This is a genomic window from Trichocoleus sp. FACHB-90 (assembly GCF_014695505.1).
GTDB classification, from domain to species: domain Bacteria; phylum Cyanobacteriota; class Cyanobacteriia; order Cyanobacteriales; family FACHB-T130; genus Funiculus; species Funiculus sociatus.
Map to the genome: position 1 here is coordinate 57,672 of NZ_JACJOK010000052.1, position 57,671 is coordinate 115,342.

Consider the following 57,671-nt stretch of genomic DNA (forward strand, 5'->3'; position numbering starts at 1 on the left):
CCGACCACTTTCTCTATAGAAGGTACTACGAAAGATTATCTAGGAAACTTCTTCTCAGATTCCAATTACCTGACCTTTGGCGGCTATACTGAAGGAGCCGAAGCCAGCTTTGGACGATTTGGTTCAACTCGGATTACTACTGGCAAAGTAGAATCATCTGCAAGTCTAGATATCTTCAGTCAGTTATTTTCTCCTTCTAACAACCTTCTGACTCTAGAGGCGTTCTTAGATGGAAACCTGGTACAAAGTAACTCCGTAGCACTAGCTGATTTTGGGGTTATTGAAACTAGCTCCCTACTGTATTCTACGCTTTCAATTTCGGGTGTGAAGTTTGATGAACTCCGTCTGGTTGCGTCTGGAAGCGATGATGATGGTGCCGCCTTTATCGGCATTGATAATGTCAGCGTTGGGGTTCCTGAACCTACATCTGCTTTAAGTGTTTTAGCTTTTGGTATTTTAGGCGTTGGTTCAGTGTTGAAGCGCAAATCCAAATTGGCTAAGTAGCTTTCGCGCCTTGATAATCCGCACCCTTGCATCTTGGGTGCGTGATTGTCATTGGTTGCTCAGTATTTACTCAAATACTACTGTTTTATTGCCGTAGACTAATACGCGGTTTTGTAAATGCGATCGCACTGCTCTTGCTAACACGACTCGCTCTAAATCTTTGCCTTTGCGAATTAAATCGTCTACCTCATCTCGGTGACTGACTCGCACCACATCTTGCTCAATAATTGGCCCCGCATCTAAGTCGGCGGTGACATAATGTGCTGTAGCACCGATAATTTTTACGCCGCGTTCGTAAGCTTTGTGGTAGGGGTTTGCACCGACGAAAGCAGGTAAAAATGAGTGATGAATGTTGATGATTTGCGGAAATTTGGCGATAAATTCCGGGCTGACAATTTGCATATATTTTGCCAGTAAAACCAAATTAATGTTATACTGTTTTAATAAGTTTAATTGTTTAGCTTCTTGCTCGGATTTGGTTTCTTTGGTAATCGGAATGTGATGATAGTCGATGCCAAATTGAGCGGCTACATCTTTTAAATCGGGATGGTTGCTGATAATTAGCGGAATTTCGGCGGAGAATTCTTTGGCGCGATGTCGCCAAATTAGGTCAAATAGACAATGATCTTGACGGCTTACCCAGATGGCAATGCGGGGTACAGTATCAGAAAAGTGCAGCTGCCATTTAGCTTGTAGAGGTTGCGCGATCGCATTGAATGCTGGAGCAATATACTCTCGCGGCAGATTAAAATCTTCTAATTGCCATTCAATGCGGGTGAGAAATAAACCAGCAGCAAAATCAGTGTGTTGATCGGCATGAATAATATTACCGCCGTTAGCGTAGATGAAATTGGCTATTTTTGCCACCAGTCCCCTTTGATCGGGACAGGAAACTAGCAGCGTTGCGGTGGGATTGTTCATCGTGAAGGCGAAGGAGAGGGGCTGGGCTTATTTGGATTTGATGGTGATGGCGCTGCTTTTTTAGAAGTATCGGGTTTCTGATTTACTGGCGAAGGTGATGGACTAGCTTTTTCTGAAGTAGATGGCGCTGCTTTTTTAGAAGTATCAGTTTTCTTACTTTCTGGTGAAGGAGAGGGGCTGGGCTTAATTGAATTTGATGGCGCTACCTTTTTAGAAGTATCAGTTTTCTGATTTACTGGTGAAGGAGAGGGACTGGCTTTTTCTGAAGTGGATGGCGATGCTTTTGGTGAAGGGGAAGGACTGGGTGACGGTGTTTTGTCAGAAGTATTGTTTTTCGGATTTTCTGGGGAAGCCGAGGGACTGGGTGACGGTGCTTCTTTTTTCGTCTCGTCCTTTGCTGTCCATTCTGACAAAGGACGATTTACACCATACTGAAATTCTAGCGGCACTAAAAGCACATTTAGCTGACCAGAAGGCGATTTAAGGGGGTCAACTTGAGCATACAAGAAACTATTGTTAAAGTCAGGTTTCCCCAGAATCAGCTGATGAGTTTGCTGATTGTTCAGTTTTACTTCTACGGTTGCTAAAGGCTTGTCTAATCCATATTCCGGAAGCTGGGTAGCGGGGACGCTGAGGATGCGATCGCTTTTACTATCCACTAGCAAATTTAGCAAATACGACACATACGGATCGCTGGCTGGGTTGTCATTGGGCGCTTTCATCTGCCACTCAGAAAGACTTGACTTTTTGCCAGCAGTCTGGATCATTCGCTCAAATTGTAAAGTCTGTTCCTGAGTTTTAATTGTTAAAGCTTGAACTTGCTCTTTAGTAAAAGAAAAGATTGGCTTTTGTTTCACCAGTGCTGCTTGTCGTTGCGGTTCGCCTTTAATTTCATAAAAATAAACGAAACCGCCTAAACCAAGCGCTAATACCATCAAAATTAGTGTTGTTCGTTGTAACTTCATAATCGATTTATTAGTTGACTTTAGATTTCAGATTATTACCTCACCCCAACCCCCCTCGTAAATAAAATTTCTTCCTTTGCTACCCCTTACTGGCGGGAGGTAGAAAAGAGGAGAGCAATAATTTTTTTTCTTTTTGAAGGTAACTTGGGCATCAATCCAAAATCCAAAATTTCTAGCGTCTTAACCACCAAACAAATCCCGCTGTAGCAAACCCAATTAAAGGCATAATCAACACAGCCATCCAACCTACTAAATTTGCTTTTTGCTGTGACAAGTTGAGGCGGCGGTCTTTTATTTCTTTGGGACGAATAGATAGGGTTTGTTCATCCTGTTTACTTAACCAACTGATAGAGTTGAGAAAGACATCTCCATTGAGTTGTTGTTCAAACAAACCATCGGTAGCAAAGTCAGAGTTTCCTACTACAACGAGGCGAGATTCAACTGGCTTTTGGGCAGTATTTTCTGGGTTTGTTGGTGAAGCCGTGGGTGAAGCTGTTGGGCTTGGTGAAGCCGTGGGTGAAGCTGTTGGACTTGGGGAAGGAGATGGTGAACCTGTCGGGCTTGGGGAAGCTGTTGGGCTTGGGGAAGCTGTTGGACTTGGTGATGCTGTGGGTGAAGCTGTCGGACTTGGGGAAGTCGTGGGCGAAGCTGTCGGGCTTGGGGAACCTGTAGGGCTTGGAGATGGTACAGAAGCGCTTTGGGGGGCATATCCGCGACTCAGGGCGACACCGAGAGTTAAAGGCCCTTGGCGATCGCTTTGAGGATTAAACTCTAGCTGGTCGTTTTCGGGATCGCTTTCCGCCCAACTTTCATTATTAGTAATCAGCAAAGGTGTTTCCTGAATACCCATAATTGATGTAGTTTGAACTGGTCGCGCCAAGGGGTAAAAAGAACGACCTTCGCCGAAATCTTTAGTGATGGGATGCTGACCGTAGCGTGTCACCATAATAATCGCAGGCCCTAGTCCAAGTTGCCGTCCAGAAAGGTCAACAGCAAGGCGATTATCTAGTTTCACCCCCCACTCTTTTAGCAGACTGTCCAAACCAGGATCAACATTGGGGTCTACCATTACTAACAAGCTACCGCCGCGTTTCAGGTAATCGTTTAACGCTTTGACTTCCCCCGCAAACAGTGCCTTTTTCGGGCCTGCGATCGCAACTACAGTAGCATCTTCAGGAATTGTCGGCGTTTTAGCTAAATTAAGTGGTTCGGCGGTGTAATTTTTCTCCCCCAAATTGCTTATTGCTTGTGAAAGTCCGCCTTGCACCGCAGCTAGGGGTCTTTCACCGTGACCTTGGAGGAAGTATACTTTACCAGCGCGATCGCCTGTAATTTGCGCGATCGCATTCGTTACCTGCGTTTCTGAAAGGTTCTCTCTCTGTTCTTGGTTCAGCGTCTGAATTAACTTTCGCCGCGTCCCAGATTCTATATAAACTTCTCCTGGTAATTGGACATTAAACTTTTGGGCTAAGTTCGGTCGCAGTTGCGGGTCAACAAACTCAAAATTAAATTGCGAACCATACTGTCGATAATTTTCTAGTAATTGTCGGGCTTCAGGATTTGGGTTGCTTTCAAAAACCCAAATCTTGACTGGTTGCTGCAAATTTGCCACCACTCGCTGCGATTGGGGGGCGAGAGTAAATAGCTGATTTTCTGTTAAATCTACGCGCAACGCACGGCGAACGCCCAAGAAATTAATCAGCCCCAAAATCACCAGCATAGACAGTGTTGCTGCTAAAGCATTCGTCCCAGCTTGAGTCGATCGTTTTCCCCAAAAACTGTCTGGCGCAGTGCTTACAAATAGCAACCACAACCCCAGTATTATTATTCCAGCAATAATCAATCCTACTGGTACCGCCCCCCAGCTGTTGGAGACAAACCCAGCGACTAGACCCGCCATTGTCAAAAAGGGGCCAAGCAAAAAGAGATATTTTATATATTTCCAATTGATGTTCTTCATTTTTGCTAATTGCTAATTGCTAATTGCTAATTGCTAATTGCCAAGTGATTTTAGATAAGCGTTTAGCTTGGGTAACAGTTCATCAATGATTGGCTTAAGCGTGTTTATTTGTTCATCTGTCAACAGATTGCGCTTGTATGCTCGCCTGAGCCAATGGATTGTTTCATCCAAAGACCCTCTGGCAATCTTGACAAAGGGCCGATTGTCTTGGTAATTATACCGTCCTTCTCCCTCAGCAATATTGGCACCAATGCTATCTGCGGAGCGAACAATTTGCTTGCCAATCGTATCTTTAGCAAATGAGTTCCATTTACCAATAATCTGCCAAATTTCATCTGCTAGTTTTTCAGACAATTGATAAACTTGCAGGTTCTCGAAATTCGGTCTACCCATAAAAACGACCTCCATTAACAATTAGCAATTAGCAATTAGCCATTTCCCAAATTAAGAACGCTGGAATCGTAAAGCATCGATGGATTGGGCAGTCAGAAACAACCCTAAAATAATGTAACTGGCAAACAAGATTAGACTGCTGGTATCTACTACGCCTTGGACTAAATTGTTGTAGTGTCTCAGCAAAGATAAATGTCCCAAAGCGTCTCCGAATGAACCGCCGATCCATTTGGCGGCAAGATCCATTAGCCAGAGAGCTAAAATTAATCCAAAGGTGAGAAATGCTGCCACAATTGAACTTTCAGTAAGAGAGGAAATAAACATTCCCAAACTCAGAACCGCTGCTGCAAGTAATATTAATCCAGCATGACCGAGTAATGGTACTGCTAGGGGAACGGTGGAACTGGCTGCACTAAATGCGATCGCTTCATACAAAAGCAACGGCAGCACCATCACTGTAAAGAACGTCAGCACTCCTAAAAGTTTACCCACCGCCACAGCCCAATTCGTCAGCGGTGACGTTGCCAATAGTTCTAAAGTCCCGCGCTTGCGTTCCTCAGAATAAAGTCCCATCGAAAGAATTGGCAATACAAACAACACCAACCAACCCATTACATATAAAAAACTTCGCAAAAACTCGTAAGGAACATCTACAGGCGGAACAGGTACGCCAATTTGCTGTCCTTGCAAGTCAGCCAAAGCTACTTGTTGAATGATTTCTACTAAAATCCAGACAAAAAAGAAGCCTGATAAAAGCCAGAAAACACCCGCTACTAAATAAGCTAGTGGCGAAGCAAAATATCCTTGCAACTCCTTGCGGTAAATTGCCACAATGTTACTAAGTACCACGCCCATTAAGTTGTTGTCTCCTCTGCTTCGGTAGCTGACTCTGACGAAGATTCAGACGCATCCGAATCTACAATCGGCAGGATTTTCTCTGCCGTCGTCAGTTCTAAAAATACATCTTCAAGATTAGCCCTAGTGCGGCGCATTTCATACAAAGCCACACCAGCACCAATTAAAACCGCTGCAATATCTCGTCCCGGTTCTGCACCCGGTTCTGATACTACACGGATCTGGCTGCGATTGAGCGGTAAATCTTTATTGGCGATTGATTCTACAAACCGAATTCCCGGCAAAACTTGAATCATTTGTTGTGCAGCTTCCTCATCGCCATCGATTTCCAGTTCGTAGCCAGAACCTCCAGCTAGTTGCGCGACCAAGTTTTCTGGAGTGTTGGTAGCAACGATTTTACCGCGATTGATAATTGCCACCCGGCTACAAGTCATGCTGACTTCTGGCAAGATGTGTGTTGAGAGGATGATGGTGTGGCTACCAGCAAGGCTTTTAATTAAATTGCGGACATCGATAATTTGCCGGGGGTCGAGTCCGACAGTGGGTTCATCTAGAATAATGGCAGGTGGATCGTGGACAATGGCTTGGGCAATGCCTACTCGCTGTCTGTAGCCTTTGGAAAGCTTGCGGATTAGGACTTTGCGCTTTTCGGTGAGGTTGCAGCGTTCCATTGCTGAGTTTACGCGATCGCGTCTTACTTTCCTAGCCACGCCCTTGATCCGCGCCACAAAATGCAAAAATCCCTCCACTGTCATGTCAGGATACAAAGGCGGCGTTTCTGGTAAATAGCCAATTCGTCGCCGCACTGCCATAGAATCTTCATGCACGTCGTACTGGGCAATTTTGGCACTGCCGCTGCTAGCTGGTAGATATCCAGCTAAAATCCTCATGGTTGTGGTTTTTCCTGCGCCATTCGGCCCCAAAAACCCCAAAATTTCTCCAGGTTCCACTTTAAAGGTGACATCCTGAATCGCTGGGGTAGAACCATAGATTTTGCTTAAATGTTCAACTTCAATCATTTTTGTTGGGGATTGGGGATTGGGGATTGGGGATTGGGGATTGGGGGAGAATAGTTGTTTATTCCCTATTCCCCTTTGTTTGGGATTGGGGATTGGGGACTGGGGGAGAATAGTTGTTTATTCCCTATTCCCCTTTGTGTGGGATTGGGGAGAATAGTTGCCAATTCCCAATTCCTCATTCCCAATTCCCCATTCCCAATTCCCCATTCCCAATCACTAAACTCTCTACTATATGGTTCAACTAATGCTTTATGTCAACCCAGTTACTGGAAAAGATACTAACGCCGGAAACTCATCTACACCACACAAAACCCTCACCCGTGCCATAAGACAAGCTGAAGCCGGAAGCACAATTCAACTGGCTGCTGGAACTTACAACGCTGCTAGTGGCGAAATTTTTCCCCTAGTTATCCCCTCTGGGGTGACGGTGGTGGGAAATGAATCAACCAAAGGCAAGGGCGTTCAAATTGATGGTAGCGGGGAATTTATCAGTCCTAGCTTTGGTTCCCAAAATATCGCCCTGCGTCTGGAAACAAATGCCCAATTGCGGGGGGTAACGGTGACAAATCGCGCCGCTAAGGGAGTCGGGGTTTGGATAGAATCAACATCGCCAACGCTGGCTAATAATACTTTCACTCTTTGCAGTCGCGATGGCGTGTTTGTGACTGGCACAGCTAAACCGCTAATTTTGGATAATGTTTTTAGTCAAAATTCTGCCAGTGGTGTTTCTGTGTTACGCAATGCTAAGGGGGAAGTGCGGCGAAATGTGGCTCAAAATACTGGTTACGGTATTGTAATTGCAGATAAGGCGGCTCCTCTGCTTACAGATAACAAAGTTTCTGCGAATAGGGTGGGGATTTCTCTGTCTGGTAACGCTAAACCTGTGTTGCGTAATAATTTGATTGAGAAGAATACGCAAGCAGGGTTAATTGCTGCTGAGGAAGCTAAACCACAGTTAGGCAGTCGTCAAGACCCTGCTGGCAATATTATCCGGGATAACGGGGAAGCAGATTTGCAAAATAATACCCGTTTTACCATCGTTTCTGCGGGAAATCTCCTGAATCCGGCGCGGGTACGGGGAGGAATCGATTTTGTGACGACTCAGGCGACTGGTTCTAGTTTTATACTTGGCCCTGCCCAGTTTAGGGATGTTTCTGGTCATTGGGCGGAAGCTTTTATCAAGGCTTTGGTTGCGAAAAATTTGATTAGTGGTTTTCCGGATGGTACGTTCAAGCCGGAAGCGCCAATTACTCGCGCCCAATATGCGGCGATAATTGCCAAGACTTTTAATTTACCGCCACGTCCGGGATCTGGAATATTTACCGATGTTCCTGATAATTTTTGGGCAAAAGATGCTATTCGCAAAGCAGCAGGAATGGGCTTTATTTCGGGCTTCCCTGATGGTACATTTCGACCGGGACAAAATTTAACACGAGTGCAAGCGATCGCATCTCTAGTTTCTGGCTTGTCACTTACTGGCGGCAATCCTAGCGTATTGGGAGTATATAGCGATCGCGCTCAAATTCCTAGCTATGCCACAGACGCAGTAGCAACTGCCACCACGCGGCGCATAATTGTGAATTATCCCCAAACCAGTCTACTGCAACCGATGCGGGATATAACTAGAGCTGAAGTCGCAGCTTTAATATATCAGGCATTAGTGGCAACCGGGGAAGTTCAGGCAATCTCAAGTCCCTACATCGTCAACCCCGACGCTACCCTCCCCACCTTCAGCGACATTCAAGGACACTGGGGAGAAACTTACATTCGCCCATTAGCTACTCAAAACTTAATCAGTGGCTTTACTAATGGCACCTTCAAACCAGACGACAAACTCAATCGCGCTGGATTTGCTGCTTTACTAATTAAAGCCTTTAACCCCACTCCCAAACGTCCACCTATACAATTCAAAGATATCCCCGTTGATTTCTGGGCGCAGGGTGCAATTCAACAAGCCTACAGCAGCGGTTTCATTACTGGATTTCCTGATCAAACTTTTCGTCCCCAGCAGCAAGTTTTACGAATTGGGGTAATTGTCTCCTTAGTAAGTGGCTTAGGTTTCCCATCGGGGGATGAAAAACTCTTAGAAAGGTACGAAGATCGAAATGAGATACCAGCATACGCCCGTCCCGCTGTTGCTGCTGCTACGCAAAGAGGCATAATTGTCAATTATCCTTCACCAGCACAACTTAACCCAAACCGCGAAGCCACACGGGCCGAAGCAGCTGCTATGGTTTATCAAGCATTGGTCGCCACTGGACGACTGTCTGTTTAGTCAGTTGTTTGTTGTTTGTTAAGGTTTAAAGGTGGGAAAGTTGTTAGAACCTGACAACGTTTCAACTTTCCTTCCTTGATAACTCTTCCCTAGCACATAACCAATGACCGCTAACATTGTTTCTGGTCTGCTATTTTAACTTCTGATGACATCTACCCAAGACTCAGCTGCGGTCTACGTCGTAGCTTTGCTTGTTCACTATTGTTTTGAACTGGGGGGTTACAAGCCAGAGGAATTAGTTACCCGGTGGCTGCAAAACTATGCCGCCAGTTGGGTGCGTTTTGCTGTAATTGAGGCACTTTATCAGGGACGTTACAAAGCGGTTTCTGTGGAACAAATTTTAAGTGCTTGGACTAGGCGTGGGCGGGCATTATATCACTTTAATCATGATTTTGAGCGACTAATTTCGCGCAATTTTCCTCACAATTTGCTGGAACCAGTCGATGCTGTATCGTCAATAGCCTCTGATAATGCGGCGATAGAAGAAGCGATTTATAGCGATTCTACCCCGCCACAGGATGCGATCGCGTTAACCGCATCTGGCGAGGTAAAAATTCCGGTAGGTGTCACCGAAATGCCGCCAGCAGAAACACCCAACCTCGCTGAGGCTGCAACTGAAGGTATCACGGCGGGTCTTGCTCGTCGTCCGGACACCCGTATTGTCCGCCAAGCCGATTGGACGCGCTGGAGTGTTGGTAAACGTCCGATTCACCAATTCATTCCCCAGACAGATGATTCTGATTTTTACCAGAAGTTGAAAGCTGTCGCTCACAACGATGAAGATGACGCTTCAAAAAGTGATAAAAATGGCTAATTGTTGATAGCATATGTTGAGCTTCAGATACCCGACTTCTTAGAGAAGTCGGGTATCTCGCCTTCACGAAAATAGCAATTAGCTATTAGCTACGAACAATTGACTACTGACTAACAGCCGCATCCGTTTCTTCTGGCTTTGGCTGCGTGCCACCCATGCGAATTTCCGAACAAAAAGTAGCCATAGAAAAGCCACCAAATCGCTTTAAAATACTACTTCTTAACCGCAAATTAGGACTAGCAAACCAAATGCGTTCTTCAGAGTACATAGTTTCATACTCTGTAATTAACGTCATCGCTTCATCGCTGCCCATGATGTAGCGACCAGCAACAGATGCTTTCTCCGCATAGCCCATGTCGCGCAGCAACTTACCTTCATTCGGCTTATCCGGGTCAGCAATCGGAACGAGAACGGTTGTTCCAGTATGTTTTTCCTTATCCCATTCCATTGTTCCATCCCAAGTAACACGAGCGCCACCCCAAGCTAAGGCAGGATCAACTTCATATTGCTGGCAAAGCTTAATCACTTCTGGATCGTCTGCTGTTACCATTTCAATCTTGATATCTGACTTGCCGCTTTCTGCTTGTTTGAAAGCCAAATGGTGACTGGTACGCTGAGAAAACCATTTGCCAGCACTTTTCTGGAAAAATTCTTGAATATCCATGAATCAAACTCTGAAGTCTAATACTTTGTTAACAGCACTTTGAATATCTTAATTGTTTCAATCCTTAATCGGGATTTTAACTTCCGCTTAGTTACACCTGTTTATGGGTAGGTTTATTTACCAGTCGCCAGAGAGAGTGCTGCCGCGTAGCCTCTAGTTTATAAAAAGGTTAAGAGTCTCGGATTTTGGTTAAAAGTGCATCATGTCACGAATTCACGGCACCCCTAAAGATGACTACATCGAAGCGACTGAAGGCGATGATGTTATTTTTGGTTACGCTGGCGATGATACGCTGGTTGGGAAGGAAGGTAATGATATCATCCACGGCGGTCTAGGGAATGATTTGATTCAGGGTGGAGAAGGTGAGGATACCCTGTTCGGAGAAGATGGAGATGATTGTTTGCTGGGTGGGGAAAAACGTGATCGCTTATTCGGGGGCGATGGCGATGATACTCTAATTGGGGGTAAAGATAGCGATCGCTTGTTTGGCGGTAGAGGTAATGATATTTACGTTTACTCTCCCGGCGATGGTTTTGACACTATTGAGGATGAATCTGGTACCGACATCCTACGCTTAAAACATATTCTCTCCAATGAGGTAAGCGTGGATTTTGCCATCGGTGGTTGGCTTTGCGTATCCTACCGCGACCAGCCTATTGTGAAGATGCGCGGTGTGGAGTTTATCCATACTGAAGATGGCTGCTTCACTGTCGCGCAATGGCTGAAGAGATAAAGGGATTGGGGATTGAGAATTGGGGATTGGGGATTGGGAATTGGGGATTGGGGATTGGGGATTGGGGATTGGGGATTGGGGATTGGGGATTGGGGATTGGGAATTGGGGATTGGGGATTGGGAATTGGGAATTGGGGATTGGAAGGACTCTTTCTTACCCAGTCCCTAGTCCCTAGTCCCTAGTCCCTAGTCCCCAGCCCCCAGTCCCCAGTCCCTAGTCCCCAGCCCCCAGCCCCCGCCTTTACTTTTCTGCCAAGCGCTTGAGGGAAATAGTGGCAGCAGCAGAAACTTGGGGATGGCTGTCTTTTTCTAAGTAATTAAGAGCTGATATACTCTTATCACTCTTCAGGTGTCCCAAGGCTTCTGCTAAACGCTGACGAACCAGCCAATCTTCTGACTGAGCAAAGCGGAGAATTTTATCTACAGATTCTACTGCTTTGATTTCTCCCAAGGCTGCGATCGCTGCTTGTTGCAATACTACTTCTGGGCCATCTAATGCCCGCATTAGCACATCAAAGGCGCGGGGGTCTTTTAAATTGCCTAAACTAACAGCAGCACTGAAGCGCACTAACCAATCTGTATCTTCGTAGAAAGCTCTTACCAAAGGTTCAAATCCTCTGATATCGGCTAGATAACCTAACGCACCAGCCGCATCAGCCCGGATACCGTAATCTGGATCTGTTTCTAGCAACTTCGCCAAAATTGGAAAGCATTCTTCGGTAGGTTTTACACCTAGTGCAAATACTGCCATTGAACGAATTTGCAGATTTTCGTCATTTAAAACTTTTTTAATTAAAGGCACCGCCTCGTCTGGTGCCACTTGACGCAACGAAGCAAGAGCAATCATGCGATCGCGTGAATTTGGACTTTCTAACTGTTCGCCAATCTCTTGTAAACTGGGATGACTCATAATATTCTAAGCTTTTTAATAAATCTTAACATATTAAAAAATGGTAAGGGGGTAATAAGTAGTTGGGCAATCACCCCATTACCCACACTTTACTTAAGGCGAAAGCCTCCCAAATGTTCTTCGCCTTGACGTTTTGGTATGGAATTTGTCACTGGTTCTAAGGAAAGAATTTCAAAATCTGTCTCAAAGTAGTGGCGAATTTCTGCGGGTGTTACAGCAAAAGGAGGGCCACCCGGACGATTATGGGTGAAAAATAAGCCAATCAATTCTCCTTTAGGCTTCAACAAAGAGCGTACTAATTGCACGTAGGCTGGACGCTGTTCGGGGGAGATGGCACAGAAGCAAGTATGCTCAACTATGTAGTCGAAATAATTGGGAAACTCCACTGGTAAGTCAAAAATATCGCGTTGCAAAAATTGGGCGGTGCTACCAGTGGCATTAGCCAAAGATGTTGCGGATGCGATCGCACTCGGTGCCAAATCAACCCCGATTGTTTCAAATCCATAACGAGCAAATAGCAAGGCATCATAACCGCGACCGCAGCCGAGAACAACTGTACGACCAACAGGAAGTTGAGACGAATTTAGGAGACTTTCCAAAGGCGGTGCTGCCTCACCTAAATCCCAAGGAGTTGTTCCTTCTTGGTAGCGATTTTCCCAATCATTAGATTCAGTCACTGATTGCATAATTGGTAAGTAATTGTGGAAAGTAAGTAGGATAGGCAAAAACAACCAAGTATGGTTGACGCGGGTATTACTCGCTTTAATCTGAGCTATACTTATATATGTACGACCGAACTGCTTTATACAGCAGTGTAGGCCGCGCCAAGAATCGAATGAATTGATCAAAAGATCATGGAGGGAACCCTAACAAATAGGGTTCCTTTCACTTTAAATATATAGTTCCACGTTTCCTTTGAGTTTGGTTATTAATATATCAGCAATTTCTGGTTTAATGGCAAAAACATCGCTCTCTCCTCGCCCACATACAATACGGCTAACTGTAAAAGCAAGAATGTCAGCTAATTGGATAAAGTAGGACTCCTGTGAATCACGAAAAATGACATCTTCAACAATACCAGCCTCTGGAAACTCACTCTCAAGATCGTATTTCCGAGAGCGTTCCCTGATTATCTCTCGGATATATTTCTTTTGACTGGGGTTGTCATCAAAATAGATTAGCCCATTTTGGGGATATTTTAACTGTCGAGATTTATTGATTAAATAGGATTCGTATGTTGAAAGAAATTCTCTCCAAATTTCTTGACTAAAAAGCTTGACCGAATTTTTTGTTAATTGAAATTGTTGTTGCCTAAATCCTTTTTTCGATTTCACAGTGGCAAATAGTTCAACAGGTGATTGACAAAGGATTTTGACTAAATTGCTATGAATTTTTTCTAGTCCTGGAGGATTTACTAATGAATTAAAGAAAGCTCCTCGGTGATAAAATATATCAGAACCTTTTATTTCCTGAAATTTCAAGCCATATTGTTTAGTAATTGACTTGCGAAAGTCCAATATTTTCCAAAAAAATTCTTTTGAGTATCTAGTTTCAATTGAGACTCCAGCTAATATGTAAAAATCTGTGCTTCCCTCCACCAAACCATTATCACCAGATTCGTCCATGTATAGCAATTCCGTAGACAAAAACTTTCTCCTTTACAGAGGTATTTAACTCAGAATACCATTCTCTACTGTAAAGCTAGCGATTTTCCAAGGCTGGATTCTGATAGATTGCCCGGTGGGAAACACTTCGGCTCCATCAATGGGACGCTCTAATAAATCAACAGGATGCGATATCGCTAATCCCAAATCGCTTTGAAGTTGCATTTGTGCCTCTTCTCCGTGGCATTCATAGCACCGCAAAATCCATTGTTGCGGATTATCTTCTGATTGTTTAAACGCCATCAAAATCAAATTTTCAGATTGTAAGTCTAAAAGACCAACAGCAGGTAAAGACGAATTTTGTTGATTTACCGATGGCAACACCATCGCTTGCAAAGGTATATTTAGCTCATAGCCGCGTCGCACTGTATGGGCTGACTGCCAAGTGCCGCAATGAGGATATAGAGCATAAGTGAATTGATGCTTGCCTTGGTCTGCTTCGGCGTCAGGCCAAGTAGAACTGCGTAATAATGTTAGGCGTAATTCTGAAGGTTGAGCATCGTAACCGTATTTACAATCATTTAGCAAACTGACACCGTAGTTATTGTCGCCCAGGTCAGCCCAACGCAAGGCACTGACTTCCCATTTTGCTTTTTCTTGAGGTGTTTGTGGTTGGGTGGGACGGACGATAGTACCGCAGGGAATTTCGTATGTCGCTGAATCTGTCGTCACAGTAAGCGGGAAAGCAGCTTTTACTAATACGTGACGTTCTTGCCAATCTACAGTAGTGACAATTTTCAGCATTGGCGATTCAGCTTCCAGCAGGTAATCTTGGCAAAATTCCGATTCACCCAACTGCCTCACGACGCGCAGACGAGTTTGCACTAATCCTCGTTCTACCCACTGAATAGATTTTAACTCGGTTGGAGGTAAGGCATTTTGGGTATAGTTGGGATCTATGTTCCAAGCATCCCAATATTGTCCGCTATCTTTGAATGCCTGTAGTTGATTTCCACCGGGTTTATTTATAACTTCTCTATGATTAAGTTTGTCGAAAACGCTGCTTAAATCTCCTGTCTCACCGTCCACAATTACCCGCAGCAGTTCATTCTCTAAAACCCAATGTTTTAGGTTATTACTATCAGTATCTTGACAGGTGGCATTTTCTCCCGGTATGCTACTGCTAAAATAGCCTTTTTCTTGCTGATTTAGGGAAAAATCGTCCTTTTTACATAGCCAAAAAACGCGATAACCCAAGCCGGGTATACTTTTGGCAAGAAACAGTAGAGTTGATGCCTCACCGAGTTGAACAGGCATTTTTTCCCCAACCGATGTACAAATTTGCCAGCTTTGTGCAGAATCTGGTAAGTTGAGGGTAACAACCTGAGATCGTTGCCAGTTAAGGGAATTGAAGACGATAACAGGTAAAGCGTCGGGTTGGGGTGGTGGAGGAAGAGAGATAGAAGAAGCGATCGCACTCAAAGATTTCGCCAATATTTCCTCACCCACCTGTTCTACTTCCTGCCAAGCTTGGTTTGCCTCCACAAAGACTTGAGGAATCGAAGTTCCCGGCAGAATGTCGTGAAATTGGTTGAATAGAACTTTTTTCCAGGCGGATTCTAACTCATCTTTGGGATAAGTCGCATTTGTAGTGATAGTTGCGAGAGAAGCGAAGAGTTCGGCTTGGTACAACAAACCTTCCGTGCGGCGTAGAAAGCGCTTTTGGTCAGCGTGGGTAGTGTAGCAGCCGCGATGGAATTCTAGGTAAAGTTCGTCTTCCCAGGTAGGAAACCGATTCCCCCTAGCCCCCTTGTTTAAGTGGGAAATATAGCCCCCCTTTTCAAGGGGGGTTGGGGGGATCTTCGTACCGCTAATTTGCTGTAAATAGTTGAGAGTAGAGGTAAATTCGAGGCGGGGGAAAAAGGGAGACTTTTCCCAACGCTGTTGGACTTCTAACATATCGCGGGTGGGGCCGCCGCCGTGATCGCCAACACCAGGAAGCCAAAGAGCATCTTGCAGATTAGTTTGTTTTTGCCAATCAAAGGCGTAGGATGACATCTTTATCGGGTCGATACCTTCACCAATGGGAGCAGACATCAGACTGAAAATCTCCGACCCATCAGGCGATCGCCACCAAAAAACACCATAGGGAAATTCTGTAGTGTCATTCCAGCGCAACTTCTGGGTGACAAAATATTCAATGCCGCCAGATAAAAGAAACTGCGGCAGAGTCGCACAAAAGCCAAAAGTATCTGGCAACCAAGCGACCTTACTCACCTGACCAAATTTTTCTTGGACGTAACGTTGACCGTAAAGTAACTGACGAACAATCGACTCCCCACTAATTAAATTAAGCTCAGGTTCCACCCACATTCCGCCGACAACTTCCCAACGTCCAGCAGCAACCTGTTGTTGAATAGCAGAAAATAAATCAGGACGATGCTGCTCAATCCAGGCATAAAGCGCTGGCGTAGAATGGCAAAACGTCAGATTAGGAAACTCCTGCTGTAACCCAAGAACAGATTCAAAAGTGCGTTGGGCAGCAATCCAAGTTTCACCAACAGGCCATAGCCAAGCCAAATCCAAATGAGCATGACCAACTAAAGAGATTACTGCTTCTCTTCCCTCGGCGCTCTCTGTGCCTCTGCGGTTCATCCCTACCAAATTTTCACGAAGAGTAGAAAGCGATCGCATAAACTTCTGACCATCTGGTAATGCTTCCCAATCAATTTGGGAAACAGCTGCGGCTAATATTTCAAGTTTTTCTGGTGCATCTTCCAAATAGCGGTGTAATACAGCTAACTCAGAAGCGACAAAACCCGGTTCTAAAGTAGATTCATACACGCAAAGCGAATTTACCAACGCCCCATCATCATGTCCCGGACTGACCAGACGCAAGACAACCGTAATTACCTCACCCGGAGTAACAGAAGGACTAAGTAGAACCCGTGTAGAACAATCAAATAAATCTCCCTCTTGCACCAACTTACCATTAACAAAGATTTGGGCAGAATCCGCCCACCAAGTCAGCACCAGACGTAACGCCAAACCCGTTAAAGGGAAACCAGACAAATCTTGGGGAATTAAGAATTGTTGAGCAAGCCATAAAACTTGCCTTCCCCCACTCCAAGCGATATGTCCTTTAGCATTAGGTTCGACAACTTGCCAATTATTCCACTCAGCGTCCAGTGCTTCCGAAACTGGGATATCTGCGGTACAGTAACGCCAATGGAGTTTAACATTCGTCTGAGTCAGCGCATACAGCTTTTCAATCGCTTCCGAAATCTGGCGGCTGCAAGGCTGAGATATAAAAGGTGTCTTGGAATCGGTCATTTTTAGATAGAATCAGGGCATCTACTATTTTGAGCTTTTTAGCACTTAGCTTTTTAGCATTTAGCAAAATGTCCCCCTCTTCCACTGGTCGCTATCAAAGCCGATTATTTAATTTTCTATCTCAAGCGTCCCTCAAGTTGAAGGATGAACGCGATCGCGCCTTTCGGAATTTAAAAGTAGCAACGGTTTGGGGAGTGCAAATTCTGCTTTATCCTGTATATTTGCTAGTTCAAACTTCCCAATTAGCAGGAAAGCAGTTACAGCAAGCAGCGCCAGAAGGATTTCCCCAATTAGACGCTTCTAATAAGGATAACCAAAAAAACCGTTCTTCCTCCCAAACAACTCCCGCCGCAGACACGCCAATTCAGCAAGTGCTACTCGCACTCAGTGGCGGGGAAAGTGAAATTTCAAATCCACCGCTAGCAGTTAGTGGGAAAAATGAATTTCTCAATTTCTTGACAGATACTGTTAATCGCGTGTCTGCGGCGTGGTGGGGATTCAAATTATTTAATAATAACTCTCTTGCTCGTAGTTCGCAGCCGGAAAATTTAACTCTCCAACCTGCTTCTCTAAAAGAGAAGGGGGGAAAATTATTCTTTACTCCGCTTTTAGGGGAAGGGTTAGCCGAATCTTCCGAGTCTTGTGCGCTGACAATTCAACTGAGTGAGGATGTATTACCCTACAGCAAGACATCCATCCGCACTTCTACACAATCATCGGAGGTATCTCCAGCCGGAATTAAAGTGCAGGGAGTGGCGACACTATTAAATACCCGTTCTTTGGTACTCGTCACAGCCGAAAATCAAATTCTGGATATTCTCAGCCATCAGCAACAGCAAAAATTACAACAACGCATCAGTTGGGAATTGGCTGATTACTGGCATCAGTTGCGGTTAGTGCAAGCCTCAGCTAGAAGATCCCGAATGCGATTGCAGCCTCCCGCTGACCAAAGGAATATCTTACCACCAGTGCGCGTCTTTTGGGGATTGATGGCTTGGGTGCAAAGAGGGCCAGTTGCGATCGCGGCTAATGTCTTCCAAGAAATCACTTTCGGCAGCATAGCCGTCCAGTCGCCCAGCCGTCCAGCTACACAGCCGCAAGAAAGTAATATCACCCTTCATCCTACATCTTTCATCTTTCAGCTTGACCGCACAGTTGCTGAAATAGAAGTGCGACAACAAGACTTTTTAGCGAATTTGAAACCCGGTTTGGAATTAGAAAAAATTTATCAATTTCCCCTACAGCGTCTACAAACTTTATTCGACAAGCCACAAAAGCAACCTACATCTCCCGATGTTACAAATACCCAAAGTCTGAAAATTCAAGCGTTAATTCGGGCAGCAATTGACTATTTTTTTGGCAAGGGCGACGCCAAATTATCCGGTCAAGAAACACCAGTAATTAATTCAGGTTCTAACAAGGAAATCAATCAGTTAAAAGGTCGCAGTTGGACTTCGTTATTTTCCCGTCAACCCAGTAGGAAACTTGCAGCAGCAGATGTTGCCGATCCTTGGTTAACGATGGACGATTTATTCGGCAAAACATCACCTAAAAAAGAGAAAATAAACAACGCTCAACAGACTTCTCAACTGTCGGGAACAAAGGCAAGAATGGCTCTCCCTGTCGCCGAAAATACAGAGGTTTCTGTTAAAGATTCTATCTGGAATGTTGTTAAACGTAACCTATTCCGACAAAATGATTTACCGCAGTCGGAACCTGCAACAACTGGAGAAATAATTCATCGAAAGGCTTCTAATGTAACTACTCAGAAAAAAGAGGTTGTACGCAAATCTAAAACCTCAGTTGCCAGGACTCGGCAACTGCCAGTAACATCTGTGTTAGACGCGAATAGCTCTAATGCAAACGCGATCGCACCCGTCACAGGAAACCGCTTCGCTACCCATACCCCAGATTGGATAGAAGCAGATGCACAACCTGCTGGATATGTCAAGCACCCCTTAGAATATCTACTGGAATGGCTAGATGCGGCGATGCTTTGGCTGGAAAATCTGGTGGTGAAAATTTGGCAATGGGCGAACAGAAAGACAAAAGGAAGAAGGTAAATCTCAACTACCCATTTTCCAGATTCTTTTCTCGGTGGTTCTCTATCATATGTTCGCGGGCAACTGCCATATTATTTTGGATCGTCGCCGATTTTTCGGGAAAAGCTTCGCGGGTGTAAACTTGTAATGCGTCTTTGTAGGCAGCGATCACTATTGTTAAATTTTGGGCTTTGTCGCCCTGAATCCGGTCGCGGTAGGCATTACCGAGATTATTTTGCACCATCGCCCAATCTTCCGGAAAGGCATCCCGGGTATAAACTTCCAACGCCGCTTTGTAAGCAGCGATCGCTTTTTCTAAATTAAGAGTGCCATCGCCCTGATTCCGGTTGCGGTAGGCATTGCCGAGATTGTTTTGCGTCGTCGCCCACTCTAGGGGATGATCGCGAGTAAAAATTTTAACAACTATCTCGTAGCCTGCGATCGCAATTTCCAAGTTGCTTTCTCTTTCCCCCAAGGGGAACTGCGCCATCAGGTTACTTAAAGTACCTAGGGTGGCGGCAAACAATGGTGCTTCTTTTGACTTTACCTGCGGCAAAGTTGCCATTGCCCACTGCTGCAAGATTTGGGCAAATTTTCGATCCAATTTTTCCAGATTCCCTTGTAGCAGTGGATACACTACATACGGGTCGCCATTGCTATCTGAAGTTGCCTGCAAAAGTTGGGTTAAAAAACTCAGATATGCTTGAGAAGCTACTGGTGAAAAGTTGACCATTTCACCGACCAGCGGGGCTGCAACATTTTGTAACCACTCGGCGGCTTCTGTATCGCCCCGTTCTAAAAGCATTGAGGCTACTCCTGCCATCGTCTTGATTAACCCAGCATCGATTAGCACGGAATTAATCTGCAAAATCTCTCTTTCTTTGCCGCGATCGCAATTGAGTAGCGCTTGAATAATTTTGAGATAAGCTTCGAGGCGCTGTTCGTTCATGAACAATAAATCTACCAGTTGATAGATTTATTGTTCCCTAAATTTCTTAGAAATGTACCTACAAATTCATAGTTTGTTAAAAGGTACGGTCAGAAAAAATTCCAAATCGCACAAAAGATAAATTTCAAGGCTCCAAAAACGTTTCCACTTTGCCATCAGGACTAAGAACGACACGGATTTGAGCATTGCGATCGCTTTCAATAGCAGAAACAAACGGTTTCCCAGGCGCAGGCATTCCCGTGTTGTCAATATACCTAACTGAAGCTTCTCCTAAAGGTCGAATGCGCTCAATTGAGCCATCCGGATTCAGTTGCAGATAGTATTGCAGAGTTTGTTTCAAATCTGCGGGTGGCTTCCAGCGCTGCTGAAGGTATTCTCTGATTTGCGCTACCTGGGGAATAGTGTCAAATAACCTGCCATCATTGGTAGCCGACCTATTATTTGATGCCATCTCGCGCCTTCCCGCAGGTGGGGCAACACCGCGAGTAGCCACCTGAGCAGGAGCATCATTGCTAGATGCCGAACCGGGATTAAGTAAAGGAAGATCCGGAAGTGGGGGAGGCGTAACCGGAACGCTGGCGCTACTTGGCGACCCCGAAGCGCTTTCACCCCCAGAATTGCCGGTCTGCGACGGCACTATGGGCGCACTCACCCCACTTTGACTGGGGATAGGCTGAAACCTATCAGGACTAAGAGTTGGTTTTACTGCTGGCTCAGGAGGTGCTTTCAGGACTGGCAGCTGTTGGCGATTGCCAGGGGCTATGGGTGGGAAAAGTGGCTCTTGGGGTGGAGCTGGGGCTGAGGTTCGAGCTTGGGGAAGTGTACTAAAAGAAGGGGGGCTAATGTTTCTAGGGGGAGGGGGGAGCGCACTCAGAGGGGCAGGCGGAGTTAGAGGCGACGGCGAAACAACTATGGGAGAAGAAGATAACGCACCTGGAGAGGGAGATAAGGAAGGCGTGGGCGACGCAGAAATCAATGGCGGCGGCGTTGGCGCTCCTCCTTGGAACGGCGTTGGCGTTACTAGGGGCGACTGAGCTGTGTTAGGCAGTTGAGCGGTGGTTGTGGGTGTAGCTTGGGGTGTGGATGCAGTTTGCACGACTGCATTCTGTGATTCCAGCAGTTTTACCATAACTGCTGTCAAACCCACTCCCAGCAGAAAAATTGCAGCCGTCCGAGTCCAAGCGGGCGGATTAGAAAGCAACTTGTGGCGCTTGAGGCTAGGCAAAGCGACAAGTTCAGTCGCGTATTCATCTAAGGCTGTGGCTAAGTCGAATAATTGCAACACGCTCAGGGTAACAACTGGCCCTGTTTCTTCTGTTGCCATCTGCCCTAAAAATAGGTCGTGGGAAAGTAAACCTCTCGGTTGCAAATAGGGGGTTAAGGTGCGAGGGTACGATCCTATGGGGACAATATCTGGGTTTTGCAGTGTTGTAACTGGGACGCCTGATGCTGGTTGTTCTTGGGCTGCGGCTGTCTGAATCTTCGTCGCCGGAGGCTCGAAAGAGGACTGCTGGAGGAAGTTCTGCACGTAGCTGGTAACGCCATCATACAAGGCTTCCAGATCAGCGCGATCGCCCTGAATTGTCACTCGTTTATCTTCTGGCTGGCGCGGATCGTCAAAGCTCAGCTCAAATCGTAGATGCTTCAGCACTGGTTGTCCTGCCCAGCGGGACAGGGGCGAGTTTTTCGCCTTTATTTCCAGCGTACAGGTGGGGGGAGTATAGCGTCTCAAAACCATTTTGCTAATTCAAGGATTGCTAATTGTTAGCGGGCGCGATCCAAAAGTGCTAACCAGAGGCGGCGATGACCGTTAGGGCTACTGTAAAACAGTAAATCAATCAGAAGTTTTAAAGCCAGGTGGGTTAAGGAGTCAGTTGATACGTTTTCTCCTTCGTCCATGCGTTCTTGATATGTGTTACTAAAGGCATCGAGATAGTCTCCTAATAACGATGCTTGATGTGGTTCGCGGTTTTGCTCGGTTAGCTGTTCGAGTAGGGCAACAGCGCGACGGATTAGCTCTTGGTGTTGTTTGGCAAGATGGCAGATGATCAAAACAAGCGATCGCGCTTCCTCTACATCTAGTTTTTTCCGGCCTCCCTGGCTCTTCCGCATTGGGTTAGATTGTCGCAGTCGCCACAAAGCTACCCGATCTGCCACTATTGACTCTAAATTCAGTTCGGCTGCTGCCTGAAGTATCGCCTCGGAACCTATGTTCGCCAATGCTTCCAAAGCCAATAAAACTAAATCCAGTTGAGCTTTGATGTTGTCCAACTGAATTTCATTCGGCTGTTGGGGAAGGGGCAAATCATCCCACTGCGGGGTTGATGCAGGTGTCTTCACGATGGAGGTCATATCTTTAGAGTAGGTGACGAGACTAGCTGTAACTTCACCGTTACCAGTCTTGAAACCAGACTCTCACGATTTGGAGAAGTTTCACAAGTCTTGGCCAAGAGCTAATGGCTAATGGCTATAACAATTAGCCATTAGCTCTTAACGCTATTTAATATACGCAATTGTGACACCTGTGCCGCCCTCTGATGTGCCAGCTAAAGAAAAACTCTCGATTTGCGGGTGCTGTTTCAAGAATTCGTGGACTCCTTCTCGTAATTTTCCGGTTCCTTTGCCGTGTATTATCCACAGGCAGCCAGACTCCATTGCTTTAGCGATCGCTTTCTCTATCACTACTTCTGCATCAGCTACTCGACTACCCCGAATATCGATAGTATTTTGAGAAGTGCGAATTACTGGCTTCGGGCTGGGGGTTGGGGTTTGGGAATCAGATTTTGGATTTTGGTTTTTGGCTTGACTTTGTTTCTGTTCCTTGTTCTTGACTAGCTGTTCCGGTTTTTGACCATCCAGAGATTCAATATCTTCCAGCTTCACGGTCATTTTCATTAACCCGAAGCGGACAGTGAATTCTCCATCTTCGTCTGGATTAGTCAACACTTCGGCGGTTTGATTTAAGCGAGGAATGCGGACGCGATCGCCACTTTTGGGATTAAACCCTGGTTTTTGTTTGGGTGGCGGCGATGGTGGGATATAACGTTCGGCAATTTGATTCAAGGCATTGGTTGCACCTTGGGCATCTTGAGCGGTAGCATTCCCTTGCTGTAAACGCCGAATTACTTGGGCAATTTCTCCCTTGGCTTGATTTAAAGCTTCCGCTACTGCTCTTTCTTGCGAAAGCTTCAAATCCCGCTCCCGTTCTTGCAAATTTGTTGCTTTTCGCGAAACTTCTTGATAGAAACGTTCTGCTTGTTGCAACAACTCTTGAGCTTCTTGCGCCTTGGTTTCTTGGCTGCGGCGTTGTGCTTCGAGTCCAGCAATCACCTGGTTGATGTCTTCGGATGCACCACCCACCAAACTTTGAGCATCTTCGACAATTTCCGGATTTAGTCCCAAACGTCGGGCAATTGTCAGCGCGTTGGAACGTCCGGGAATTCCCCATAATAGCCGATATGTAGGGCTGAGGGTACGATCGTCAAACTCTACGGAGGCATTTTCAAAGCGTTCGTCTTCATATTTCAGCGCTTTGAGTTCGCCAAAGTGGGTGGTGGCGATAGTCAGTTGGGCGGTATTTGCCAGATATTTTAAAAGAGCGATCGCTAATGCACTTCCTTCCGCCGGATCTGTACCCGCACCGACTTCATCGAGCAAAATTAGGGATTGGGGATTGGGGATTGGGGATTGGGGATTGGGGATTGGGGATTGGGGATTGGGGATTGGGGATTGGGGATTGGGGATTGGGGATTCTTGTTCTTCCTCAGTTACTGTATTACTTATCGCCTTTAAAATCCGGCTAATGCGGCGAATATGACCGGAAAAGGTAGATAAACTCTGTTCCAGTGACTGCTCATCCCCAATATCAGCCAAAACTAGGTCAAACCAGGGCAATTCTACTGGCTCTCTGGCTGGCACAAATAACCCCACCTTCGCCATCAGTGCTGCTAATCCTAGGGTCTTCAAGGTCACGGTTTTACCACCAGTATTAGGCCCGGTAATAGTTACTACCCGAATTTGCGGATGAACCAGTAAATCCACTGGTACAACTGCGCTGCCTTGTTCGTGTCGCTGCTGCCACACCAAAAGAGGATGACGCAACTGGCGCAGGGTGATGGGTTCGCCTGCATCACGTTCGATAAATTTGGCTGGATTTGCTTCTAACCAATAACTGTATCTGGCTCTAGCTGTTGCCAAATCTAAAGTGGTTGCCACTGCCAACAACTGCTCTAAATCTGGCTTAACTGCTGCCACTTGTTGAGTTAAAGCTTGGCGAATGGCTTCTTCTTCAGCTTGTTCTTGCCGTCGTACCTGCCGCAATTGATTTCCCAGCTGCACGATCGCATTTGGTTCAATAAACAGCGTTGCACCGCTGCTAGAGGTGTCATGGACAATACCGGGAATGACATCTTTTTGGGGTGCTTTGACAGAAATCACAAAGCGATCGCCCCGCTGTTTTATAGTCGGTTCCTGTACTGCATTGCTTTGACGCTGCAAAATTCCCTGCAATGTCTGATAAATGCGATCGCGCAATTGCCGCATCTGGATGCGAATGCCACCCAGTTTGGCACTCGCCCTATCTGCTACGTCTCCTCGCTCATCAATACAGCGGTTAATTTCCTGCTCTATTTCTGGATAGGTGCGGATGTCGGCGACTAGCTCACTTAACACTGGCACATCTTCTTGATCGTCGATAATGCGGCGTAGTCGCCGGACTCCCGCCAGAGTTGTTGCGATCGCCAGCAACTCTTCCCCAGCCAAAAGTCCCTGAAGTTCCGCCCTTTCTAAAGAATCGCCTATGTCACTAATTCCATCAAATGTCAAACCAGCCCTCAAGCGATTTTCCAGTTGGTAGACTTCCTGAGTTTGGGCGGCGAGGTGCAGACTTTCAGACTGAGCAGTGGGGATTTGCAGATGGGTTGCAGCGAAAGCCCCCAGCTTAGTTGCCGCAAAGGTTGACAGATGCTGGCACAGGCGGGGCCATTCTAGTAGTTCGAGCGTCTCAGATTGAATCAAAGCTTAAAAAAAGTGCTTATATATATTCAATTTTAAGCTGTGATTAAGCTATAGAACGAGCCAGCCGCAATGATTGCCGTCAAGCAAATTGCCATTCATAGTCCTGAGCTTGGAACAACACCCACCCGATTTCCTCCCAAGGTTGCAGGGGAGTTGGGGTAGAGGCAGTAGCGATCGCTTCATCAAGATTTTCTGCCTGTTCTGTGTCCAAGTCATCAAATATTTCTGTAAGTGCTTCCAAGTCGCGCTCCCTCATAGGCATGGCGAGCTGGGAATCTTTCCCGGCTGGGATTTTTCCAGTAGTAGATGCAAACATGGCGTTCCTGATGAAGATAATTTTTTCAAGCTATGCCAAGCTTTTCCTTCACGCATCTACCTAATTAAATAAGGTTCTTTTGACTTATTTCTATCTTTAGAACGGTGCTGGAGATAAAATTTCTCTCTCTAACAACTTTTAATTCCTTCTTTGGATAGAGGACATTAAAAAAGATTTAATTTTTCCTGTTTTCCCTGACATCGCGGCTAGGCTGGGAGTTGTTTTACCTAAGTTAGTAAGAATACAACAGCCAAAAGGAAGAATCTCATTGTGACGAGTGACGCAGATGGAGCATAGAAAAACCAGTGAGCCAACAACTGAGTCAAACAGTGAGCCGAATAGCCGATATATCTGAAGGGATTATAAAAGTGTAGTCAACAGCTCAGTTGGTTAATGAAGCTCAAGAACAAACTTCTCGTTTATGGATTTTGTGCATAAGTCTTGTAGCTATCTAAGTGCCAGCGCAACTCATTCAACAATACTAAGTATTTATGCTGTTCAACCCAGCTAACTTACCCTACTGGATGTTCCTAGGGATGGGAGTTCTTTTGTTCCTATTAGTGATTGTTTCTGGTGGAGGAGACTCTGACGTAGATGTAGATGCTGACGTAGATGTAGATGCTGACGTAGACACTGACGCAGAGGGTGAATTTGGCGGATTGGAAATATTGGGATGGTTAGGCATTGGCAAAGCACCGCTAATTCTATTATTAGGAACTGACTTTAGCCTCTGGGGTGTCATCGGCTGGATGCTCAATGTCTGGGTTGGCAGCCTCACAGGTGGCATCCCCCACCGTTTTTTTGGATTAGGGGGAGTGGTGTTATTAGGTTCAATGGCTATTAGCCTGTTTCTGGGGGGGTTGATTGCTCGACCTTTGGGGAAAATTTTTGCTTCCTTTGGGGAAGATGCCAGTAGCGATCGCTTGATTGGCTGCATTGGTACAGTGAGTTCTGGCTTTATTCCCCACCAGCACCGAAACAAAATTGGTCAAGTAGATGTAATTGATTCAGCGCGAAATCTCGTTACTATTAACGCCACTTTACCTAATTGGGCAAACGTTCTCCCGCGACGGGGAGAAAAAGTTTTAGTGATTGAACGTTGGGAACAATACTATTTAGTGGTCGCCAAAGATAGTTTGGATCAAGAACATTGGCTTGAAAATTCACGTAAGTAAAATATTTCTCCTTCCCAGTGTGCGACTGGTAATGAAGTTAAAGAGGCTTTGCCTCCTTATCCAGTAAATCACCTTTTTACCAATCAAGAATATGCTATATTGGCTTACTTTCATCCAATCACTACCGATTGCTAACGCCTCTGAATTAGCACCTACCGAGTTGCAAACAGAGGAAAATATTCCCCTGAATGAGCAATCAAATCTATTCGCTCAAACACTCCAACCACTTCCAGTACAGCCTACAGTTGCCCAACTAGGTAGCGGCATTGTCTTCCCTGGAATTATTGCCGCTTTGGTTCTTTTACTGCTGTTGAGCATTTGGGCGTATACGCGAGTTTATGTTGTTACACCCAACAACGAAGCTTTTGTGAGAACTGGCGGAGTTTTCATTAAAACTAAATCCGTCATTCTCTATGGCGGTTGCGTTGTACTGCCAGGATTTCATCAGCTTACCCGTGTCCCTTTGCGAGAAATTTCCATTGATGTTGAACGTACAGGGAAGCTGGCTGTTCGTACCCAAGATTACCTGCGGGCAAATATGCGGGTGACTTTCTACGTCTGCATCAATGCCGATGAACAAGATGTTTTAACGGCGGCGGCTAGGCTGTCTAGAGCTGGAAAAATTACGCCGGAAGATATTAAAGATGCCCTGGAAAAACGGGCGGACGATGCGATTCGGGCAGCGGCGAAAAATAAGAGTTTAGCCGAGATTGATTCAGACAAGATTGGGTTTGCTGATGCCGTTTTAAATTTAGTTCAGCAAGATTTGAAAAAAGTAGGTTTGACGCTGAACAATATTGCGATTTCAGAAATTGAAGAAAGCGATACCTACGATACGAATAACTTCTTCGATGCTCAAGGTGTGCGACTGCGGACTGAAACAATTCAACGCTCGATTCAGCAAAAACGAGAAGTTGAATTAACAACTCAAGTTACCATTGAGCAGAAAGAACTGGATGCCCAAAAGCGATCGCTCCAAATTGAGCAAGAGAAAGAGAACGCCAAACAAGAGCAACAATTGCAAGTAGAAGCACTCAAAGCTCAGAAACAGCGGGAAATCCAAGAATCCAGAGACAGAGAAGCAGCAACAGTGCAGCGTACCAAGATTTTGCAGCTTAAATCCGTTGAAGAAGAAGAAATTCGCAAGAAATTGGGAGTACAGCAAAGCCAAATTGAGGCAGATATTTCCCTAGAGGAACGCAATAAACAACTCAAGGTGGCGCAAGCACTGCAAAAACAAGAAGCGGAAGTTGCGGAAATAACCCGTCGGCGCATCATTCAAGAGGAAGAAATCAACAAAAAACTGGCAGTCCAACAAAGCCAAATTGAGGCAGATATTTCTCTGGAAGAACGCAATAAACAACTCAAGGTGGCGCAAACACTGCAAAAACAAGAAGCAGAAATGGCGGAAATTATTCGTCTACAGACAGTAGAATCCTCGAAATTGCAAGCGCAAGTGCAGGTAGCGGAGTCAGAAAAACTGTCAAGAATTGCCCAAGAAGAGGTAGCGATCGCAGTCGCCAACAAAAAACGCGAAAGCTTTGTTGCTGAAGCACAAAAAGCGAAGGCAGAATCATCTGTGACAACGGCAAGTGCAGTTGAAAAAGCTGAACGGGACAAACAGCTTTCCATTATTGCCGCCGAACGAGAAGCCCAAGAGAAGAGTATTAGCGATCGCAACGTTGTCGAAATTGACGCTTTCCGACGCAGAAGGCAAGCCGAAATTGCCCAACAAGCAGCAGAGCTAGAAGCCGAAGCAATTCGCACCCTAGCAGATGCTAACCGCGACAAAGCTTTAGCCGAAGCTGAAGGTATTCAAGCGCAAATTTCTGCCCAAAATACGATTAGTGACGCTAACCTCACTGCCAAGATTATCACCACAATTTGGCCCGATTTAGCAGATAAACTGCCAGAAATTGTCAAGGCATTGGCACCTCAACCAGGAGTTATCGGCGATGCCCGAATTTACTCCTTTCCTGGTGCCAATGGCAGCAACGGCAACGGTGCCGGTGACATCAACAAAATGTTACTATCCACCAGCGGTTTAGCCTTAATTAACACCTTGCTAGAAGATGGCAAATTAGGTTCGTTAATTGGTCAAGTTAGTAATCTGGTTCGTAGCAACAACGGCAGCATCCCGCCAGAAGCTCTCACCGCAATGATCTCCTCAGCAGAAAAGCCAAGCCAAAATAATAACCAAGACGGTATGCAAATCAGTTAAACCCTCTTTCCAACCCCTCTCCTGTAGAGACGCGATATATCGCGTCTCTTTTCCGTAATTGGGAAGGCGTTTAGGTCTTCTTGTCCGAGAAGGACTGGCATACGCACTCTACTTTGGGAAGATGCCACTCACGAACAATTGAGCCAAGTTTGAATAGAATTTTACCCAGGCGAATCCAGCCACACGACAATGAAACGGTTAATCCTCCCCCTAATAGGGTTGCTGGCGCTTTTCGCCTCTAGCTGTAGTTCTGAGCGTGTGGCAGCCACCCCAGAACAAGTTATACGCCAAAATAACCTCTGTCCCTCTCCCACAACCCAAGCTCAAGACTTTCGCGTACTGGGTACCCGCCAATGGTCGCAGGGTGTAGTGGTACTCTATAGCGCCATCTGCCCCAGCAGCGATCGCAAGCAAGCGCCGCCACAGATACTTGGTTACAGCGTGCTTGTCAGTAAAGGAAGTGGCTGGGAACAGATTGGTAATGGCAGCGCTGAATTCTTTCTGGATCGCCCACAGTTACCGCCAGAGGAACTGGTATGGTATGGAGGCAGCAACTACTTGAATGATGAAACAGGTGAGACTTACGCGCTCACTTACGGTAAGCTACTCTCGCCAGAAGTCGCGGCTGTCGAAATAACCTTTGATAACGGGAAGATTCTGCGCGACGAACCCACTAACGGTGTTTTTGTCCTAATATCACCAGGAGCTAATCATAGCTGCCAAATGCGGGTATTGGGTAAGGATGACAAAATACTGCGGCGCATTAACGGTGTGAATTTTGAACAAAACAATCGGTGCTGAGCGCTTTTTTGAGAATGCGATCGCAAAGCTATCGCGTTCCATCACCTCAAGCCAATAATTCATCAACCGCCACGCTAAAACCTTGTAAAACCTTTTGAGTGCTAACCAATTCACCCGTAGTAAATAAAAATCTTTGCTCTTGAGTAATTACGACAATCCACTTACTTTCAGGCAATACTAGCCAGACTTCCTGACAACCAGATTGTAGATATTCATTTACCTTAGTAAATACTTCTTCAGCATCATCAGTGGGAGAGACTATTTCAGCAATCAGCGGAAAGCTTTGAGGTAATACAGTAAAGTCTTCCCCAAATTGTGCTACAAGTTCTGGTGTCAGGTAGGCTACATCAGGACAACGCCCCCTTCCCACTGTGCGACAAGATATTTCAGTGTAAACTTCTCCACCCTGATTACTGGAATTCTTATAATTTATCCAGTAAGCGGCTAGTCTGGCTTGAGTTCGACTATGCTTTGCTGTCATGCCCTTTTTTTCTATTAATTGCCCATCCACCCATTCTGTATTATCAGGTGGACTTTGCATCCATTCCTCTAGAGAAATGTGGGTAGATTCGCTAACTTTAGCCTCGGTTGATTCAATGGTTGAACTTATCATCTTTAGTTCATCTTCCTTTGTTTTTAAGTATAACTTGACCCTCCCCTACTCACGACTTGCCATCGTCCGTCGCACTTTCTCAACTTGCTTGGGTGTTTCCATTTCCTCAAAGAGTTGAATCGCCTCTTGAAAATTTGTCTGACTCTTCTCAGCATCCCCCATTTGTTGATAAGTTAATGCAAGTTGATAGTAAGCTTCAGCTAAGTCACATTTAGCGCCTATTTTATCCAGCAATTCTATTGATTCTGAAGGCCAGTTTGTTCTGATATGGCTTGAATCGTTTGCCCGTCAGGAAGCGATAAAGCGATCGCATCCCAAATTTTCTTCCATCCTTTGTCAGTCAGTATCCGACGCGATCGCTCTACCCTAACCGGAAATCTTAACCTCACCTCCAGAACAAACTACCCATCGAATTTGATACCCTAACTTAAATAGTCTTGGGAACGGGAAGAAGCGTGGATATTGAAATTGGGCGGGGTAAAACAGCTCGTCGAGCTTATGGAATCGACGAAATTGCGCTAGTACCAGGGAATAGAACCCTAGACCCCAGTTTGGCAGATACGACTTGGCGCATCGGGGGTATTGAGCGAGAAATCCCAATTATCGCTAGCGCGATGGATGGGGTAGTAGATGTCCGCATGGCAGTTCTGCTGTCTCAACTGGGGGCTTTGGGTGTCCTCAACTTAGAGGGAATCCAAACCCGATATGAAAACCCAGAGCCGATATTAGAGCGCATTAGCTCAGTCGGGAAAGAAGAGTTTGTTGCGCTGATGCAAGAACTCTATGCCGAACCGATTAAACCAGAATTAATCCAGCGACGCATAGAAGAAATAAAAAGTCAAGGTGGGATTGCAGCAGTAAGTTCTACCCCAGCAGGGGCAACTAAGTACGGCGAGGTTGTAGCGAAGGCTGGTGCAGATTTGTTCTTCGTGCAAGCCACTGTGGTTTCTACCGCTTACCTGTCGCCAGAGTCGATAACTCCCTTGGATTTGGCGCAATTCTGTTTAGAAATGCCCATGCCAGTGATTTTGGGCAATTGCGTTACCTACGATGTGGCTCTCTCCTTAATGAAGGCTGGTGCGGCTGGCGTGTTGGTGGGAATTGGCCCCGGCGCGGCTTGTACCTCTCGCGGCGTTTTGGGCGTGGGAGTGCCGCAGGCAACTGCTGTTGCGGACTGTGCGGCTGCCCGCGATGACTATTTCAACGAAACTGGCAATTATGTCCCCGTTATCGCCGATGGCGGTTTAATCACTGGCGGCGACATCTGCAAGTGTATTGCTTGCGGTGCTGACGGGGTGATGATTGGTTCTCCGTTTGCCAGAGCAAAAGAAGCACCCGGAAGGGGGTATCATTGGGGAATGGCAACGCCAAGCCCGATTCTGCCTCGTGGTACTCGCATTCGCGTAAGCACTACAGGCACTTGCGAACAGATCCTTCGCGGCCCGGCTGCACTGGATGATGGCACTCATAACCTGCTGGGAGCTTTGAAAACCAGTATGGGTACTTTAGGAGCCAAAGACCTCAAACAAATGCAGCAAGTGGAGGTAGCGATCGCGCCCTCCTTGCTAACTGAAGGCAAACTTTATCAGAAAGCGCAGCAGTTGGGCATGGGTAAATAAACTTAAAGCCTAGTTTTTGGGCAAGAAAATTTTCCGGACTCAACACCAGAGTACGGGAAAAACTAAAGCTGTCGTCTAGAATAGAGAAAGCGGAGACGCATGTTTCCGTTCACTCCTCACACCACACTCCGCCCGGACTACTGTTCGGGCGGTTCCTTATTTGGGGCAGGAATAATTTATGTCTAAATGTATACGGTTTGAGGGAGAGAATGTCGGTTTTCACTATGATAGAATTGCCTATGAAATAAGAAAAATTTAAGCCAAGGATTTCTAGGGATGTCAGCAGCCGCACAAGTTACAGACGCCTCGTTTAAGCAAGAAGTACTTGACAGTGAAGTTCCCGTTTTAGTAGATTTTTGGGCCCCTTGGTGCGGCCCCTGCCGGATGGTGGCTCCTGTCGTCGATGAAATTGCTCAGCAGTACGACGGTCAAATAAAAGTAGTGAAACTCAACACCGATGAGAATCCTAACGTCGCCAGCCAGTACGGAATTCGCAGCATTCCTACTTTAATGATTTTCAAAGGCGGTCAACGGGTTGATATGGTAGTGGGTGCGGTTCCTAAAACCACTCTCGCTAATACTTTGGAAAAGTATCTATAACCGCTCTCTAGGGGCAAAACACTGATAAGCCGCGAATATAGTTGTCTGTATTTTCGGAGATTATGCCCTTATGACATCAGCTGTTTCATCCTGCCTGGATGTCTTGGCTGATGGTTTCTCTTAACTAAAGATATGCAAAAGCTAAAAACCCGTTTTTTTTGGAAAAAATGGGGCTTTATTTTTTAGGTACTCCATTTGTGTACAGTTCACAAAAGGAAAATTCCTGGTATTAACTCGTATAGAGAGATACCATATCTGCTCTGGGGACGCGAATCTAGCTACAATAGAATGCCGCCCTTGAAGCAAGAATTTATGACGATAACTCCTCCTTCCGATGCGCTTGAGTCGCTTCAGGCAGACGTAGCTGAACTAATTAACAATCTGCCGAACCTGAAACATGGAAAATGGATACAACGCGCCCTGACATTACTGGTGCGATTGGCTGGGGAGGAGATCGATCGCCTGGACTGGAAAATCTTGAGCGCTTCTATGCAAGATATGGAGCGGGCATTTCAAGTATTTTATCCTTATCGACACGTCCGCAAGGTGACGATTTTTGGTTCGGCTCGGATTTCGTCGGATAGTCCAGAATACCGCATGGCTGCTGATTTTGCTCGTCGCGTGACTGGGTCGGGTTACATGGTGATGACCGGTGCTGGTGGGGGCATCATGCAGGCGGGAAATGAAGGCGCTGGAGCTGAAAATTCATTTGGGTTGAATATTCAGCTGCCTTTTGAGCAGGGAGCAAATCCGTTTATTGAGGGCGACCCTAAGCTAATTCCTTTTAAGTATTTTTTCACGCGAAAGCTGTTTTTTCTGCGAGAAAGCGATGCGATCGCACTCTTTCCCGGTGGCTTTGGCACCCAAGATGAAGCGTTGGAATGTTTAACGCTTTGCCAAACCGGAAGGTCTGGCCCCATTCCTGTCGTTTTAGTTGACCGTCCCGGTGGCGACTACTGGAAAGCTTGGGATGCTTATGTTCGCGAACATTTAGTTAAAACAGGTTTGGTGAGTCCAAACGATCCTAGTCTCTACACGATTACAGATAATTTAGATGTGGCGTGCGAGGCAATTAATAGCTTTTATCGGGTTTATCACTCCAGCCGTTATGTAGAAGGGAGATTTGTCATTCGCCTCAAGACTGATTTATCGGATGCAGATGTTGAACAGCTGAATGCAGACTTCAGCGACATCTTAGTGAAGGGACAAATTGAAAAAACTCAGGTATTACCTCAAGAGACAGGGGATGGAACTGAAAAACTGCCTCGCCTGGTTTTGTACTTTAACCAGCGGGATTTTGGTCGCTTGTATCAGATGATTGCCGTAATTAACCGTCTGGGAACTCCTTCACCAGTAGCAGCGCATCCAGAACGCAAGTAAAAATTTGTTAGCACCAGGACTTACGCAGTTGCCGTGAACTAAAGTTCCGGCTCAAAGCTCAAACCCATTGAAATGGGTTGGTTTGAGGTTTTTTAGTCAGTTTCAACTGACTTGGGCTTTCAGCCAGGAAATTGATTTCCTGGTTCTCAGTGCGTAAGCCCTAAGCGCAATTCCCGAAATGCTCTGCGGGCAGCATTGGTAATTTTACCAATGCTTTATTGCTGATTTAGTGGTATTATTTCTATCCTAAAATTTAACTTATCGGAAAGTTGTCATTAGCCAGCTTTCCGATACTTCATATTTGCCGTGAATCTTCACACGAGCTTTAAAAAAGGAATTAGTATTTTTACTTGATCTTTAAGCCAACTTGATAAATTCTTTAAAAAAGTGGTCTAAGATAAGTAGTTACACGGAGAAATTAAGAATTTATTGTCTGTCTAAAGGCTGATTCTGGTAAAAACACCCATAAAAAAATCAGTAAATTCATCAGTCTAAGGGATGAAAAAGGGAAATAACGGATTGACAAAATGTGAGATATAAGTTGCGGTTGTAAGAAAAAAATGCGATCGCTCTATTAGCGAAATATAAAGTGACTCGATAACAACCCAGGAGATGCTCTCTAATGATGAAATTTAGCATAGTTATCACTACCTACAACCGTTTACCGTTCCTGCGGCGGGCAATTGAATCGGCACTAGCCCAAACCTTGCCTTGTGAAGTTGTGGTAGCGGATGACTGTTCATCGGATGGTACCCAAGAATACGTTCAGAGTCTGGGCGATCGCGTTGTTTATCACCGCAACCGGGTTAACAGCGGTCACTCTGTCACAGTAAATACTGGGGTTGAGGTGGCAAAAGGAGATTGGGTCAAACTGTTGGATGACGATGACTATCTAGCACCCAACTGCATTGAGGAAATGACCAGAGCGATCGCGCAACGTCCAGGCGCAGTTATTTGCTCTTGCCAAGCCATTCAAGTTGATGTCAATGGCGAAGAAGTCACCCGCACAAAACCGAGTGGCCCAGGCAACGTGTTTTACGTGCCACAAGAGGACATCCACTATGGAATGCTCATGGAAGTAGTTCCTTTTGGTACACCAGTCCAAGTTGCTTTCAAAAAAGAAGCCTTTCGCCAGTCAGGAGGTTGGGATTCAACCTTAGATGGAAACTGCGACGACATCGACTCCTGGGTAAAAATTGCTCAGTACGGTGATGCCGCCTTTGTCAATCAGTATCTCACCTTCCGCACATTATGGCCCGGTGGCTGCAATCAGAAGTTTTCTCTGCAAAAACGGTTAGAAACAAATATTTTAATTAAAGAAAGAATCTACCCGTTAGTCAATGAAAAATATCGCTCATCCATACCGAAACTTAAAGAAATTCAAGCATTTCTTAAGCTACATTGGAGCCTGGTAAGTTTAAAGCAGGGCAAAGTCGGCGCAGCTTTGAAAATGGGATATCCAGCTTTACTTTCACCTGTAGCCTGGACTTCTTTAGCAAGAGTTGTTTATTCCAAAAAAATCAAGCGTCAGTCTCAATATGTGCGGCAAGAAGTTATACCATACATCACAGCGTCTACATAAGTTGTAGACGTTCCGTAAGCGGTAGGCTATCTTAAATAGGTGAATTGATTCCAAGAAAAATGCAAATTCCCCTATTTAAGAAACTTTGGCAAGAAAGTAAGAAGCAAATAGCAGCAGATCGTTTTATTATCATATTTAATGGTTTGACTGTATTATTGTTTTTTGCTTTGTCAATTTACGCCAAACTATGGGGAAAAGGTCGAGCAATCGAATTTATATTTGCAGATCCCTTTTCTATAAACCGGCCATACTACGGCTTCTTAACCAGTGTTTCTGAAATTATATGGTGTATAGGAGCTACAACCTGTTTATTCAGTTTTAGCTTGCTAAAAAGTATTCATCCCAAGCGCAAAGGAAATTTATTTATCCTGTGTTCTGCGATTGGGCTTTTTGCTTTACTAGCCGACGATCTGTTTCGGATCACCTTAATTTTGAATGGAACCGCTGGTGTACCTAAAATAGTGATGTACTTAGTTTATGGTGTGGGTGCGATCGCTTATGGCTTTCTCTTCCGGCGCCGACTCCTATCGACACCCTATATTCTGTTGCTAGTTGGTGGTTTGCTGTTCGCTATTTCTTGCATAGTAGATGTCCTACCCATCAAAGGACAGGGAACTCCGGCAATGTTAGAAGACGGAACTAAATTATTAGGAATAATTAATATTACCTTTTATTTTTGGCACGTATGTTGCGAGGAAATCTTGCATGGGAAGTATGGGATACGTGTTTTAAAAGGATAGAACCAGGCGAGAATTAGGAGTTTTATATTACCTGCTAATCACCTCATTTAAAGATTGCAACAACTGTTGTGTTGTGTAGGGTTTTGACAAAAAGTTTTTAATCCCCAAGTGAGCCACCTCAGTAACTCTCTCCTTAGATGCTAACCCACTGACAGCAATAACTTTAACTTGTGGATTAATTTTTTGTAAAGTGCGAATAGTTGTTGGCCCGTCCATAGAAGGCATCATCATATCGAGTAATACAACACTAATTTCCTCTTTGTGCTGCGCGTACACTAAGATTGCCTCAATTCCATCACTAGCAGTTAAGACTCGATAAGCATATGTTTCCAGCGATGTTTTAGTAACCTCAGCAATTGAGGCTTCATCATCAACAACAAGAATCAACTCTCCTTGCCCATTAGGCAGTTTAGATTCATCTTTTTCCACTTGCTGCACTTGCTTTACCTGGACTGCTGGCAAGTAGACCTTAAACTCTGTCCCTTTTCCAACTTCGCTATATACGTTTATAAAACCGCCATGACTTTTGACAATCCCAAGAACAGTTGAAAGCCCCAATCCCGTACCTTTGCCAAGCTCTTTAGTCGTAAAAAACGGCTCAAAAATTCTATCTAAAATATCAGAAGACATACCCATTCCAGTATCTGAGACAGTAACAACAATGTGGGAACCAACTTTGGCACCCGCGATCATTCGGGCATAATTTTCATCAACAATAATATTTTCAGCATAAATATTTAGAATCCCGCCATTTGGCATAGCATCGCGAGCATTGACGCAAAGATTCATTAACACTTGATGCAGTTGTGTGGCATCTCCAGAGACAGTCCAAAGCTCTCTTGTCTGGATATCAGTACAGAGTTGGATTGATTTAGGAAAAGTTTCTTGGACAATTTTTTTCAGATCAAGAATTAGATGCCCTACTTGAATAGTTGTACGCTCACCTTCGATTCCTCTCGCAAATGACAGCACTTGCTTGACCAAATCAGCGCCGCGTTTAGTATTAGTTTCTAATATAGAAAGTAGGTGTTTACTTTGTTCGTCTTGGAGTTTTAGCTGCAGCAGTTGAACTGACATCAGAACAGGTGCCAGCACATTATTCAAGTCGTGGGCAATGCCACTAGCAAGAGTTCCTAAACTCTCCAGACGCTGCCCTCGGAGAAACTGCCTTTCTAGTTGTTTTTTCTCTGTGATGTCAGTGTTGACAATTAAAACTGCCTTTGGTTTCTCTTGGTCATCGCGCACTAAAGTCCAGCGACTTTCGACAATAATTACCTGACCGGATTTTGTGAGTTGATGCAACTCACCATACCACTCTCCATAGGCGAACAAAATTTCGCTATATTCTTGCAGTTGGGATGGAGTTTGCTTGTACAAAAGCTGATTGGTGTTTTTTCCTAGCGCTTCCTCTTTATTCCAACCGTATAGACGCTCAGCACCTTTGCTCCAAAATAAGATTTGGTTTTCTAGATTTTGCACAATAATAGCGTCTGTGGCGATATCCAGTAGAGCAGCTTGTTCGCGAATTTTCTGTTCTGAGTGCTTGCGTTCGGTGATATTCATATCAATTCCGGTCATCCGCACTGGCACGGAGCCTGTTTGGTCGTAATAAACTTGACCTTTGGTTGCCACCCAATGAAGGCTACCGTCAGTCCAAATAACGCGGAATTCAATATCGTAGTTCGCACCTTGCTCTAGGGCGCGTTGCACAGCTTGAGTTACTAAATTTCGGTCTTCAGGATGAACGCTCTCTAGAAAGCCTTCATAGGTGCCTCCAAATGATCCGGGAGCAAGCCCCAGGCTCGCTTCAGTGTTAGAAGAGTAAACAACTTTGCCGTTTTCGATGTCCCAGTCCCAACTACCCATTTGGGCGGCTTCCAGGGCTAATCTCAGTCGCTCCTCGCTTAGTCGCGTGCGTTCAGTCTGCTGTTGTAATTCGGCTGCTGCGCGACTAGCTTGCAGGAGACGACGTACACGCTGGCGCAGAACTGCCCAGTGGATGGGTTTGGTGATGTAATCGATGGCACCTGCTTCAAATGCTTGATCGACTGATTCTTGATCGTCAAGGGCAGTGATCATTAGTACGGGTGTATTCTCGCCTCGCGCCGCCGAATTATCTTTGGGAAGTGTATTTAGTAGATGACAACAGGTAAAGCCATCCATAACTGGCATCATGGCATCTAACAACACAATATCTGGGTGTAGGCGAGTGTAGGCGGACAACCCTTCTTCCCCGTCACCCGCCTCTACTACTTGATACCCTGCTTGTTCCATCGCTAGGCGAAGTTGAATCCGCGTGAATTTGTCGTCGTCTACGACGAGGATGAGGGGAGTATCTTTATTTTGTTCGGTGCTGTTCATTACTAATTCTGCTGGCGTTCTATTTGCAAAGCCGCTTTGACCCTTTGATATTCAGTTTCCAGCTGAGGCAATTTTTCTATTCCACTTTCAGTATTACCACTACGACTGATTATTTCTAATTCTTTACAAAAATTGGAGAAGGTTATTGCTCCTAGTGTGGCGCTGCTTGATTTGAGAGTGTGGGTTGCTTGTCGCAATTGTGTAGCATTTCCTTGTTGGAGTGCTGTTGCGATCGCGCTGATTAGTTTTGGCGTATCTTCAAGGTAGCAATCAATCATCTCAGCTACAATCGAGCCGGAATTTTCACCAATCATTTTGCGGAATGATTGCATTACCTTGGCATCAATGGCATTGGGGGAATTGGGAATTGGGGATTGGGGATTGGGGATTGGGGATTGGGAATTCTTACTCTCCGCCTCTCCCCAGTCCCTTGTCCCCAGTCCCTTGTCCCCAGTCTCTTGTCCCCAGTCCCCAGCTTCTTTAGGTTGACACTTGCTTAGGGCTGTAATCAGTGCTTCTATCCGGATGGGTTTGCTAACATAGTCGTCCATGCCTGCATTCAGACACTCTTCGCGATCGCCTTGCATGGCATTGGCTGTCATCGCAATAATATAAGGGCGATCTTTGCACCATTCCTCAACAATGCGGCGAGTTGCACTCAAGCCATCCATTTCTGGCATCTGCACATCCATCAGCACCACATCATAAGACTGGTGGCGTAAAGCTTCTAATACTTCCAATCCATTGTTAGCGATATCTGCTTGATAGCCAATTTGTTTTAGTAATTGCAAAGCTACCTTTTGATTCACTATATTATCTTCAGCTAACAGAATTCTTAGGGGAAACTCTACCCCTAGTTGGGAATTTATCTGAGGCATGTTAGAGCGAGAATGCTTTACTTGAATAGGCTGTTGCGCTAAAACATTGCCTAATACATTATAGAGATGGGATTGTTTTACTGGCTTAGTTAGGAAAGCTGCGAAATCTACAGTTCCAGAGACAGGATTAGTTATTTCTGACCTATTGATAGAGGTCAATACGATTAAGGGCAATTTTTCGTAATTAGGCAGTTGGCGAATTTCTGCCGCTAAAGTCATACCATCCATTTGTGGCATCTGCATATCCAGAATTGCCATATCAAATGCTTCCCCTAACTTTAGCAATTCCAAAGCTTGAAAGCCTGATTCAACTTCTTTGGTTAGCATTCCCCAAGATTGCGTTTGTAGCCTTAAAATTTTCCGGTTTGTAGCATTATCATCTACAATCAGCACTTTTTTACCATTCAACCGAGGTGGTAAATTCTTACTACCAATGAGTGCCGAATGGGGATATGATGCAGCAACTATGGTGAAATAAAAGGTAGAACCAATCGATTTTAGATGGTGGAGAATTGGGAATTGGGAATTGGGAATTGGTAACTCACCCACTTTCCCCTCTTCCCCAGTCCCCAGTCCCCAGCCCCCAGTCAATGTAAAATCTTTAGGAGGATTTCCAGCGATCGCGCCTTTACTCTCGACCCACATCTGACCGCCCATTATTTCGCACAGTTGTTTACCTATTGCTAAACCTAGCCCTGTTCCTCCATACTGGCGAGTTGTGGAAGAATCCACTTGACTGAATGACTGGAAAAGACGGTCGATTCTGTCTGGGGGAATACCAATTCCTGTGTCTGTGACAGCAAATTGAATTTCGTATTTTTGTTTGTTGTCCGTTAACGTTGTCAAGTTGTTAGAACCTGATACGGCTTCAAGAGAACTTGACAATTCGCAGTCAACTAACAACGGACGACTGACCACTGACAGAACAACTTCTCCTGTCTGTGTGAACTTAACCGCATTACTCAGTAAATTTATTAATATTTGGCGTAATCGAGTCACATCACCCACAATTGATGTAGGGACTTCAGGATGAATTAAATAGGCTAATTCAATACCTTTTTCTGCTGCTTTAAAAGCTACTAAATCAAGAGATTCTTCAACACAATTTCTAAGAACAAAAGAATGTTCTTCTAACTCCAGTTTCCCTGACTCAATTTTAGAGAGGTCGAGGATGTCGTTAATTAGCATTAGTAACGCATCGCTACTGTTCTGAGTTGTTTCCGCGAAATCACGCTGCTGTTCGGTTAGTTCTGTACCAAGTAGCAAACCCGTCATACCAATGATGGCATTCATTGGGGTACGGATTTCGTGACTCATATTGGCTAAAAATTGGCTCTTGATGCGAGTTGCTTCCTCAGCAGCAGCTTTTGCTTTTTCCAGTTCCTGATTCGCCTCGGATAATTCCAGGGTGCGTTCAATTAGCGCTTGTCGTGCGAAATAACGCTCAGTAATATCATCTAATATCCACAAACGACCGGGTACATCGCGTACCTTAGTTGGCGTACTAGAAAGACTCAAAACTTTGGGCTGCGGTTTATTAAAAACCCAGTTCCAGTTACGAATTACCGCTTGAGGTTGGGAGAAAAACTGCGCCGCCAGTGCCATAATTTCCGCTTGATTATCAGCGCTGGTACGCAATATGGCCATTGCTTGCGCGATCGCTGGTGGTTCTACAGCGCCGGGAGGAAGTTCCAGTTGTTCGGCGGCTGCTTGATTGACCCAGCCTTGTTCGCCACTCTCGTCAACAAAAACTACTCCTTGATGGATTGTTTCTAGCATGGCACCAAAGCGTGCCTGTAACTTATCCAGGTTTAAGGTAGTATCGCAGAACTTGATCAGGGTGCCTAACTCGCCAAGTAATGACTCGATAAATTGGCGCAGATTTGAAGAAATGTCAGTTTGACGATGCCAAATCAGTAGGATAGCACCCCGGAATGCTCCCGTCTTATCTGAAGTAAGGGTAGGTTGGAGTGGGAGTATAGCTAATGACTTAGTGCCTTGGGCTAATAAGACATGAGATGCGCCGGGGGTTGCTTTGTAGTCTGTATAGTAGAGGCAACAGTTTTGCGCTAGTGCCTCTGCAAACAAGCTGGGAGTTGTCACTTGATTGGGGAGAGCCTTTGGAGGTATACATACTAAGGCTTCAGCGGTGACATCATCGAGTTGGCGTAGCGCGATCGCTGCATCTGCACGAGTTAAGGAGTGCAGTAACTCCAGGGCTTGCTCAAGCAGCTTATCGGGTGTAGCATTTGTCTGATCATCGGTGAGTTTAGCCAGCAGAGATTGAGAAGCCAACCGCCACTCGATGCCTCGCAGAAAAGAGCCAAAGTTAGTACCTAATACAGCCGCGCTACCCAGTTCTATTGACTGACGCAACAGCCCTAGATCGCGCAGCAGCGCTACGGCTAGGGTCATAAGCCCAACCGATAGGGCAACGCGCCAGCTTTTTAGCGGTGACAGCGTGCATAATGTCAAGATGACTGGGGCAAAAAGCTGTCCGGGTGTCCATCCCGATCCCATGCCTAAGCCGACAAGAAAGAGGGTTAGCCATAGTAAGGCTGGTCTAAATGTCGGTAGCCACTCAGGAGCAGGACGCAGCAGTAACGGCGACCAAAGACGATTTATTAAGCGGGGAAACATGGGGAAAGGTGCGGCATCTAGCGGCATATGGCAACGAGTAACGCTTATGCCATTTTGGATTTTGAATGGTAGAGATGCGAATCGCATTTCTACAATATTTAGCTAAAAAAGTCAAAGCGTTACAAGTCTCAACCTAAGTATTACGCAGCTATGCTAAGAGCGATCGCATTCGTTACTACTTCGGGGGCGCTGATATGCGGTAAGTGTCCCTTGGCGTTGATGTTCACCAGCTTACCTTTAGGAATTTTATCTGCCAGATACTGACCGACTTGGGTTGGCACAGCCACATCGTCACTCGCCTGGAGAATCACCGTTGGTACAGTTAATCGCGGCAATTCTTCTCGGTGGTCAGACTGGAAAATCACGCGAGAGACGGCTTGGGCAATGTCCGGACGGACAGCCGCAAGGGTCTTAGCAAATTCTGCCGCCAACTCAGGTTGATCCTGGGTAGCCATTGCTATAGGAGCAAAGCCAGCCGCCCAAGCATAGTAGTTGGTTGACATGGATTCATAAAGCGCATCCAAATCAGACTGCTCGAAGCCGCCGTAATATCCCATATCGTTGAGATAACGGGGAGAGGCATCGAGAAAAACCAGCTGGCTGAAGCAATCAGGCTCTACTAATGCTGCCAGCAAGCTGACCATTCCACTAACAGAGTGACCAACCAGGATGCTCTTAGTTAGCTTTAACTCGGCACACAGATCCAGCAAATCTTCTGCATAGCTGTATAGACTGGTGTAGCGGCGCGGACTATAAGCTCCAAAATCTGACTTACCCGCGCCTACATGGTCGAACAGTACGATCCGAAAATCAGACGAAAAGGTTGCTACCTGGTGTTTCCACGCGGTCTGATCGGAGCCGAATCCGTGGGCAAAGATGATTGTGCGATCGCCCTGACCCACAATATTGACATTATTCCGCTGCATGATGCTAGTTGCCATCGGTCGGGACTCCTGTCTCCAATCTTTAAATACGCGCCAAAAATGCTCACTGAAAAAAAGTCATATATTATAGTTCCCTCAAAGCATCAATAGCTAACGGAGGGCATCAAAAAGTTATACAGCACCCAGTTTCTTTGAGGTGAGAATAGCTTGAAAAACAAGCACTATGTTCTAAAGTTCCAAAAGTTTAAGAATTATTGATCCTTCTATGATAAAACTTCCAAATACCAAAGGCAAAGCATAGCAGCTGCTCGATAGCTCTGTTGACTTTACCCCTCACACCTCGCCGCAGGTTCACCTGATGGCAGGCTTATACCAATTCTAGGCGTGGGTGCGATACATCTGTCGGGACATGGCCATGTCCCTAGCAAGGTAGCCCGAAGGTCAGAACCGCGATATATTTCACCCAACTGAGAAACGCTATATATAGCAAGCACCTTCCGTAAACCAGCAGGACTAATCTCAAATCTAAAATTTTAATGACTCCAATTCGGGATAGGATTAACTCTGATTTTGCTTTTCTATCTCGTTTGGCGAAAAATACTTATGAAGCGCTATTTATCACGTCTGCTTGCCATTGTTTTAGTTTTTGCGATCGCTATGACGGGCTGTTCCTCAAACAGCGCAGTCGGCTTGAGTGGAGATTACCGCTCTGATACATTGGCATTGTTGCAAAATTTGAGAACAGCAATTGAATTACCAGAAGGTACACCAGACAAGGCAGCAGCTCAGGCACAAGCGCGTCAGACAATTAATGATTTTGCCTCGCGCTATCGGCGGGATAGCTCTGTCACCAAGCTGAGTTCGTTCACAACTATGCGAACCGCTTTGAACTCCCTTGCAGGTCATTACAGTTCTTATCCTAACCGTCCTTTGCCGGAAAAACTCAAGAATCGCTTAGAGCAAGAGTTCCAGCAGGTGGAACTCTCTCTCAGACGAGGATCTTGAAGTAAAGGCTCTCATGCAGAAGGAAAAAATGAAGTATTCTTTTTTTGCATGAGAGCATGAGAGTCTTTATACACTTGAAGCGATCGCCGCAGTGCTTGAAACAGGTAAGACGCGGCAGCTAGGGCTGCCTGCTTATAGGTGCATATCTACTAAATGCTTATATTTCTCGGAAAAACTTTTCCAAAATCTGTATAAAGTGAATCAAAAAGTGCTGTTATGATGCTCTTTCAGTGAAAGGGGAATGATGACACCTTATTTCTCACCTTTCGTCTGATAAACAGACACATATAACAGTTCAATGAAATTGGTGTATAGGAGGAAGTCCTTGACTCAGGCATCGCTAAAGTTGCCGCAACAGTGGCGGCGTCTCTATCGCGGCTTGGTCGCGGCAGTGCTGACAAGTAGTAGTCTTGTCAATCCGTGGTTAGGTTTACAACCAGCCGAAGCTCAAACAAAGGCATATTGCCAATTATCAGCAGATGCGATCGCAGAAAAAGAAAGCCTGCGCTTGGCAGCCTTAAAGGGAAACCCAGATGCTCAAAGCCGCTACAAAACGCTCTTGAAAAAACACGCAGAGCGTTTGCAGCAATGTCGCTCTCAAACCTGGCCTCGCACTCAGGCAATTTGGCTACGCCTGTACCCATGCGATATCCGTCAGGGTGCCCTCGATGAACTTATGGATCGTCTGGTTAACCGAGGCTACAACCAAGTTTATGTGGAAGCCTTTGCTGATGGTCAGGTGTTGTTGCCCGTCGCCGAAAACCGCACTCCTTGGCCTTCCGTAGTCCGAAGCCCTGGTGCAGAAAAAGTTGACTTATTAGCACAAGCAATTAACAAAGGGCGTGAGCGGGGGCTGAAAGTTTACGCCTGGATGTTTAGCATGAACTTCGGCTACTCCTACTCTCAGCGAAGCGATCGCCAAGAGGTTTTAGCTCGTGACGGCAAGGGACAGACCAGTTCCTCGGTTGTCGAGGATGGCTCTCAAGTCTTCATCGATCCCTACAACCCCCTAGCCAAACGAGATTATTACGATCTGGTGCAGGCGGTGGTTCGCCGTCGTCCAGATGGGGTACTTTTTGACTACATTCGGTATCCACGGCAGGCAGGTGCCAGCTCCGTAGTTACCAAAGTCCAAGACTTGTGGATTTATGGAGACGGTGCGCGAGAAGCTTTGTATCAACGCGCCCTTAACAATAAGGGACGAGATTTAATTCAGCGTTACTTGACAAAAGGCTTTATTCGTGCGGGTGATGTTGCCGAGGTGGATAAGCTTTACCCGCAAGAAGGATCGCCGCTTTGGCAGGGACGCAAACCCCCAGATGAGGAAATGAAAGCCACCGCTGGTCAGCGTCAACCATTGCTGCAATGGGAGCTGTGGCAATTGAGTGTTGCCCACGCTGCTCAAGGCGTTCTGGATTTTATAAATTTAGCCAGCCAGCCTGCGACTAGGCAAGGAATTACCAGTGGGGCGGTATTTTTCCCAGAGGGGAATCAACCAATCGGGCGGGCAGGTTATGATTCCAGAATACAGCCTTGGGATCGGTTTCCGGCTTCTATGGAGTGGCATCCAATGTCCTACGGAACCTGCGGCAGCACCAACTGCATTGTCTCCCAAGTTCAGCGAGTCTTGAGTCAGGCACCGCCGGGAACTCAGATTCAACCAGTCTTGGCGGGAGCGTGGGGAAAGTCGTACAATTCTCGCCCATCGCTAGAAGAGCAGATGCAGGCAATTCGCTCTGGAACGCCACAAATTAACGCAGTGAGCCATTTTGCCTTCTCCTGGCAAGAACCGGAAGTAGATCGCGATCGCAAATTCTGCGGTTCCCGCTAAGTTATTCGTTCCTGGGTTGCGGCCTGGGAACGAATACCAGCTTTGTTAAGATCCAAGCAATTAAGCTTATCGGGAAGTCTTTATGGTACAGTACAACCCATTGCAGTACCTTCCCACAGAAGAGGATCTGCCAGACTCTGACGATACCCCTGTGGATAACGAATTCCAAATAATCATTCCGTTTCTGCTGAGAGCCATCCTATCACTGCTGTGGGCAGAGCGCATGGATTGGTTTTTTGGGGTGAATATGGGAGTGTACTATGACCTCAAGGAGTCTGCAATTGTACCAGATGGCTTCCTCAGTTTAGGTGTGCCACGACGCAAGAGCGATCGCGGACGGCTAAGTTATGTAATTTGGCAAGAACAGGTTGTCCCCCAATTGGTCTTTGAATTTGTTTCCCAAACCAAAGGCGGGGAATATGACGACAAGATGACCAAGTATTCCCAGATAGGGGTGCTGTACTACGTCATCTACAACCCAGACTACTATCGGCGAGACAAGCACGATTCTTTTGAAGTCTATCGGTTAGAAAATGGGGTCTATATTCGACAGTTTAGCAATCCAGTTTGGATGCCGGAAATTCAGTTAGGGATTGGGTGCGAACCTGGGACGCATGATGGTTTTAGCCGCGAGTGGCTGTACTGGTACGATTCCAACTCTAACCGTTTCCCGGCACCAGAGAATGTTATTCAACAGGAGCGCCAACGCGCTGAAGCTGAACGCCAACGCGCTGACAGGGCTGAACAGCAGCTTGCCGAATTAATGGCTAAGTTACAAGAGCGAGGCATCGATCTCGAAGGGCTTTAGAGCGATCGCTTTTAATATTATTGGTTAATTTCCCATTTACCACAATTTTAACTTATTGTCAAGCATAAGTTCTCATTCCCAGACTGAACCTGGGAATGAGCTGGAAGAGGACTTTTCTCGTTTCCAGGCTCAGCCGGGTGCTTTCACCCTATACCTACGCCACCACAAAATTAACCAACTTTCCAGGCACCACAATTACCTTTTTAATCTCCTTACCCTGGATATGCTTCAAAGCCACCTCTGACTCACGGGCATACTTCTCCAAAGCCTCCCGACTAGCATCAGCAGGCACTTGAATCGCCCCGCGAGTTTTGCCCATAATCTGAATCACCAGAGTAATTTCATCAACCACCAAGGCATCGAGGTCAACGTTAGGCCAGGTTTGCAAGTGTACTGACTCAGTGTTACCTAAATTCCACAACTCATCAGCAATGTGAGGCGCAAAAGGTGCCATTAACAAAATCAAAGTGTTTATCCCTTCCGCATACACCGGAGAATCTTTGCAGATGGCATCAGTAAGAGCATTACTTAACTTCATCAACTCAGAAACCGCTGTATTGAATTGATATTCACCCTCTAAATCTTCTGTGACAGCTTGGATAGCATTGTGAATTGCTCGTCGCAAATCTTTTTCGGGTTTTGTTAGTTGTCCCTTGTCCGTTGTTTGTTGTGAAGACGACTGACTGCTGACAAACTCCGCAACCAAACGCCACACACGATTTAAAAAGCGGAATTGTCCCTCAACGTCAGCATCATCCCATTCCAAATCTTTTTCCGGAGGTGCCTTGAACAAGGTAAACATCCGCGCCGTATCTGCGCCGTAGTTGCCGAGAACTTCCAACGGATCTACACCGTTGTACTTCGACTTCGACATTTTCTCATAGAAGACTTCCAACGGTTTACCCGTTTCCGGGTCTTTTGGTGCTGTCGGATCTTTTACCTGTGCCGCTGGAATATACTTACCAGTCTCAGGATTTTTGTAAGTTATACCCTGAACCATGCCTTGAGTTAGCAAGCGCTGGAAGGGTTCGTCAAAATTCAGCAAGCCGCAGTCTCGCAACACTTTAGTAAAGAAGCGCGAGTAAAGCAAGTGCAAAATTGCGTGTTCAATTCCGCCTACATACTGGTCTACAGGCATCCAGTCGTTTGTCTTCGCCTTGTCGAATACCTGTTGCCCGTTATTAGCGTCGGGATAGCGCAAGAAATACCACGAGGAATCGATAAATGTGTCCATCGTGTCTGTTTCCCGCTTTGCTTGTGTTCCGCAACTCGGACAAGGCACGTTTACCCAATCCATCCCAGACAAAGGAGAAGCACCGCGTCCGGTAAATTCTACATTTTCCGGCAATACTACTGGCAAGTCTTCGTCCGGGACTGGCACTATACCGCACTTGGGACAGTGAATGACCGGGATAGGCGCACCCCAGTAGCGTTGTCGGGAAATTAGCCAATCTCGCAAGCGATACTGTATGCGCGCTTTCCCAAAACCTTGTTGTTCGGCGTATTGAATAATCGCTGACTTGGCTTCGGTTGAATCCATGCCATTGAAGATGTCAGAATTAACTACAACTCCCGGCTCGGTGTAAGCTTCTTTCAAAGTTATGGGTGTATCAGCTGCATCAGCACGCACAATTACCACGTTGATTGGCAAATCGTTTCCATTAGCAAACTTGAAATCCCGAACATCGTGAGCTGGGACTCCCATCACCGCGCCCGTGCCATACTCGTACAATACATAATCTGCGATCCAAATCGGAATCTCTTCGCCAGTGAAGGGGTTAATCGCCTTACCACCTGTAGGAATACCGCGCTTTGGCTTATCTTCAGCAGTACGTTCCAACTCAGTTTGGTTGGAAACTTCCTGAATAAACCCTTCTACAGCCGCTTTCCGTTCTGGAGTAGTAACCTTAGTAGTTAAAGGATGCTCTGGTGCCAATACTACGTAAGTAACACCATAGACAGTATCAGGACGGGTAGTGAAAACACCGATTTTTTCATCCTTCCCGACAATCGGAAATTCTAAGTAAGCGCCAACAGATTTACCAATCCAGTTAGCCTGCATCAACTTTACACGCTCAGGCCATCCGTTCAACTTGTCCAAATCGTTGAGCAATTGCTCGGCATAATCGGTAATCTTGAGGAACCACTGCCGCAACAACTTGCGCTCAACTTTGGCACCGGAACGCCAAGAACGCCCTTCGTTATCAACTTGCTCGTTTGCCAATACTGTCTGGTCGATGGGGTCCCAGTTGACGGCGGATTCTTTCTGATAAGCTAGTCCGCGAGAGAAAAATTGCAAGAAAATCCACTGCGTCCACTTGTAATAGTCGGGCGAACAAGTGGCTACTTCGCGACTCCAGTCGATAGAAAGCCCCAACTGCTGTAACTGACGCCGCATCTGAGCAATATTTTGATAAGTCCACTCTGCCGGAGGAACGCCCCGGTCAATGGCAGCATTTTCCGCTGGCAAACCAAAGGCATCCCAACCCATCGGATGGAGTACACGATACCCTTGCATCCGCTTGAGTCGGGCAATCACATCTGTGATGGTGTAGTTGCGGACGTGTCCCATGTGCAGGCTGCCCGATGGATACGGGAACATGGACAGGGCGTAGAATTTTGGCTTGCTGCTGTCTGTGGGGGTTTTATCTAAGCCTTGTTCTACCCAAGTCTGTTGCCACTTTTCCTCTATTGCTGCTGGGTTGTATCGGGACTCCACAAATCGCACTCCTACTGGGTCATTAATCGTCTACGTTTTCCTAATTCTGGCATACTACCTCGCTGGGTGTGGCATGAGTAGGCGGTTTCAGTTTATAAGTGACAAACGAATGACATCTGAAGTTGTCTAGTCATCAAATGTTAAAAGTATTCGTTTACGGCACTCTCAAGCCTGGGGGGTCGAATTATCAACGTTATTGTGCGGGTAAGGTAGTGGAGGAGACAAGCGCGATCGCGCACGGTAAACTCTTCGCCCTAAAATTAGGTTATCCCGCCATGACTACAGGCGACGGGAAAGTTCACGGCTTTTTGCTGTCTTTCGCCGATTCAGCAGTTTTACTGAATTTGGATCAATTGGAAGATTACGACCAAGAGCGGAAAGCGGCACAAAATTTATATAATCGGCACGAAATCCAGACGTATGATTTAGATGCGCGATCGCTAGGGGCGGCGTGGGTTTATCTGATGACACCAGAGCAAGTTAGACGCTACGGGGGTGTTGCTCTACCGTGTGGTTGCTGGAAAGGATAAAACCCTTAAGTGCAAATAAGTTAAAGCCCCTCTCCCTAACCCTACCCTCATAGGGCTAGGGTTAGGTGGAGAGGGGTTGGAAACAGGTTAACTGTGAATTGATTGAGGGTTTCATCCCCCCAAGTCCAAAGGTCAATTGGGGGTTAAGAATGTAAATTAATAACTTTGATTTTGTGTATCTTCGGCAGGGTTTAGCAGTTGGTTGAGAGAGTTTTCTGGACTCGCTACGGCTGCTTTGGGAATCTCTATGGCAGGGCGATTCAGAGCAACCATCAAAGGCTCTGAAGTCTGCGGTGCTATGGGAGATTGAGCCATCTGCGGACTCAAGGAGTAATTGCCGGGGAGAATGCCTGAGAAAGCGCCCACAAACAAAGCTGCGATCGCTGCACCACTCCATCCAGCAAATTTTTGGAATCTGCGGCGGTTGATCGAAGCGAAAACTTCATTTACTGCCTGTTCTGTTGATTGCCCAGACTCAGGAATTGGCAGGGTTTGTAACCCTTGACGTAACGTCACTAATCTGGTATACAAGCACTGCACTGTCGGGTCAGTTTTCAGCCATTCCTGAACTTGTTTGCGTTCTGCCGCGGTTACTTCACCGTCTAAGTAGGCACTGAGCAATTCAAAGCGATCGCGCTGCAAAATATCCATTTCCTTCGAGGTCTGTGCGTCCGCTGGGCATCGCAGTCCAGCATCCTTATGAGTATTAAAGTCAGGGGTCATGTTTACGTCACCAGCAAATCACACAATTGGAAACTACAGCTCTCACAAATTTTGCCACTATCAGTATATGGTAGATACTCGTATCTCGTCTAAGATTGTAACTGTCTTGTTAACAATCAGCACGTAAGTGAGTGGTAGGGAATTTACTTAAGCCGTCCGTAGTAGCTTGGTCGGGGGTCAACTCAGCTCTTTGGGAGTTTTTGGCGGTTATAGCAGCAAGTAGATATCAAAAATTTTTCACCCGATGATTAGGGTAAATTCCTTACAGCAGCACCACTTCAACAATCTAAAGAACACCATTCTACTGCTTTGAGCATAATTGACTTTCTGTGGAGGGCAAATCCACCTAAAAGCTGAAACTTAATTTCACCTTGAAAAGGCTAGCGCCCATCTAGGTAGTTTTGCAACTGAGATTGCAGCCGCTGTCTGGCTCTAGCAATTCTAGACTTCACAGTTCCCAAAGAAACGCCAGTAATTTCAGCAATTTCTTCGTATGCCATACCTTCGATTTCTCTAAGGACGATGGTAGTACGGAAAACCTCTGGCAGATCGGCGATCGCTTCATGGAGCTGTTCGTAGAATTCCCGCGTCGTCATATCTTCGTCGGGACTTGGATTGTCTGAGGCAATTTCCCAATCCATTTCACCGTCATCCATCATGCGAGGAGCATCCAGCGACAGCGGATTAGAAACCCGTTTGCGTTTACGCAGCTCATCGTAAAACAGGTTGGTGGCTATGCGGCTCAACCATCCCCGGAACTTGACTGGTTCCTGCAAACGTTTGATATTGCGGTAAACCCGAATCCAAACTTCTTGCGCTAAATCTGCCCGATCCTGCCAATCTGGAGCCAGGTGGTACAAAATTTTCTCGACATGAGACTGATAGCGGCGCAACAGCTCTGCAAAGGCAGCGCGATCGGGACGCAGATCGGCCTGACAGCGTAAAATCAAATCGTAGTTTGAGAGTTTTTCAGGTTGCACCTGAACCGTTACTTCAGCCGTTGACCAGGTTGCAGGAATCGATTGACTCATGGATGAAATGGGGGTTAAAACAGCCTTACTCCCAAGACGCTGCCACTTGTGCAATGTTCCCACTTGATTAGATGGAACGCAATTTTTGCGCTCTCACACCAATCTAGCGAATAGCAGTAGCAGAGAGTGGGGAGTTATTACTATTCTTCGCAACTAATAAAATCCGATCAGGAAAAATTTCCTTGGCTCAATAAACTGCTGGCAAAATCCCCAACGGCTGAATTCGCTTAAAAGGCAACCTGTCTTGTTGTGAAAGAGGACGCAAGTTGAGAGCTTTTATTTAACGAAGTCCTGATGGTGACGGGGCTTTACTATATCAAGCCTGGGCGGAGCAGGCTTGGTTTGTGTAGGGTCATTTAGCTTTCCGCCAATTGCGAGAAGCCTAATATTGCTAGGCGTATGGTAAAAGAAGAAGGTTATAAGGTAATTAGGTAGCAACTCGTAGCGAAGAGCGCTATGTCAAGGAATGAGCCACTGTCTCGAAATTTGATGCTGATTTGTTTTGGGACAGCTTTTGTGCTGTTGTCAGTTTCGTGGCGATCGCATTTCTCAAAGCTGACGCTCAACAGCTTGGGATTACCAGTTATTGCTGGGGAAAATTTTAGCTTCGAGGCTGCTTTATCGCCATCAACGTCAGAATACCTTGGGCGATCGCGTTTGATTGTCGATTTGAGCGATCGCGTTGTCTATGTTTACCTGGACAATCAGCTTTTTGCCACCTACCCGGTAGCTGTGGGACAGTCGGGTTGGGAGACTCCTATCGGTTCGTTTCAAGTTCTAAAAATGAATAAAAATCCAGCTTGGAGCCAACCCATCACCGGGGAAGTCTTCCCCGCCGGGGCGAAGAATAATCCTTTAGGCGATCGCTGGATTGGCTTTTGGTCGGATGGACGAAATCAAATCGGGTTTCACGGCACCAACCAGGAGCAGCTGGTAGGAGAAGCTGTTTCTCACGGCTGCGTGCGAATGCGTAATCAGGATATTCGGGCTATGTATCAGGAGATAACTAGAGGAACGCCTGTAATTGTTCGTCGCTGAGAAGGTAGAAGTTTGACCTCCTCCCCACCTTAAACCTTAGCTCTACGAGCCTGCGGTTTTGATGGGGATTCCCCGGAACGTTGGCATTGCTTGTGAGGCTATACAGACTCGCAACTTTGCTTTCCTGCTTCATTGCACCCGCCGCCATCCTGTGCGGATCTTGGCCTTACGGTCGCTCCACAGGCTAAAACTGGGAATCCCACAGCTAAGATATTCTTTCCCGCCTTCTCTTATTTAGAAGATTTCATTCTTCATCATTTTCATCCTTATTTCTTTGCTCAAAGTTGGAAGCGTAAGTTTGTAGTAAAGAACTGACTTGCTTAAATACATCGGGGCCCGAAGATTTGCTGATAACTTGTCCTGGGTTTTCGGGACGATCCAAGTTACGAGCGATCGCTTCGTTTACTTGCTGGGTAATTAGCTCTTGGAGTTCATCTTTTGCTCGCATTCGCTGATAGCTGGCTCCTTCCTCCGTCGTCGCGTACAGCGGCGGTAGACGATTTAGAGCGTAGGCGGCAATATCCCCCACATCCAAAACGCGATCGCTAGTAGCTTCAATTTCTGCGACTCGCGCGATCGCTTCCGTCAGCACCAACTCTTCCATCACATTGATAAACTGTTTGCGAGGAACCGCAACGACCTCCCCCGTCAACAGCGCCCCCATTAGACGATCCAGCGCCATGTACTCTTCAATTGACAGCTCAGACGCGGTGTCACAAATGCGTCCGACCTCTGCCTCCATCGCTGGTGTCAGATAACCATCTTGTAGGGCTTGTTCAACAATCTTTTCAATACTCATCTAAAAATCCCGCTTTATACCCCATCCTTTACAGCGGAGGCGGAGTAAATCCGCCTCCGGGCAACATGGCTAGTTGCCTCCTACTTTGGTTGGCGAGGAAAGCAAGGCTGAGATTGCCGCTTCCCTAAAAAATTAATTTTCTGTCTTTGGGTAGAAGCCATTTTTTAAAATGCCTCTATAAGCCATGAGTAAAGTTGAAATCTGTATAGATGTCTCTTCGCTCATCCCCATCAAAATATCTTGGCATGACAAAGCACCTCTCACCAGCTACCCTGAAAATCAGTTTTGTCGGGCGAAGAAATCGGAAGTGTTTTACCTACGGGGATTTTCGAGATTGTTCCCTAGAGGCTATTCAACATTGGCGTTGCAGCTAAAGCTATCTACAATCCTCAAGAGAGTGATATTGCAAGACATTAAAAGTGCAACGCTCCATCTTTTTTCGCATAGACAACCCTGCCACAATGTGTACCTCAATACAACACTAAATAGATCAAAACTTCAAAAAATACATCAAAACTTCCTCAAGCCTCATTGAACTTCTTGATTTCGCCAGGGGCCAGGGTCAACGGATAAGCCATTTACATACAATCCCCAGTGCAAATGAGGGCCAGTTGAAGCGCCCGTAGAACCAATGGCACCAATTACCTGACCAGGTTTTACAATATCCCCTTCCTTAACATCAATACGGCTCAGGTGCATAAAAATACTGGTGACACCTTGCCCGTGGTCAACTCCAATGACATTACCGTGAACCCGGAAGCCTTGGCTTACCCTTCCCACCAACGCCACCCGTCCTGCTGCTGGCGCTGTCACAGGCGAACCATACCCGCCAGCGTAGTCAACCCCGCGATGGTAGTAATCGTTGGCAAATTTGCCATTGTAGTAGCGACGAACTCCGTAAATGCTGCTGATTCTTCCCCGGTTCGGCTTCAGGAAGGGGCCATTCCAGAACTTTTGCGGTGTCACTAACTTTTTAAAAGCCGCGACCCGATCTAGTTCATACCGCGTTGCTCCCTGTCCAGCTTTTCCAGGGGGTAGAGTAATCCGTTGCACAGGAAAAGAGCGCGATCGCAAAACAATCGGAATTTCCCGCACTTCTCCATCACCCGCCACCCGAATTACCAACCTTCCCGGCTTATCTAAAGGTGTCGTTGGTAGCAAAGCTCGAAAGCGATTTTGACCGATAGAAAACGCTGAGTAATTCTGCTGTTTCAGAGAAACCGTGGGACTTTGCGAGTCTGCTGCATCTTTTTGAATCACCACTGAAAGAGTATCCCCCAACTCGGGATTAGTGGGTGTCACCTGAACCTGCAAGGCTCGCGCTGGCAAAGTAAAAAGGCAAAAAGCAACGGGCAAAAGAAAAAATTCTTTCTTTGTATTTTTGACTTTCAGAGAAAAAAGTGTAGAACCGAGTTGCTGTAGGTCAGGGCGAGATTTTAGCAGATTCTTCGACATCACAGGCAATTACTCCCACAGGATTGTTGACAAAATATACAGATATTTTTTGTACTAGCGGATAGACTATCACCCTGTCTCAAGTGTTTCCCATATTTTTCTACTCGTTAAGACTCCGAACGCGATTCACAAAGGCTCCAGTCTCCCCCAACGGCAAGTAAAGCCAAGGAAGAGATGAGGTGGGAGCCTGATTCGGAGCATTCCCTTCTCTGACCTGGGAACGAGAAAAGGCAGAGTAAGTAGTGTATGCAGTTCCTACTGAAGACAGATGAACCTTTAGTCAAAGGGATCTGCACAGCCCTAAAAACTCTGTATCCTAAAGTTTATATACCTTCATAGTTTTTTTATAAAAGAAACTTGTGCAAGAAGATTTTAGACTGATTGTTGACTTAGTGACGGTTCTCGCGGCAGCTGCGGCTGGTGGTCTGGTGGCAGCCTTATGCCGTCAACCTGCTTTACTGGGCTATATTCTGGGCGGGATGGTTGTTGGCCCAGCGGGGTTGAGACTAATTAAAGAGTTGATTCAGATAGAAACGCTGGCTCAGTTTGGCGTTGCCTTTTTGTTGTTCGCGCTGGGAGTCGAGTTTTCCTTTACGGAACTGAAAAAAGTTCAAAAAATTGCGCTGGGAGGGGGCGGGTTACAAATCGCCCTGACTATTCTAGTCACAGTTTTGGTATGTGGCGTAACTGGGGCTTGGGGTACTTTACCAGCGAAAGGTGTCTTCCTAGGGGCGATTCTGTCTCTGTCTTCCACCGCTGTAGTCCTCAAGTGTCTGATGGAGCGCAACGAGACGGCAACGCCTCACGCTCAGGTGATGCTGGGGATTCTGGTGGTGCAGGATTTGGCACTGGGATTGATGCTGGCGGTGTTACCAGCGCTGGACAAACCCCCAGAAGCAATTGGCAAAGCGATCGCTTTAGCGCTTTTGCAGATTGGGGTATTTGCTGCGGGGGCTGTGGCTGTTGGTATTTGGCTGATCCCGCCTTTGCTGCGTTTGCTGGCTAAAACGGAAAGCCGGGAGCTGTTTCTACTGGGTGTGGTGGCGCTGTGTTTGGGCATTGCGTTGCTCACAGAGTATATGGGCCTTTCGATTGAAATGGGGGCATTTGTCGCCGGGTTAATGATCTCGGAGGTGGAATATGCTGACCAAACTCTGACTTATGTGGAACCGCTGCGCGATGTTTTTGCAGCTTTATTTTTTGCCGCGATTGGGATGCTGATCGACCCAGTTTTTCTCTGGGAAAATATAGAGTTAATTCTGGGGCTAGTATGTTTGGTTTTTGTCGGCAAGTTTTTGATTGTGACACCAATCGTAAGAGCGTTTGGATATCCGTTGAAAACGGCTTTAATTGTTGGGTTGGGATTAGCTCAGATTGGGGAATTCTCGTTTGTGCTGGCGAGTGAAGGGCAAGCACTGGGATTGGTTTCTCGCCGAATTTACTTACTGATTTTGGGTACAACTGCTGTAACGTTGGTACTTACGCCTTTTGTGCTGCGCCTGGTGCCAAAATTGTTAGAGTTGCCTTGGCTGAAGTCGTTTTTAGACACAGCAGATGCCCCGTTGGAAGTTGCTTGCGATTTGCCTTTGCAAAATCATGTGGTGGTTTGTGGCTATGGGCAAGTCGGACGAAATCTGGTGAACCTGTTGCAGGAACACAAGTATCCAGTTGTGGTTATCGATCAGTCTGAAAGTAAGATTCAGCAAATGAGAGAGGCGGGGGTTTCTTATGTTTATGGCAATGGGGCTTCTTTGCACGTTTTGGAAGCTGCTGGGGTAGACAAGGCGACGGGGATGGCGATCGCTATGCCCGATCCGATGGCTACCCGTCTTTGCCTGAAACGCGCTTTAGAATTGGCTCCTGAGTTGGATATCGTTGTCCGCGCCAACCACAATAAAGATATCGAACTGCTTTACCAACTGGGGGCGCGGGAGGTGGTGCAACCTGAATTTGAAGCTTCTTTGGAACTGGCTTCCCATCTTTTGGCTGGGAATGGCTTGCCTTCATGGACAATTCAGAAGGAAATGCAGCAAATCCGCAATAGTCATTATCTGGCACTGCGCCCAGAGCGATCGCCTTCGGAAATTGCCCGCGACTTGGAGGTTGCGGCTGCCCAAATGAATAGCAAGTGGTATCCTCTCCCTCCTGGTTCTCCTTTAATCGGGATGACGCTGGAGGAGACTGATTTACGCCGTTTGACTGGTGTCTCTCTGGTGGCAATTCGTCGCAGTGGCGGGGAAGAAATAGATTATCCAAATATCCAAACAATTTTGGAAGAAGGCGATCGCTTGTTGGTGGTGGGAGAATCAAATGAACAAGCTGCCTTCGATCAACTGGCAAAGGGTAAAGTGGCAATTCCCAGTGAAAATGCTCCTTGTCAGTGGTTGTTAGTTCCAGAGGATAGTCCGGTTGCAGGGAAAACTCTCTCCCAGTTGCATATGCGCCGCCAGTACGGGGTACAAGTGCAAGCAATTCGGCGCGAAGGGAAGTTCATCCGGTTTCCCGGCGGCGATACCCAGCTGTTGGCAGGCGATCAGCTACTTTTGTGCGGCGGCAGTTATCCTCTAAATCAAGTGCAGGAGTGGCTCTCCCCAGTTTCTGAGGATTCTCGTGTTGTACAGGTTCCTGTAATCCAGATGCCTGCGAGCGAAGCTTTCCCAGAATTACTTACATCTGATAATCAGCAGGAACTTTAAAAAGTGTTGAGTGTTGAATTGGGAAAACAACTCAACACTCAACACTCTTCAGGACTTTGGCTTCACATATGCGATCGCTTGCAGCCAAACTATTGTGGGCTGGTTTGATTGCTCCATCAGACAAATACAGTTTTGATCCAGCCAGCGAATTTTTCCACCTAAAACATCGTTTGTAAGCAGTTTTATCTCGACTTCTTTTCCTTCTTTAACAAATGTTTGGAGTAGGCGAATACTCGGTAATCCAGTTTCCAGTTCAGCAGCCATAAAAT

The 57,671-nt window shown here is 46.2% G+C and carries 48 protein-coding genes (1 of these 48 only partly in view); 20 read left to right on the plus strand and 28 right to left on the minus strand.

Features of this window, described 5'->3' with window-relative positions; translation table 11 throughout:
- Positions 1 to 504, plus strand: the 3' portion of a protein-coding gene (locus tag H6F74_RS14770) for a hypothetical protein (protein WP_190442382.1). Its footprint begins 207 nt before the window's first position; only the last 504 of its 711 coding nucleotides appear in the window; the start codon falls outside the window, past its left edge; the stop codon is at positions 502 to 504.
- A gap of 66 nt (positions 505 to 570) precedes the next feature.
- Here the strand turns inward: H6F74_RS14770 and purU are convergent, their stop codons facing one another.
- The 6 genes from purU to H6F74_RS14800 form a co-directional block, all read right to left on the minus strand.
- A complete protein-coding gene (purU, locus tag H6F74_RS14775) occupies positions 571 to 1,425 on the minus strand; it encodes a formyltetrahydrofolate deformylase (protein WP_190442383.1) in 855 nt (284 codons plus the stop codon).
- Positions 1,422 to 2,390, minus strand: a complete 969-nt coding sequence (locus tag H6F74_RS30050; RefSeq protein WP_190442385.1) for a DUF4340 domain-containing protein — start codon at positions 2,388 to 2,390, stop codon at positions 1,422 to 1,424. Before H6F74_RS30050 ends, purU begins: the two co-directional genes overlap by 4 nt.
- A 172-nt stretch (positions 2,391 to 2,562) precedes the next feature.
- Complete coding sequence (locus H6F74_RS14785; RefSeq protein WP_190442387.1) at positions 2,563 to 4,350, minus strand: Gldg family protein; 1,788 nt, start codon at positions 4,348 to 4,350, stop codon at positions 2,563 to 2,565.
- A gap of 33 nt (positions 4,351 to 4,383) precedes the next feature.
- Entirely contained in the window at positions 4,384 to 4,743 is a 360-nt protein-coding gene (locus tag H6F74_RS14790) for a four helix bundle protein (protein ID WP_190442389.1), read from the minus strand.
- 51 nt (positions 4,744 to 4,794) lie between these two features.
- Complete coding sequence (locus H6F74_RS14795; RefSeq protein ID WP_190442390.1) at positions 4,795 to 5,598, minus strand: ABC transporter permease; 804 nt, start codon at positions 5,596 to 5,598, stop codon at positions 4,795 to 4,797.
- Positions 5,598 to 6,617 carry an ABC transporter ATP-binding protein gene (locus H6F74_RS14800; protein ID WP_190442391.1) on the minus strand — a complete coding sequence of 340 codons (1,020 nt, stop codon included), beginning with the start codon at positions 6,615 to 6,617 and terminating at the stop codon, positions 5,598 to 5,600. The genes H6F74_RS14795 and H6F74_RS14800 overlap by 1 nt, the downstream gene beginning before the upstream one ends.
- Positions 6,618 to 6,849: 232 nt before the next feature.
- On the opposite strand from H6F74_RS14800, the gene H6F74_RS14805 reads away from it, so the two are divergent.
- Together H6F74_RS14805 and H6F74_RS14810 are read left to right on the plus strand one after the other, a co-directional pair.
- Positions 6,850 to 8,892 (plus strand): S-layer homology domain-containing protein, encoded by a 2,043-nt coding sequence (locus H6F74_RS14805; RefSeq protein WP_190442392.1) that lies wholly within the window; start codon positions 6,850 to 6,852, stop codon positions 8,890 to 8,892.
- A gap of 145 nt (positions 8,893 to 9,037) precedes the next feature.
- Positions 9,038 to 9,706, plus strand: a complete 669-nt coding sequence (locus H6F74_RS14810; RefSeq protein ID WP_190442393.1) for a hypothetical protein — start codon at positions 9,038 to 9,040, stop codon at positions 9,704 to 9,706.
- 103 nt (positions 9,707 to 9,809) lie between these two features.
- Here H6F74_RS14810 and H6F74_RS14815 read toward each other — a convergent pair whose 3' ends face one another.
- Positions 9,810 to 10,370, minus strand: coding sequence for a phycobiliprotein lyase (locus tag H6F74_RS14815; protein WP_190442394.1), 561 nt, complete (start codon positions 10,368 to 10,370; stop codon positions 9,810 to 9,812).
- 202 nt (positions 10,371 to 10,572) lie between these two features.
- On the opposite strand from H6F74_RS14815, the gene H6F74_RS14820 reads away from it, so the two are divergent.
- Together H6F74_RS14820 and H6F74_RS14825 are read left to right on the plus strand one after the other, a co-directional pair.
- Positions 10,573 to 11,103 (plus strand): calcium-binding protein, encoded by a 531-nt coding sequence (locus H6F74_RS14820; protein WP_190442396.1) that lies wholly within the window; start codon positions 10,573 to 10,575, stop codon positions 11,101 to 11,103.
- Between the two features lie 12 nt (positions 11,104 to 11,115).
- The gene (locus tag H6F74_RS14825; RefSeq protein ID WP_190442474.1) at positions 11,116 to 11,286 is read left to right on the plus strand and encodes a hypothetical protein; all 171 of its coding nucleotides are present in this window, start codon (positions 11,116 to 11,118) and stop codon (positions 11,284 to 11,286) included.
- A gap of 58 nt (positions 11,287 to 11,344) precedes the next feature.
- Here the strand turns inward: H6F74_RS14825 and H6F74_RS14830 are convergent, their stop codons facing one another.
- From H6F74_RS14830 to H6F74_RS14845, 4 genes are all read right to left on the minus strand, one after another.
- Positions 11,345 to 12,013, minus strand: coding sequence for a HEAT repeat domain-containing protein (locus H6F74_RS14830; RefSeq protein ID WP_190442398.1), 669 nt, complete (start codon positions 12,011 to 12,013; stop codon positions 11,345 to 11,347).
- 89 nt (positions 12,014 to 12,102) lie between these two features.
- A complete protein-coding gene (locus H6F74_RS14835) occupies positions 12,103 to 12,699 on the minus strand; it encodes a methyltransferase domain-containing protein (protein WP_190442399.1) in 597 nt (198 codons plus the stop codon).
- Between the two features lie 204 nt (positions 12,700 to 12,903).
- Positions 12,904 to 13,638 carry a DUF3800 domain-containing protein gene (locus tag H6F74_RS14840; RefSeq protein WP_190442402.1) on the minus strand — a complete coding sequence of 245 codons (735 nt, stop codon included), beginning with the start codon at positions 13,636 to 13,638 and terminating at the stop codon, positions 12,904 to 12,906.
- A 45-nt stretch (positions 13,639 to 13,683) separates the two neighbouring features.
- The gene (locus tag H6F74_RS14845) at positions 13,684 to 16,950 is read right to left on the minus strand and encodes an alpha-mannosidase (protein ID WP_190442403.1); all 3,267 of its coding nucleotides are present in this window, start codon (positions 16,948 to 16,950) and stop codon (positions 13,684 to 13,686) included.
- 68 nt (positions 16,951 to 17,018) lie between these two features.
- On the opposite strand from H6F74_RS14845, the gene H6F74_RS14850 reads away from it, so the two are divergent.
- Positions 17,019 to 19,013, plus strand: a complete 1,995-nt coding sequence (locus tag H6F74_RS14850; protein ID WP_190442405.1) for a hypothetical protein — start codon at positions 17,019 to 17,021, stop codon at positions 19,011 to 19,013.
- Positions 19,014 to 19,020: 7 nt separating this feature from the next.
- Here H6F74_RS14850 and H6F74_RS14855 read toward each other — a convergent pair whose 3' ends face one another.
- The 5 genes from H6F74_RS14855 to H6F74_RS14875 all read right to left on the minus strand — a co-directional run bounded on the left by H6F74_RS14855 (position 19,021) and on the right by H6F74_RS14875 (position 25,273).
- The gene (locus tag H6F74_RS14855) at positions 19,021 to 19,941 is read right to left on the minus strand and encodes a tetratricopeptide repeat protein (RefSeq protein ID WP_190442407.1); all 921 of its coding nucleotides are present in this window, start codon (positions 19,939 to 19,941) and stop codon (positions 19,021 to 19,023) included.
- A 124-nt stretch (positions 19,942 to 20,065) separates the two neighbouring features.
- On the minus strand, positions 20,066 to 21,679 hold the full coding sequence (locus H6F74_RS30560) for a DUF4335 domain-containing protein (RefSeq protein WP_190442409.1): 1,614 nt from the start codon (positions 21,677 to 21,679) through the stop codon (positions 20,066 to 20,068).
- Between the two features lie 26 nt (positions 21,680 to 21,705).
- Positions 21,706 to 22,293 carry a DUF3038 domain-containing protein gene (locus H6F74_RS14865; protein WP_190442410.1) on the minus strand — a complete coding sequence of 196 codons (588 nt, stop codon included), beginning with the start codon at positions 22,291 to 22,293 and terminating at the stop codon, positions 21,706 to 21,708.
- A gap of 144 nt (positions 22,294 to 22,437) precedes the next feature.
- Positions 22,438 to 24,957: an endonuclease MutS2 gene (locus H6F74_RS14870; RefSeq protein WP_190442412.1), complete on the minus strand. Its 2,520-nt coding sequence runs from the start codon at positions 24,955 to 24,957 to the stop codon at positions 22,438 to 22,440.
- 79 nt (positions 24,958 to 25,036) lie between these two features.
- Complete coding sequence (locus tag H6F74_RS14875) at positions 25,037 to 25,273, minus strand: hypothetical protein (protein WP_190442413.1); 237 nt, start codon at positions 25,271 to 25,273, stop codon at positions 25,037 to 25,039.
- 491 nt (positions 25,274 to 25,764) lie between these two features.
- Between H6F74_RS14875 and H6F74_RS14880 the strand changes: the two genes are divergently transcribed.
- The 3 genes from H6F74_RS14880 to H6F74_RS14890 all read left to right on the plus strand — a co-directional run bounded on the left by H6F74_RS14880 (position 25,765) and on the right by H6F74_RS14890 (position 29,470).
- On the plus strand, positions 25,765 to 26,448 hold the full coding sequence (locus H6F74_RS14880) for an OB-fold-containig protein (RefSeq protein ID WP_190442415.1): 684 nt from the start codon (positions 25,765 to 25,767) through the stop codon (positions 26,446 to 26,448).
- 91 nt (positions 26,449 to 26,539) lie between these two features.
- The gene (locus tag H6F74_RS14885) at positions 26,540 to 28,669 is read left to right on the plus strand and encodes a flotillin domain-containing protein (protein ID WP_190442417.1); all 2,130 of its coding nucleotides are present in this window, start codon (positions 26,540 to 26,542) and stop codon (positions 28,667 to 28,669) included.
- 189 nt (positions 28,670 to 28,858) lie between these two features.
- Entirely contained in the window at positions 28,859 to 29,470 is a 612-nt protein-coding gene (locus H6F74_RS14890; protein WP_190442419.1) for a hypothetical protein, read from the plus strand.
- A 46-nt stretch (positions 29,471 to 29,516) separates the two neighbouring features.
- On the opposite strand, the gene H6F74_RS14895 is transcribed toward H6F74_RS14890, so the two are convergent.
- From H6F74_RS14895 to H6F74_RS14905, 3 genes are read right to left on the minus strand one after another with little or no spacing between them, the layout of a single operon-like run.
- A complete protein-coding gene (locus H6F74_RS14895) occupies positions 29,517 to 30,083 on the minus strand; it encodes a Uma2 family endonuclease (protein ID WP_190442421.1) in 567 nt (188 codons plus the stop codon).
- A 45-nt stretch (positions 30,084 to 30,128) separates the two neighbouring features.
- Positions 30,129 to 30,317, minus strand: coding sequence for a tetratricopeptide repeat protein (locus H6F74_RS14900; RefSeq protein ID WP_199301245.1), 189 nt, complete (start codon positions 30,315 to 30,317; stop codon positions 30,129 to 30,131).
- A gap of 2 nt (positions 30,318 to 30,319) precedes the next feature.
- The gene (locus H6F74_RS14905) at positions 30,320 to 30,472 is read right to left on the minus strand and encodes a hypothetical protein (protein WP_190442422.1); all 153 of its coding nucleotides are present in this window, start codon (positions 30,470 to 30,472) and stop codon (positions 30,320 to 30,322) included.
- Positions 30,473 to 30,538: 66 nt separating this feature from the next.
- Between H6F74_RS14905 and H6F74_RS14910 the strand changes: the two genes are divergently transcribed.
- The 5 genes from H6F74_RS14910 to H6F74_RS14930 all read left to right on the plus strand — a co-directional run bounded on the left by H6F74_RS14910 (position 30,539) and on the right by H6F74_RS14930 (position 36,004).
- Entirely contained in the window at positions 30,539 to 31,702 is a 1,164-nt protein-coding gene (locus tag H6F74_RS14910; RefSeq protein WP_190442424.1) for a GuaB3 family IMP dehydrogenase-related protein, read from the plus strand.
- A 276-nt stretch (positions 31,703 to 31,978) separates the two neighbouring features.
- Positions 31,979 to 32,302, plus strand: a complete 324-nt coding sequence (trxA, locus tag H6F74_RS14915) for a thioredoxin (RefSeq protein ID WP_190423833.1) — start codon at positions 31,979 to 31,981, stop codon at positions 32,300 to 32,302.
- A gap of 312 nt (positions 32,303 to 32,614) precedes the next feature.
- Positions 32,615 to 33,682, plus strand: a complete 1,068-nt coding sequence (locus H6F74_RS14920) for an LOG family protein (protein ID WP_190442426.1) — start codon at positions 32,615 to 32,617, stop codon at positions 33,680 to 33,682.
- A 625-nt stretch (positions 33,683 to 34,307) separates the two neighbouring features.
- Positions 34,308 to 35,264, plus strand: a complete 957-nt coding sequence (locus H6F74_RS14925; protein ID WP_190442467.1) for a glycosyltransferase family 2 protein — start codon at positions 34,308 to 34,310, stop codon at positions 35,262 to 35,264.
- 59 nt (positions 35,265 to 35,323) lie between these two features.
- A complete protein-coding gene (locus H6F74_RS14930; protein ID WP_190442428.1) occupies positions 35,324 to 36,004 on the plus strand; it encodes a hypothetical protein in 681 nt (226 codons plus the stop codon).
- Between the two features lie 27 nt (positions 36,005 to 36,031).
- Here the strand turns inward: H6F74_RS14930 and H6F74_RS14935 are convergent, their stop codons facing one another.
- The 3 genes from H6F74_RS14935 to H6F74_RS14945 are packed head-to-tail and all read right to left on the minus strand — an operon-like array spanning position 36,032 to position 42,824.
- Positions 36,032 to 38,365, minus strand: coding sequence for a response regulator (locus H6F74_RS14935; RefSeq protein WP_190442430.1), 2,334 nt, complete (start codon positions 38,363 to 38,365; stop codon positions 36,032 to 36,034).
- A gap of 2 nt (positions 38,366 to 38,367) precedes the next feature.
- The gene (locus H6F74_RS14940) at positions 38,368 to 41,970 is read right to left on the minus strand and encodes a response regulator (RefSeq protein ID WP_199301249.1); all 3,603 of its coding nucleotides are present in this window, start codon (positions 41,968 to 41,970) and stop codon (positions 38,368 to 38,370) included.
- Positions 41,971 to 42,023: 53 nt separating this feature from the next.
- Positions 42,024 to 42,824 (minus strand): alpha/beta hydrolase, encoded by an 801-nt coding sequence (locus H6F74_RS14945; RefSeq protein WP_190442432.1) that lies wholly within the window; start codon positions 42,822 to 42,824, stop codon positions 42,024 to 42,026.
- A gap of 546 nt (positions 42,825 to 43,370) precedes the next feature.
- On the opposite strand from H6F74_RS14945, the gene psb27 reads away from it, so the two are divergent.
- The 3 genes from psb27 to H6F74_RS14960 all read left to right on the plus strand — a co-directional run bounded on the left by psb27 (position 43,371) and on the right by H6F74_RS14960 (position 46,411).
- Positions 43,371 to 43,772 carry a photosystem II protein Psb27 gene (gene psb27, locus H6F74_RS14950; RefSeq protein WP_190442439.1) on the plus strand — a complete coding sequence of 134 codons (402 nt, stop codon included), beginning with the start codon at positions 43,371 to 43,373 and terminating at the stop codon, positions 43,770 to 43,772.
- A 325-nt stretch (positions 43,773 to 44,097) separates the two neighbouring features.
- Entirely contained in the window at positions 44,098 to 45,603 is a 1,506-nt protein-coding gene (locus H6F74_RS14955) for a family 10 glycosylhydrolase (protein ID WP_242022099.1), read from the plus strand.
- A gap of 82 nt (positions 45,604 to 45,685) precedes the next feature.
- Complete coding sequence (locus H6F74_RS14960) at positions 45,686 to 46,411, plus strand: Uma2 family endonuclease (protein ID WP_190442442.1); 726 nt, start codon at positions 45,686 to 45,688, stop codon at positions 46,409 to 46,411.
- A 154-nt stretch (positions 46,412 to 46,565) separates the two neighbouring features.
- On the opposite strand, the gene leuS is transcribed toward H6F74_RS14960, so the two are convergent.
- The gene (leuS, locus tag H6F74_RS14965) at positions 46,566 to 49,130 is read right to left on the minus strand and encodes a leucine--tRNA ligase (RefSeq protein ID WP_190442444.1); all 2,565 of its coding nucleotides are present in this window, start codon (positions 49,128 to 49,130) and stop codon (positions 46,566 to 46,568) included.
- 137 nt (positions 49,131 to 49,267) lie between these two features.
- Between leuS and H6F74_RS14970 the strand changes: the two genes are divergently transcribed.
- Positions 49,268 to 49,660, plus strand: a complete 393-nt coding sequence (locus H6F74_RS14970; protein WP_190442452.1) for a gamma-glutamylcyclotransferase — start codon at positions 49,268 to 49,270, stop codon at positions 49,658 to 49,660.
- Positions 49,661 to 49,816: 156 nt separating this feature from the next.
- Here H6F74_RS14970 and H6F74_RS14975 read toward each other — a convergent pair whose 3' ends face one another.
- Complete coding sequence (locus H6F74_RS14975) at positions 49,817 to 50,383, minus strand: Fis family transcriptional regulator (RefSeq protein WP_190442453.1); 567 nt, start codon at positions 50,381 to 50,383, stop codon at positions 49,817 to 49,819.
- A 380-nt stretch (positions 50,384 to 50,763) separates the two neighbouring features.
- Positions 50,764 to 51,414: a sigma-70 family RNA polymerase sigma factor gene (locus H6F74_RS14980; RefSeq protein ID WP_190423859.1), complete on the minus strand. Its 651-nt coding sequence runs from the start codon at positions 51,412 to 51,414 to the stop codon at positions 50,764 to 50,766.
- Between the two features lie 456 nt (positions 51,415 to 51,870).
- On the opposite strand from H6F74_RS14980, the gene H6F74_RS14985 reads away from it, so the two are divergent.
- Positions 51,871 to 52,452 carry a L,D-transpeptidase gene (locus tag H6F74_RS14985; RefSeq protein ID WP_242022100.1) on the plus strand — a complete coding sequence of 194 codons (582 nt, stop codon included), beginning with the start codon at positions 51,871 to 51,873 and terminating at the stop codon, positions 52,450 to 52,452.
- A 244-nt stretch (positions 52,453 to 52,696) separates the two neighbouring features.
- On the opposite strand, the gene H6F74_RS14990 is transcribed toward H6F74_RS14985, so the two are convergent.
- Together H6F74_RS14990 and H6F74_RS14995 are read right to left on the minus strand one after the other, a co-directional pair.
- On the minus strand, positions 52,697 to 53,251 hold the full coding sequence (locus H6F74_RS14990) for a late competence development ComFB family protein (protein WP_190442455.1): 555 nt from the start codon (positions 53,249 to 53,251) through the stop codon (positions 52,697 to 52,699).
- 528 nt (positions 53,252 to 53,779) lie between these two features.
- Positions 53,780 to 54,709: a M23 family metallopeptidase gene (locus H6F74_RS14995; protein WP_347269520.1), complete on the minus strand. Its 930-nt coding sequence runs from the start codon at positions 54,707 to 54,709 to the stop codon at positions 53,780 to 53,782.
- Between the two features lie 356 nt (positions 54,710 to 55,065).
- On the opposite strand from H6F74_RS14995, the gene H6F74_RS15000 reads away from it, so the two are divergent.
- Complete coding sequence (locus tag H6F74_RS15000; RefSeq protein WP_190442457.1) at positions 55,066 to 57,402, plus strand: cation:proton antiporter; 2,337 nt, start codon at positions 55,066 to 55,068, stop codon at positions 57,400 to 57,402.
- A gap of 48 nt (positions 57,403 to 57,450) precedes the next feature.
- Here the strand turns inward: H6F74_RS15000 and H6F74_RS15005 are convergent, their stop codons facing one another.
- Complete coding sequence (locus H6F74_RS15005) at positions 57,451 to 57,666, minus strand: RNA chaperone Hfq (RefSeq protein WP_190423867.1); 216 nt, start codon at positions 57,664 to 57,666, stop codon at positions 57,451 to 57,453.
- Between the last annotated feature and the right edge of the window lie 5 nt (positions 57,667 to 57,671).

Excerpts from the sequence above, each read along its gene's own strand:
- purU (WP_190442383.1), bottom strand. The coding sequence starts at position 1,425 with ATGAACAATCCCACCGCAACGCTGCTAGTTTCCTGTCCCGATCAAAGG.
- H6F74_RS30050 (WP_190442385.1), bottom strand. The coding sequence starts at position 2,390 with ATGAAGTTACAACGAACAACACTAATTTTGATGGTATTAGCGCTTGGT.
- H6F74_RS14785 (WP_190442387.1), bottom strand. The coding sequence starts at position 4,350 with ATGAAGAACATCAATTGGAAATATATAAAATATCTCTTTTTGCTTGGC.
- H6F74_RS14790 (WP_190442389.1), bottom strand. The coding sequence starts at position 4,743 with ATGGGTAGACCGAATTTCGAGAACCTGCAAGTTTATCAATTGTCTGAA.
- H6F74_RS14795 (WP_190442390.1), bottom strand. The coding sequence starts at position 5,598 with ATGGGCGTGGTACTTAGTAACATTGTGGCAATTTACCGCAAGGAGTTG.
- H6F74_RS14800 (WP_190442391.1), bottom strand. The coding sequence starts at position 6,617 with ATGATTGAAGTTGAACATTTAAGCAAAATCTATGGTTCTACCCCAGCG.
- H6F74_RS14805 (WP_190442392.1), top strand. The coding sequence starts at position 6,850 with ATGGTTCAACTAATGCTTTATGTCAACCCAGTTACTGGAAAAGATACT.
- H6F74_RS14810 (WP_190442393.1), top strand. The coding sequence starts at position 9,038 with ATGACATCTACCCAAGACTCAGCTGCGGTCTACGTCGTAGCTTTGCTT.
- H6F74_RS14815 (WP_190442394.1), bottom strand. The coding sequence starts at position 10,370 with ATGGATATTCAAGAATTTTTCCAGAAAAGTGCTGGCAAATGGTTTTCT.
- H6F74_RS14820 (WP_190442396.1), top strand. The coding sequence starts at position 10,573 with ATGTCACGAATTCACGGCACCCCTAAAGATGACTACATCGAAGCGACT.
- H6F74_RS14830 (WP_190442398.1), bottom strand. The coding sequence starts at position 12,013 with ATGAGTCATCCCAGTTTACAAGAGATTGGCGAACAGTTAGAAAGTCCA.
- H6F74_RS14835 (WP_190442399.1), bottom strand. The coding sequence starts at position 12,699 with ATGCAATCAGTGACTGAATCTAATGATTGGGAAAATCGCTACCAAGAA.
- H6F74_RS14840 (WP_190442402.1), bottom strand. The coding sequence starts at position 13,638 with ATGGACGAATCTGGTGATAATGGTTTGGTGGAGGGAAGCACAGATTTT.
- H6F74_RS14845 (WP_190442403.1), bottom strand. The coding sequence starts at position 16,950 with ATGACCGATTCCAAGACACCTTTTATATCTCAGCCTTGCAGCCGCCAG.
- H6F74_RS14850 (WP_190442405.1), top strand. The coding sequence starts at position 17,019 with ATGTCCCCCTCTTCCACTGGTCGCTATCAAAGCCGATTATTTAATTTT.
- H6F74_RS14855 (WP_190442407.1), bottom strand. The coding sequence starts at position 19,941 with ATGAACGAACAGCGCCTCGAAGCTTATCTCAAAATTATTCAAGCGCTA.
- H6F74_RS30560 (WP_190442409.1), bottom strand. The coding sequence starts at position 21,679 with ATGGTTTTGAGACGCTATACTCCCCCCACCTGTACGCTGGAAATAAAG.
- H6F74_RS14865 (WP_190442410.1), bottom strand. The coding sequence starts at position 22,293 with ATGACCTCCATCGTGAAGACACCTGCATCAACCCCGCAGTGGGATGAT.
- H6F74_RS14875 (WP_190442413.1), bottom strand. The coding sequence starts at position 25,273 with ATGTTTGCATCTACTACTGGAAAAATCCCAGCCGGGAAAGATTCCCAG.
- H6F74_RS14880 (WP_190442415.1), top strand. The coding sequence starts at position 25,765 with ATGCTGTTCAACCCAGCTAACTTACCCTACTGGATGTTCCTAGGGATG.
- H6F74_RS14885 (WP_190442417.1), top strand. The coding sequence starts at position 26,540 with ATGCTATATTGGCTTACTTTCATCCAATCACTACCGATTGCTAACGCC.
- H6F74_RS14890 (WP_190442419.1), top strand. The coding sequence starts at position 28,859 with ATGAAACGGTTAATCCTCCCCCTAATAGGGTTGCTGGCGCTTTTCGCC.
- H6F74_RS14895 (WP_190442421.1), bottom strand. The coding sequence starts at position 30,083 with ATGATAAGTTCAACCATTGAATCAACCGAGGCTAAAGTTAGCGAATCT.
- trxA (WP_190423833.1), top strand. The coding sequence starts at position 31,979 with ATGTCAGCAGCCGCACAAGTTACAGACGCCTCGTTTAAGCAAGAAGTA.
- H6F74_RS14920 (WP_190442426.1), top strand. The coding sequence starts at position 32,615 with ATGACGATAACTCCTCCTTCCGATGCGCTTGAGTCGCTTCAGGCAGAC.
- H6F74_RS14925 (WP_190442467.1), top strand. The coding sequence starts at position 34,308 with ATGAAATTTAGCATAGTTATCACTACCTACAACCGTTTACCGTTCCTG.
- H6F74_RS14930 (WP_190442428.1), top strand. The coding sequence starts at position 35,324 with ATGCAAATTCCCCTATTTAAGAAACTTTGGCAAGAAAGTAAGAAGCAA.
- H6F74_RS14935 (WP_190442430.1), bottom strand. The coding sequence starts at position 38,365 with ATGAACAGCACCGAACAAAATAAAGATACTCCCCTCATCCTCGTCGTA.
- H6F74_RS14940 (WP_199301249.1), bottom strand. The coding sequence starts at position 41,970 with ATGCGATTCGCATCTCTACCATTCAAAATCCAAAATGGCATAAGCGTT.
- H6F74_RS14945 (WP_190442432.1), bottom strand. The coding sequence starts at position 42,824 with ATGGCAACTAGCATCATGCAGCGGAATAATGTCAATATTGTGGGTCAG.
- psb27 (WP_190442439.1), top strand. The coding sequence starts at position 43,371 with ATGAAGCGCTATTTATCACGTCTGCTTGCCATTGTTTTAGTTTTTGCG.
- H6F74_RS14960 (WP_190442442.1), top strand. The coding sequence starts at position 45,686 with ATGGTACAGTACAACCCATTGCAGTACCTTCCCACAGAAGAGGATCTG.
- H6F74_RS14970 (WP_190442452.1), top strand. The coding sequence starts at position 49,268 with ATGTTAAAAGTATTCGTTTACGGCACTCTCAAGCCTGGGGGGTCGAAT.
- H6F74_RS14975 (WP_190442453.1), bottom strand. The coding sequence starts at position 50,383 with ATGACCCCTGACTTTAATACTCATAAGGATGCTGGACTGCGATGCCCA.
- H6F74_RS14980 (WP_190423859.1), bottom strand. The coding sequence starts at position 51,414 with ATGAGTCAATCGATTCCTGCAACCTGGTCAACGGCTGAAGTAACGGTT.
- H6F74_RS14985 (WP_242022100.1), top strand. The coding sequence starts at position 51,871 with ATGTCAAGGAATGAGCCACTGTCTCGAAATTTGATGCTGATTTGTTTT.
- H6F74_RS14990 (WP_190442455.1), bottom strand. The coding sequence starts at position 53,251 with ATGAGTATTGAAAAGATTGTTGAACAAGCCCTACAAGATGGTTATCTG.
- H6F74_RS15005 (WP_190423867.1), bottom strand. The coding sequence starts at position 57,666 with ATGGCTGCTGAACTGGAAACTGGATTACCGAGTATTCGCCTACTCCAA.